Source organism: Achromobacter maghribensis, from assembly GCF_057334215.1.
In genome coordinates this window covers 234,796-290,247 of sequence record NZ_JBHFII010000005.1, presented here as the reverse complement: position 1 = coordinate 290,247, position 55,452 = coordinate 234,796, and the positions used below count along the sequence as shown (strand labels likewise).

General features: G+C 65.7%; 56 protein-coding genes and 1 pseudogene (1 of these 57 only partly in view). 45 read left to right on the top strand and 12 right to left on the bottom strand.

What is annotated here, in order from left to right; genetic code table 11:
* The 11 genes from rseP to ACE039_RS02855 form a co-directional block, all read left to right on the top strand.
* Window positions 1-831, top strand: partial view of an RIP metalloprotease RseP gene (gene rseP / locus ACE039_RS02905; protein WP_448708450.1) — the 3' portion only. Its footprint begins 501 nt before the window's first position; only the last 831 of its 1,332 coding nucleotides appear in the window; the start codon falls outside the window, past its left edge; its stop codon occupies window positions 829-831.
* Between the two features lie 53 nt (window positions 832-884).
* The gene (bamA, locus tag ACE039_RS02900; RefSeq protein WP_313459831.1) at window positions 885-3,218 is read left to right on the top strand and encodes an outer membrane protein assembly factor BamA; all 2,334 of its coding nucleotides are present in this window, start codon (window positions 885-887) and stop codon (window positions 3,216-3,218) included.
* Window positions 3,219-3,327: 109 nt separating this feature from the next.
* Window positions 3,328-3,888, top strand: coding sequence for an OmpH/Skp family outer membrane protein (locus ACE039_RS02895; RefSeq protein WP_313459829.1), 561 nt, complete (start codon window positions 3,328-3,330; stop codon window positions 3,886-3,888).
* Window positions 3,889-3,905: 17 nt separating this feature from the next.
* Window positions 3,906-5,003, top strand: coding sequence for a UDP-3-O-(3-hydroxymyristoyl)glucosamine N-acyltransferase (lpxD, locus tag ACE039_RS02890; RefSeq protein ID WP_485821637.1), 1,098 nt, complete (start codon window positions 3,906-3,908; stop codon window positions 5,001-5,003).
* Window positions 5,004-5,070: 67 nt separating this feature from the next.
* Entirely contained in the window at window positions 5,071-5,526 is a 456-nt protein-coding gene (gene fabZ / locus ACE039_RS02885; protein WP_448708452.1) for a 3-hydroxyacyl-ACP dehydratase FabZ, read from the top strand.
* A complete protein-coding gene (gene lpxA / locus ACE039_RS02880) occupies window positions 5,527-6,321 on the top strand; it encodes an acyl-ACP--UDP-N-acetylglucosamine O-acyltransferase (RefSeq protein WP_105559707.1) in 795 nt (264 codons plus the stop codon).
* Window positions 6,318-7,514: a lipid-A-disaccharide synthase gene (gene lpxB / locus ACE039_RS02875; RefSeq protein WP_448708454.1), complete on the top strand. Its 1,197-nt coding sequence runs from the start codon at window positions 6,318-6,320 to the stop codon at window positions 7,512-7,514. Before lpxA ends, lpxB begins: the two co-directional genes overlap by 4 nt.
* Window positions 7,501-8,109 (top strand): ribonuclease HII, encoded by a 609-nt coding sequence (rnhB, locus tag ACE039_RS02870; RefSeq protein ID WP_485821636.1) that lies wholly within the window; start codon window positions 7,501-7,503, stop codon window positions 8,107-8,109. The genes lpxB and rnhB overlap by 14 nt, the downstream gene beginning before the upstream one ends.
* Window positions 8,106-8,894, top strand: a complete 789-nt coding sequence (locus tag ACE039_RS02865) for a TrmH family RNA methyltransferase (RefSeq protein ID WP_448708455.1) — start codon at window positions 8,106-8,108, stop codon at window positions 8,892-8,894. The genes rnhB and ACE039_RS02865 overlap by 4 nt, the downstream gene beginning before the upstream one ends.
* Window positions 8,895-9,027: 133 nt before the next feature.
* Window positions 9,028-9,420 (top strand): hypothetical protein, encoded by a 393-nt coding sequence (locus tag ACE039_RS02860; protein ID WP_233214294.1) that lies wholly within the window; start codon window positions 9,028-9,030, stop codon window positions 9,418-9,420.
* Window positions 9,417-9,887: a DUF2846 domain-containing protein gene (locus tag ACE039_RS02855; RefSeq protein WP_105559701.1), complete on the top strand. Its 471-nt coding sequence runs from the start codon at window positions 9,417-9,419 to the stop codon at window positions 9,885-9,887. The genes ACE039_RS02860 and ACE039_RS02855 overlap by 4 nt, the downstream gene beginning before the upstream one ends.
* A gap of 86 nt (window positions 9,888-9,973) precedes the next feature.
* Here the strand turns inward: ACE039_RS02855 and ppsR are convergent, their stop codons facing one another.
* Window positions 9,974-10,801 (bottom strand): posphoenolpyruvate synthetase regulatory kinase/phosphorylase PpsR, encoded by an 828-nt coding sequence (gene ppsR, locus ACE039_RS02850; protein WP_105559699.1) that lies wholly within the window; start codon window positions 10,799-10,801, stop codon window positions 9,974-9,976.
* Window positions 10,802-10,981: 180 nt separating this feature from the next.
* Here ppsR and ppsA point away from each other — a divergent pair, with 180 nt between their 5' ends.
* Window positions 10,982-13,345 carry a phosphoenolpyruvate synthase gene (gene ppsA / locus ACE039_RS02845; RefSeq protein ID WP_105559698.1) on the top strand — a complete coding sequence of 788 codons (2,364 nt, stop codon included), beginning with the start codon at window positions 10,982-10,984 and terminating at the stop codon, window positions 13,343-13,345.
* Window positions 13,346-13,475: 130 nt separating this feature from the next.
* Here the strand turns inward: ppsA and ACE039_RS02840 are convergent, their stop codons facing one another.
* The gene (locus tag ACE039_RS02840) at window positions 13,476-14,261 is read right to left on the bottom strand and encodes an AraC family ligand binding domain-containing protein (RefSeq protein ID WP_485821635.1); all 786 of its coding nucleotides are present in this window, start codon (window positions 14,259-14,261) and stop codon (window positions 13,476-13,478) included.
* A 118-nt stretch (window positions 14,262-14,379) separates the two neighbouring features.
* Here ACE039_RS02840 and ACE039_RS02835 point away from each other — a divergent pair, with 118 nt between their 5' ends.
* Window positions 14,380-15,162, top strand: coding sequence for an alpha/beta fold hydrolase (locus ACE039_RS02835; protein ID WP_485821634.1), 783 nt, complete (start codon window positions 14,380-14,382; stop codon window positions 15,160-15,162).
* Between the two features lie 29 nt (window positions 15,163-15,191).
* On the opposite strand, the gene ACE039_RS02830 is transcribed toward ACE039_RS02835, so the two are convergent.
* On the bottom strand, window positions 15,192-16,037 hold the full coding sequence (locus ACE039_RS02830) for a bifunctional transcriptional activator/DNA repair enzyme AdaA (protein WP_485821633.1): 846 nt from the start codon (window positions 16,035-16,037) through the stop codon (window positions 15,192-15,194).
* 99 nt (window positions 16,038-16,136) lie between these two features.
* Window positions 16,137-16,874 (bottom strand): glutamine amidotransferase, encoded by a 738-nt coding sequence (locus tag ACE039_RS02825; RefSeq protein WP_448708461.1) that lies wholly within the window; start codon window positions 16,872-16,874, stop codon window positions 16,137-16,139.
* A 169-nt stretch (window positions 16,875-17,043) separates the two neighbouring features.
* Here ACE039_RS02825 and ACE039_RS02820 point away from each other — a divergent pair, with 169 nt between their 5' ends.
* The 3 genes from ACE039_RS02820 to ACE039_RS02810 all read left to right on the top strand — a co-directional run bounded on the left by ACE039_RS02820 (window position 17,044) and on the right by ACE039_RS02810 (window position 19,711).
* Window positions 17,044-17,481, top strand: coding sequence for an NfeD family protein (locus ACE039_RS02820; RefSeq protein WP_105559695.1), 438 nt, complete (start codon window positions 17,044-17,046; stop codon window positions 17,479-17,481).
* Window positions 17,482-17,571: 90 nt separating this feature from the next.
* The gene (locus ACE039_RS02815) at window positions 17,572-18,498 is read left to right on the top strand and encodes an SPFH domain-containing protein (RefSeq protein WP_485821632.1); all 927 of its coding nucleotides are present in this window, start codon (window positions 17,572-17,574) and stop codon (window positions 18,496-18,498) included.
* 25 nt (window positions 18,499-18,523) lie between these two features.
* Complete coding sequence (locus ACE039_RS02810) at window positions 18,524-19,711, top strand: GGDEF domain-containing protein (protein ID WP_448708462.1); 1,188 nt, start codon at window positions 18,524-18,526, stop codon at window positions 19,709-19,711.
* Between the two features lie 2 nt (window positions 19,712-19,713).
* Here ACE039_RS02810 and smpB read toward each other — a convergent pair whose 3' ends face one another.
* A complete protein-coding gene (gene smpB / locus ACE039_RS02805; RefSeq protein ID WP_105559690.1) occupies window positions 19,714-20,187 on the bottom strand; it encodes an SsrA-binding protein SmpB in 474 nt (157 codons plus the stop codon).
* A gap of 152 nt (window positions 20,188-20,339) precedes the next feature.
* Here smpB and ACE039_RS02800 point away from each other — a divergent pair, with 152 nt between their 5' ends.
* The 7 genes from ACE039_RS02800 to ACE039_RS02770 all read left to right on the top strand — a co-directional run bounded on the left by ACE039_RS02800 (window position 20,340) and on the right by ACE039_RS02770 (window position 25,848).
* Complete coding sequence (locus ACE039_RS02800; RefSeq protein WP_105559689.1) at window positions 20,340-20,774, top strand: type II toxin-antitoxin system RatA family toxin; 435 nt, start codon at window positions 20,340-20,342, stop codon at window positions 20,772-20,774.
* A complete protein-coding gene (locus tag ACE039_RS02795; protein WP_485821631.1) occupies window positions 20,764-21,111 on the top strand; it encodes an RnfH family protein in 348 nt (115 codons plus the stop codon). Before ACE039_RS02800 ends, ACE039_RS02795 begins: the two co-directional genes overlap by 11 nt.
* Before the next feature lie 212 nt (window positions 21,112-21,323).
* Window positions 21,324-22,478: an acyl-CoA dehydrogenase family protein gene (locus tag ACE039_RS02790; RefSeq protein ID WP_485821630.1), complete on the top strand. Its 1,155-nt coding sequence runs from the start codon at window positions 21,324-21,326 to the stop codon at window positions 22,476-22,478.
* Complete coding sequence (locus ACE039_RS02785; protein ID WP_310027672.1) at window positions 22,475-23,650, top strand: enoyl-CoA hydratase/isomerase family protein; 1,176 nt, start codon at window positions 22,475-22,477, stop codon at window positions 23,648-23,650. Before ACE039_RS02790 ends, ACE039_RS02785 begins: the two co-directional genes overlap by 4 nt.
* 102 nt (window positions 23,651-23,752) lie before the next feature.
* A complete protein-coding gene (gene mmsB, locus ACE039_RS02780) occupies window positions 23,753-24,643 on the top strand; it encodes a 3-hydroxyisobutyrate dehydrogenase (protein WP_105559682.1) in 891 nt (296 codons plus the stop codon).
* Between the two features lies 1 nt (window position 24,644).
* A complete protein-coding gene (locus ACE039_RS02775; RefSeq protein WP_105559681.1) occupies window positions 24,645-25,082 on the top strand; it encodes a PaaI family thioesterase in 438 nt (145 codons plus the stop codon).
* A gap of 76 nt (window positions 25,083-25,158) precedes the next feature.
* Complete coding sequence (locus ACE039_RS02770; protein WP_105559679.1) at window positions 25,159-25,848, top strand: VIT1/CCC1 transporter family protein; 690 nt, start codon at window positions 25,159-25,161, stop codon at window positions 25,846-25,848.
* A 25-nt stretch (window positions 25,849-25,873) separates the two neighbouring features.
* Here the strand turns inward: ACE039_RS02770 and ygfZ are convergent, their stop codons facing one another.
* On the bottom strand, window positions 25,874-26,872 hold the full coding sequence (gene ygfZ / locus ACE039_RS02765; protein WP_485821629.1) for a CAF17-like 4Fe-4S cluster assembly/insertion protein YgfZ: 999 nt from the start codon (window positions 26,870-26,872) through the stop codon (window positions 25,874-25,876).
* A 154-nt stretch (window positions 26,873-27,026) separates the two neighbouring features.
* Here ygfZ and mltG point away from each other — a divergent pair, with 154 nt between their 5' ends.
* The 5 genes from mltG to ACE039_RS02740 all read left to right on the top strand — a co-directional run bounded on the left by mltG (window position 27,027) and on the right by ACE039_RS02740 (window position 31,608).
* On the top strand, window positions 27,027-28,181 hold the full coding sequence (gene mltG / locus ACE039_RS02760) for an endolytic transglycosylase MltG (RefSeq protein WP_310027679.1): 1,155 nt from the start codon (window positions 27,027-27,029) through the stop codon (window positions 28,179-28,181).
* Window positions 28,178-28,801 carry a dTMP kinase gene (tmk, locus tag ACE039_RS02755; protein WP_310027681.1) on the top strand — a complete coding sequence of 208 codons (624 nt, stop codon included), beginning with the start codon at window positions 28,178-28,180 and terminating at the stop codon, window positions 28,799-28,801. Before mltG ends, tmk begins: the two co-directional genes overlap by 4 nt.
* Window positions 28,798-29,847 (top strand): DNA polymerase III subunit delta', encoded by a 1,050-nt coding sequence (holB, locus tag ACE039_RS02750; protein ID WP_485821628.1) that lies wholly within the window; start codon window positions 28,798-28,800, stop codon window positions 29,845-29,847. Before tmk ends, holB begins: the two co-directional genes overlap by 4 nt.
* 70 nt (window positions 29,848-29,917) lie before the next feature.
* Window positions 29,918-30,688 carry a TatD family hydrolase gene (locus ACE039_RS02745; protein WP_313464427.1) on the top strand — a complete coding sequence of 257 codons (771 nt, stop codon included), beginning with the start codon at window positions 29,918-29,920 and terminating at the stop codon, window positions 30,686-30,688.
* Between the two features lie 38 nt (window positions 30,689-30,726).
* Window positions 30,727-31,608: an ankyrin repeat domain-containing protein gene (locus tag ACE039_RS02740; RefSeq protein WP_485821627.1), complete on the top strand. Its 882-nt coding sequence runs from the start codon at window positions 30,727-30,729 to the stop codon at window positions 31,606-31,608.
* Window positions 31,609-31,678: 70 nt separating this feature from the next.
* Here the strand turns inward: ACE039_RS02740 and ACE039_RS02735 are convergent, their stop codons facing one another.
* A complete protein-coding gene (locus ACE039_RS02735; RefSeq protein WP_313464430.1) occupies window positions 31,679-32,377 on the bottom strand; it encodes a GntR family transcriptional regulator in 699 nt (232 codons plus the stop codon).
* 307 nt (window positions 32,378-32,684) lie between these two features.
* Between ACE039_RS02735 and ACE039_RS02730 the strand changes: the two genes are divergently transcribed.
* The 14 genes from ACE039_RS02730 (at window position 32,685) to hutG (ending at window position 45,903) form a co-directional block, all read left to right on the top strand.
* Window positions 32,685-33,665 carry an aminopeptidase gene (locus ACE039_RS02730; protein WP_313464433.1) on the top strand — a complete coding sequence of 327 codons (981 nt, stop codon included), beginning with the start codon at window positions 32,685-32,687 and terminating at the stop codon, window positions 33,663-33,665.
* On the top strand, window positions 33,662-34,435 hold the full coding sequence (locus ACE039_RS02725; RefSeq protein ID WP_485821626.1) for an enoyl-CoA hydratase/isomerase family protein: 774 nt from the start codon (window positions 33,662-33,664) through the stop codon (window positions 34,433-34,435). Before ACE039_RS02730 ends, ACE039_RS02725 begins: the two co-directional genes overlap by 4 nt.
* 27 nt (window positions 34,436-34,462) lie before the next feature.
* A complete protein-coding gene (locus ACE039_RS02720) occupies window positions 34,463-35,662 on the top strand; it encodes a CaiB/BaiF CoA transferase family protein (protein WP_105559666.1) in 1,200 nt (399 codons plus the stop codon).
* Between the two features lie 119 nt (window positions 35,663-35,781).
* Window positions 35,782-37,023: an ABC transporter substrate-binding protein gene (locus ACE039_RS02715; protein WP_485821625.1), complete on the top strand. Its 1,242-nt coding sequence runs from the start codon at window positions 35,782-35,784 to the stop codon at window positions 37,021-37,023.
* A gap of 24 nt (window positions 37,024-37,047) precedes the next feature.
* Window positions 37,048-37,923 (top strand): branched-chain amino acid ABC transporter permease, encoded by an 876-nt coding sequence (locus tag ACE039_RS02710; RefSeq protein WP_448710924.1) that lies wholly within the window; start codon window positions 37,048-37,050, stop codon window positions 37,921-37,923.
* Between the two features lies 1 nt (window position 37,924).
* Window positions 37,925-38,827, top strand: a complete 903-nt coding sequence (locus tag ACE039_RS02705; protein WP_485821624.1) for a branched-chain amino acid ABC transporter permease — start codon at window positions 37,925-37,927, stop codon at window positions 38,825-38,827.
* A complete protein-coding gene (locus ACE039_RS02700; protein WP_485821623.1) occupies window positions 38,824-39,585 on the top strand; it encodes an ABC transporter ATP-binding protein in 762 nt (253 codons plus the stop codon). The genes ACE039_RS02705 and ACE039_RS02700 overlap by 4 nt, the downstream gene beginning before the upstream one ends.
* Window positions 39,582-40,313, top strand: coding sequence for an ABC transporter ATP-binding protein (locus ACE039_RS02695; protein WP_448710921.1), 732 nt, complete (start codon window positions 39,582-39,584; stop codon window positions 40,311-40,313). Before ACE039_RS02700 ends, ACE039_RS02695 begins: the two co-directional genes overlap by 4 nt.
* Window positions 40,314-40,362: 49 nt before the next feature.
* Window positions 40,363-41,715, top strand: a complete 1,353-nt coding sequence (locus ACE039_RS02690) for an amidase (protein ID WP_485821622.1) — start codon at window positions 40,363-40,365, stop codon at window positions 41,713-41,715.
* A 199-nt stretch (window positions 41,716-41,914) separates the two neighbouring features.
* Window positions 41,915-42,655, top strand: a complete 741-nt coding sequence (locus ACE039_RS02685; RefSeq protein WP_310027689.1) for an IclR family transcriptional regulator — start codon at window positions 41,915-41,917, stop codon at window positions 42,653-42,655.
* Window positions 42,656-42,765: 110 nt separating this feature from the next.
* On the top strand, window positions 42,766-43,509 hold the full coding sequence (locus ACE039_RS02680) for a transporter substrate-binding domain-containing protein (RefSeq protein ID WP_105559656.1): 744 nt from the start codon (window positions 42,766-42,768) through the stop codon (window positions 43,507-43,509).
* Entirely contained in the window at window positions 43,506-44,174 is a 669-nt protein-coding gene (locus ACE039_RS02675) for an amino acid ABC transporter permease (RefSeq protein WP_313462132.1), read from the top strand. Before ACE039_RS02680 ends, ACE039_RS02675 begins: the two co-directional genes overlap by 4 nt.
* A complete protein-coding gene (locus ACE039_RS02670) occupies window positions 44,171-44,959 on the top strand; it encodes an amino acid ABC transporter ATP-binding protein (protein WP_105559654.1) in 789 nt (262 codons plus the stop codon). The genes ACE039_RS02675 and ACE039_RS02670 overlap by 4 nt, the downstream gene beginning before the upstream one ends.
* Window positions 44,956-45,903 carry a formimidoylglutamase gene (gene hutG / locus ACE039_RS02665; protein ID WP_485821621.1) on the top strand — a complete coding sequence of 316 codons (948 nt, stop codon included), beginning with the start codon at window positions 44,956-44,958 and terminating at the stop codon, window positions 45,901-45,903. Before ACE039_RS02670 ends, hutG begins: the two co-directional genes overlap by 4 nt.
* Before the next feature lie 80 nt (window positions 45,904-45,983).
* On the opposite strand, the pseudogene ACE039_RS02660 reads toward hutG, so the two are convergent.
* The 5 genes and pseudogenes from ACE039_RS02660 to ACE039_RS02640 form a co-directional block, all read right to left on the bottom strand.
* Window positions 45,984-47,387: pseudogene (locus ACE039_RS02660) on the bottom strand (efflux transporter outer membrane subunit); the annotation flags it as partial.
* 10 nt (window positions 47,388-47,397) lie between these two features.
* Complete coding sequence (locus tag ACE039_RS02655; RefSeq protein ID WP_485821620.1) at window positions 47,398-48,327, bottom strand: efflux RND transporter periplasmic adaptor subunit; 930 nt, start codon at window positions 48,325-48,327, stop codon at window positions 47,398-47,400.
* Window positions 48,320-48,514 carry a DUF1656 domain-containing protein gene (locus tag ACE039_RS02650; protein ID WP_050446448.1) on the bottom strand — a complete coding sequence of 65 codons (195 nt, stop codon included), beginning with the start codon at window positions 48,512-48,514 and terminating at the stop codon, window positions 48,320-48,322. Before ACE039_RS02650 ends, ACE039_RS02655 begins: the two co-directional genes overlap by 8 nt.
* Window positions 48,504-50,531, bottom strand: a complete 2,028-nt coding sequence (locus ACE039_RS02645) for an FUSC family protein (RefSeq protein WP_485821619.1) — start codon at window positions 50,529-50,531, stop codon at window positions 48,504-48,506. The genes ACE039_RS02650 and ACE039_RS02645 overlap by 11 nt, the downstream gene beginning before the upstream one ends.
* Window positions 50,532-50,774: 243 nt before the next feature.
* On the bottom strand, window positions 50,775-51,707 hold the full coding sequence (locus tag ACE039_RS02640; RefSeq protein ID WP_485821618.1) for a LysR family transcriptional regulator: 933 nt from the start codon (window positions 51,705-51,707) through the stop codon (window positions 50,775-50,777).
* Between the two features lie 275 nt (window positions 51,708-51,982).
* Here ACE039_RS02640 and ACE039_RS02635 point away from each other — a divergent pair, with 275 nt between their 5' ends.
* The 3 genes from ACE039_RS02635 to ACE039_RS02625 all read left to right on the top strand — a co-directional run bounded on the left by ACE039_RS02635 (window position 51,983) and on the right by ACE039_RS02625 (window position 55,255).
* Window positions 51,983-53,272, top strand: coding sequence for a Glu/Leu/Phe/Val family dehydrogenase (locus ACE039_RS02635; RefSeq protein ID WP_105559647.1), 1,290 nt, complete (start codon window positions 51,983-51,985; stop codon window positions 53,270-53,272).
* A 104-nt stretch (window positions 53,273-53,376) separates the two neighbouring features.
* A complete protein-coding gene (locus ACE039_RS02630; protein WP_332007395.1) occupies window positions 53,377-53,856 on the top strand; it encodes a thioesterase family protein in 480 nt (159 codons plus the stop codon).
* A 286-nt stretch (window positions 53,857-54,142) separates the two neighbouring features.
* Complete coding sequence (locus ACE039_RS02625; protein ID WP_485821617.1) at window positions 54,143-55,255, top strand: porin; 1,113 nt, start codon at window positions 54,143-54,145, stop codon at window positions 55,253-55,255.
* Window positions 55,256-55,452: the final 197 nt, after the last annotated feature.

Below are 55,452 nucleotides of genomic sequence, written 5' to 3'. Positions count from 1 at the left end.
GACGTCATGGCCACCGGCGGCCGTGCCCAGATCGAGGTCAGCACGCCCGCAGGCGCCGTCCAGCAGCGCGAACTGAATCTTCCCGCCAACGCGATGGATCCCTCCGGCGGCGATCCGCTCGCCGCAGCCGGCATCCGTCTGGCCCAACCGAAGCCTGCCGTGCGCGCCGTCAACGACGGCGGGGAAGGGCAGGCGGCCGGCTTGCGTCAGGGCGACCTCGTCATCGCGGTGAACGGCCAGCCCACGCCCGACACGGGCGCGCTCGTCAAGCAGATCCAGGAAAGCGCTGGCAAGACGCTGGCGCTGACGCTGGTGCGCGACGGCGCTAACGTCACGCTGAACGTCACCCCGCGGCCGGAATTGGTCAACGGCCAGGAAATCGGCCGCTTGGGCGTGCAGCTCGGTGGCGATATCCCGATGGTCACGGTGCGCTATGGCATCTTCGAAAGCGTGTGGCGCGGCGCTGTGCGCACGTGGGACACCGCCTGGTTCTCGTTGCGCATGATGGGCCGCATGGTGACGGGTGATGTGTCCTGGCGCAATGTCAGCGGCCCCGTCACGATCGCGGATTACGCCGGCCAGACCGCAAGAATCGGAATTGTTGCGTATATCGCCTATATCGCCTTGATCAGTATCAGTCTTGGCGTACTAAATTTGCTTCCCATTCCTATGCTGGATGGAGGCCATCTGCTGTACTATCTCGTCGAAATTGTGCGGGGTAGCCCGCCGCCAGCGAGGTGGATCGATATCGGGCAGCGCGCCGGCATAGGTTTATTGGCAGGCCTCATGGGGCTTGCGCTGTTCAACGATTTCACGCGTTTATTCACGTAAGCGCGATTTAGCATAAAATCCCCCGCCATTTGCACGACCGAGGATACTCAAGGATGTCTTTTCGCCGGATGTTTCATCACAAAAAGGGTGTACTGCCGGGTCTCATCGCCGCATTAATGCTGCCGGCCATGGCCCAAGCCTTCGACCCTTTTGTCGTGCGGGATATCCGCGTAGAGGGTATTCAACGGACTGACGCCGGCACCGTCTTCGGTTATCTCCCCGTCAAGGTGGGCGAGAAATTCACCGAAGAAGAAGCCACGGAAGCGATCCGCCGCTTGTACGGCACGGGCTTCTTCACCGACGTGCAGATCCAGACGGACAACAACGTTGTCGTGGTCGTCGTGCAGGAACGCCCGACGATCGCCTCCGTCAACTTCAACGGCATGCGCGAATTCGACTCCAAGGCGATCACCACGTCGCTGGGGCAGGTCGGTTTTGCCGAAGGCCGCATTTTCGACCGTTCGATGCTTGAGCGCGCGGAATACGAACTGAAGCAGCAATACCTGTCCAAGGGCAAGTACGGCGTCGAAGTCACCTCCACCGTGACCCCGCTGCCGCGTAACCGCGTGGGCGTGAGCTTCGACGTGTTCGAAGGCGACGTTGCCCGCATCCAGGAAATTCGTTTCGTCGGCAACAAGGCGTTCTCCGAAGGCGACCTGCTTGATGAGTTCAAGCTGACCACGCCCGGCTGGCTGACCTGGTACACCGATACCGACAAGTACTCGCGCGAAAAGCTCGAGGGCGACCTCGAACGCCTGCGCTCGTTCTACCTGGACCAGGGTTACCTGGAGTTCTCGGTCGAACCCCCGCAGGTCACGATTTCCCCCGACCGCAAAGACATCCGCATCACGATTACGGTCCACGAAGGCGAGCCCTACAAGGTGCGCAGCGTGAAGCTGGCCGGCAACCTGCTGGGTCTGGACAAGGAAATCAACGCGCTGGTGCAGACCAAGCCGAACGAGACGTTCTCGGCCGCCAAGGCCAACGACTCGGCCAAAGCCATCACCGACTACCTGGGTGAACTGGGCTACGCGTTCGCCAACGTCAACCCGAACCCGCAGCTGGATCGCGCCAAGCACGAAGCCGACCTGACGTTCTACGTCGATCCCAGCCGCCGCGTTTATGTGCGCCGCATCCAGATCGGGGGCAACACCCGCACGCGCGACGAAGTCGTGCGCCGCGAAATGCGCCAGCAAGAGGCTGCCTGGTACGACGCGAAAGATATCAAGACCTCGCGCGACCGCGTTGATCGCCTGGGCTACTTCAGCGACGTCAACGTCAAGACCGATCCGGTTCCGGGCTCGCCCGACCAGGTCGACGTGAACGTCGACGTGAAGGAAAAACCCACCGGCATGATCAACCTGGGCGTGGGCTACGGCTCGTCCGAAAAGGCGATCCTGTCGGCCGGTATCAGCGAAGACAACGTCTTCGGCAGCGGCACCAACCTGACGCTGCAGTTGAACACCAGCAAGACGAACCGCGCGATCGTGCTGTCGCACACCGATCCGTACTGGACCAAGGATGGCATCAGCCGCACGACGTCCGCGTACTACCGCGTGACCGAACCCTGGAACAACAACGACGGCGACTATCGCGTCAAGGCGATCGGCCTGGGCATGAACTTCGGCATTCCGATCTCGGAATACGACCGGATCTTCCTGGGCGCGAACTTCGAACACAACCAGATCGACCTGTTCACGAATTCGCCGCAGGCCTACAAGGACTTCGTCGGCGAATACGGCGATTCCACGAACTCGGTGATCTTCAGCACGGGCTGGTCCAAGGACACGCGCGACAGCGCGCTGGCTCCGACCAAGGGTTCGTACACCCGCCTGAAGGCCGACGTGTCCACGGTCGACCTGCAATACACCATGCTGACCGGCCAGCAGCAGTATTTCGTGCCGCTAGGCGGTTCCTACACCCTGGCCTTGAACGGCATGGTGGATTGGGGCCGCAGCTACGGCAGCAAGAACTACCCGATCATCAAGAACGTGTACGCCGGCGGTATCGGCACCGTTCGTGGCTACGAAGGGTCGTCGCTGGGTCCGCGCGATACGCTCACGGGCGATTATCTGGGCGGCACGCGCCGCGTGATCGCCAACGCGCAGCTGTATCTGCCGTTCCCGGGCGCCTCGAAAGACCGCACGTTGCGCTGGTTCATCTTCAGCGACGCGGGCCAGGTGGCGGCGGGCAGCGGCTTGAGCTGCACGCGCGGACGTAACAACACCGAGGTCGAAGATCCTTGCGGCTGGCGCTTCTCGGCAGGTATCGGCCTGTCGTGGCAGTCGCCGATGGGCCCGCTGCAGTTGTCTTACGCCCGTCCGCTCAATTCCAAGGCGGGTGACGACAAGCAAAGCTTCCAGTTCCAGATCGGGACGGGTTTCTAAGCAAGCCGTTACGCTTGAAAACAAGGGAGGGGCCCCCTGGACCGGCTCCCTTGCTGTTTAGTGGCACAATACACACTTTGGCTTTGCCTTACTGGAAGGTGAGATTTTCATGATGTCTGATTTCGCACTTAAATCATCGAAGACGCCGGGCGTGAAACGCCGTGGCAAGCTGGGCGGCTCCATTGCCCTGGTGGGTGCGCTCATTCTCGGTTCGGCTGCTGCGATCCCCGCGCAAGCTCAAAACACCAAGATCGGCTTCGTCAACACCGAGCGGATTCTGCGTGAATCGGGCCCGGCCAAGACGGCGCAAAGCAAGATCGAAGCTGAATTCAAGAAGCGCGACGACGAACTCCAGCGCCTGAACAACAGCCTGCGTTCGCAAGCCGAGAAATTCGACAAGGATGCGCCTGTCCTGTCGGAGTCGGACCGCGTCAAGCGCCAGCGCGAACTGTCGAACCTGGACACCGACCTGCAACGCAAGCGTCGTGAATTCCAGGAAGACTTCAACCGCCGCCGCAATGAAGAGTTCTCGGGCATCGTGACGAAGGCCAACGAGGCCATCAAGCGCATCGCCGAGCAAGAAAGCTACGACCTGATCATCCAGGACGCCGTGACGGTCAACCCGCGCATCGACATCACCGACAAGGTGATTCAGAGCCTGGGCAAGTAAGCAGTACCCGTCGAGTTATGCCGGTTTTACTGGATCTTGCCCGCGCGCCAACACTTGAAGCACTGTTGAGCGCTGCCGACACCCAGGGAATGGACTGGCGTATCAGCGCGGTGCCCGGCGCGGACCCTTTGCGGGTCTGCGGCATCGGGACCCTGTCTTCGGCCGGCAGCCAGGAAATCGCTTTCCTGGCCAACCCCCGCTACCAGAGCCAACTTGGCGCCACGCAGGCAGGGGCGGTCATCGTCTCGGCCGACGTCGCCGAGGCGCTGGAAGCCGAGGGCGCCGCGCGGCCGCCGTTCGCGCTGGTCGTCTGTAAGCACCCCTATCTGCTTTACGCGCGCGTTGCGCAATGGTTCGATGCCGCCCGGCGGCCTGCGCAACCTGCCGCCACGCATCCTTCCGCGGTGATCGCGCCTGACGCGGTGATCGAAGAAGGCGTGCGTATCGGCCCTAATTGCGTGGTGGAAGCCGCGGCGCGTATCGGCCGCGATACGGTGTTGGGGCCGGGCTGCGTCATTGGCGCCGGGTCGTCCATCGGCGCGGGAAGCCGTTTGCATGCGCACGTCACGCTGTATGAAGGCGTGAAGGTCGGCGCGCGCGCCATCATCCATAGTGGCGCCGTGCTCGGTGCGGACGGATTCGGCTTTGCGCCGGATCCCACGCTGGGCAAGGGCGCCTGGGGCAAGATTCCCCAATTGGGTGGCGTGACTGTCGGCGCCGATGTCGAAATCGGGGCCAACACCACCATCGACCGTGGCGCCTTGGACGACACCGTGGTGGCGGACGGCGTCAAGCTGGACAACCAGATCATGGTGGCCCACAACGTGCGCATCGGCGCGCATACCGCCGTGGCGGCATGCGTCGGCATAGCGGGCTCGACCTCCATCGGCGAACGCTGCACCATCGGCGGCGCGGCGATGCTGTCGGGCCACCTGAGCCTGACCGACGACGTACATATATCGGGCGGCACCGCGGTGACGTCCAGCATTTCGAAGCCTGGCCGCTATACCGGGGTGTTCCCGTATGCGGAGCATGGCGAATGGCAGCGCAACGCAGCCGTGATACAACAGTTGGCGCAACTGCGCCGCCGCGTGCGGACGCTGGAAAAAGACTAGGGCGCGCGATTGCCGCCCTGGCGCGCACGCGCCAAAATTATTTCATTTCGCAGGAAAGCATAGAAAAATGGAACTCGACATCAAGGGGATCATGGAGAGGCTGCCGCATCGTTACCCGATGCTGCTGATCGATCGCGTCGTTGAAATGGTGCCCGGCAAATCCATTGTCGCCATCAAGAACGTCTCGATCAACGAACCGTTTTTCAGCGGCCACTTTCCTCACCATCCGGTGATGCCGGGCGTGCTCATCGTCGAAGCCATGGCGCAAGCCTCGGCCTTGTTTTCGTTCACGGATGAAAACGGCGGATTGAAGTGCGAAGGCTCCAAGACGGCGTACTACCTCGTCGGCATCGATGGCGCGCGCTTCCGCCGCCCCGTCGTGCCGGGCGACCAGTTGCGCATCGAGGTTGAAGCCGAACGCCTGAGCCGCAGCATCTGTAAATACGCCGCGCGCGCGACAGTCGACGGACAGGAAGTGGCGTCCGCCAAGCTGATGTGCGCGATCCGCAGCCTGGAAGAGTAAATGGCAGGACATATCCATCCTACCGCTGTCGTTGACCCGGCGGCAAAAATCGACCCGACCGCCGTGATCGGACCGTTCGCGGTGGTGGGGCCTGACGTGACGATCGGTGCGGGAACCGAGATTGGCCCGTACTGCATGGTCGACGGTGTCACGACCATCGGGCGTAATAACCGTTTTTACCGGTACTGCTCGATCGGCGGCATGCCGCAGGATAAGAAGTACGCGGGCGAAAAGACGCGCCTGACGATCGGCGACGGCAACACCGTGCGCGAATTCGTCACGCTGAATACCGGCACGGTGCAGGATGGCGGCGAAACGACGCTGGGCAATGACAACTGGATCATGGCCTATGTGCACGTCGCGCATGACTGCCACATCGGCAGCCATACGATCCTGGCCAATTCGGTCCAGCTGGGCGGGCACGTCCATGTGGGCGACTGGGCCATCATTGGCGGCTTGACCGGCGTGCACCAGTTCTCGCGCGTGGGTGCGCACACCATGACCGGTGGCAACAGTTCGCTGATGCAGGATTCGCCTCCGTTCGTGCTGGCGGCGGGCAACCCGTGCCGCCCCGTGGGCATCAACGTCGAAGGACTGAAGCGTCGGGGCTTTACCCCGGTGATGATTTCGGCGCTGCGTGAGGCCTACAAGATCATGTACCGCCGCGGCTTGCCGCTGGACGCGGCGCGCGCCGAGTTGCGCAAGCGCCAGCAAGACACGCCCGAGGCGGCCGAGCACCTGCAAACGCTGCTCGATTTCCTGGACGTCGCATCACGCGGCATCATTCGTCCATGAACACGCGGATCGGCATGGTGGCCGGCGAGCCTTCGGGCGATTTGCTGGCCGGACGCATCATTGCCGGTCTGCAAGCACGCGACGCCGGCGTTCGCTGCGAAGGTATTGGCGGGCCGCAGATGCAGGCCCGCGAGTTCGACACCTGGCATCCCATGCATGCGCTGACCGTATTCGGCTACGTAGACGCCTTGAAGCGGTTGCCCAGCCTGCTGGGCACGTATCGCGACGTCAAGCGCCGCTGGCTGGCTGAGCCGCCGAAGGTATTCGTGGGGATCGATGCCCCCGACTTCAACCTCCGGCTGGAACACCAACTACGCCTGGCCGGCACCCCCACGGTGCATTTTGTGGGCCCGTCCATCTGGGCCTGGCGTTACGAACGCATCCACAAGATCCGCGAATCGGTGTCGCACATGCTGGTGCTTTTCCCGTTCGAGGAAGAGATCTACCGGAAGGAGAACATTCCGGTGACGTATGTGGGCCACCCGCTGGCCGGCGCCATCCCGATGGAGCCGGACCGCGCCGCCGCCCGCGCAAGCTTGGGCATCGACCCGAACGCGCGCGTGCTGGCGATTTTGCCGGGTAGCCGTTCGTCCGAAATCCGGCTGCTGGCGCCGCGTTTTTTGCAGGCCGCCCAGTTGTTGATGAAGAAAGATCCTGCCCTGCAATGCGTCGTTCCCATGGTGAATGACCAGCGGCGCGCGGAATTCCAGGCGATTCTGGCGCAGCATCCGGTGCCCGGCCTGCGCTGCATCACCGCCGATGACCTGCATGGCGCCGGCGGCGACCGCAAGGCGCCCGTCGCCTGGTCCGTCATGGAAGCCGCCAACGCGGTGCTCGTGGCCAGCGGCACGGCCACGCTGGAAACGGCGCTGTACAAGCGCCCCATGGTGATTTCCTACGTATTGTCGCCTTGGATGCGTCGCATCATGACGTGGAAATCGGGGCAGCAGCGGCCGTATCTGCCCTGGGTCGGCCTGCCCAACGTGCTGCTGCGCGATTTCGCGGTGCCCGAATTGCTACAGGATGACGCCACGCCCGAAAAGCTGGCCGAGGCGACGTGGGCGTCCTTGACCGACGATGCGCTGATCGCCCGCGTCGAGTCCCGTTTTACCGCCATGCACCAGGAATTGCTGCGCGACACGCCAGCCCTGGCCGCCCAGGCGATCCTGGAGGTGGCGGGTGGAGCAGCCTGACCTGTTCGTGGCGCCGGCGCAACCGGCCCTGCTGACGGCAGGGGTGGACGAGGCCGGCCGTGGCCCGCTGGCGGGCGCCGTGTACGCGGCGGCAGTCATCCTGGACCCCGATCGGCCGATCGAGGGACTGGCCGATTCCAAAGTGCTGAAAGCCGCCACGCGCGAAGCGCTGGCGTTGCTGATCCAGGAACGCGCCCTGGCCTGGTGCGTGGCCAGCGCCAGCGTGGGCGAGATTGATTCCCTGAACATCCTGCGCGCCACCATGCTGGCGATGCAGCGGGCCGTCCAGGGCCTCTCCACGCCCGCCCAACTGGCGCTGGTGGACGGCAACCAGGCGCCCGAGCTGGCCTGCACGGTGCAGACCGTCATCAAGGGCGATGCCCTGGTCCCGGCGATCTCCGCGGCATCCATCCTGGCCAAAACCGCGCGCGATGCCGACCTGATGCGTTTGCACACGCTGTATCCGCAATACGCGTTCGACCAGCACAAGGGATATGGCACGGCGCTGCACCTGCAGTTGCTGCGCGAACACGGCCCCTGCGCCGAACATCGCCGCAGTTTCGCTCCCATCAAGGCTTTCGGCCTGGTCTCATGAAGCACATCAGTTCCCGCGACAATCCCGCGGTCAAGGCGCTGGCCAAGCTGGCGGGGTCGGCGGGCAAGCGCGGCGCGCCCGTGCTGCTGGACGGCGTCCACCTGTGTCAGGCCTGGCTGCAGCATCACGGCGCGCCTGACCAGGCCGTGTTCGACGTTGAGCGGCTGTCGCAGCCCGATATCGCAGCGCTGGCGGCCGCCGTGCCGGATGCCCGCTGCCTGGCGCTGGACGCGCGGCTGATGCAGTCGGTGGCCAGCGTGGAAAGCGGGCAGGGCGTTGCTTTCGTGGTGACGCCGCCGGTGCCGGAGTTGCCGGCGGACGTGCAAGAGAATTGCGTGCTGTTCGACCGTATCCAGGACCCCGGCAACGTCGGCACCTTGCTGCGCACCTGCGCGGCGGCGGGCGTGAAGCGCGTGTTCCTGGCAACCGGCACGGCCGCTGCCTGGTCACCGAAGGTGGTGCGCAGCGGGCAGGGCGCGCATTTTGCGCTGGCCATCCATGAACACGTCGACCTTGCCGGTTTGCTGCCGCGCCTGCGGGTGCCCTTGGTGGCGACCGCGCTGGACGGTGCGCAAGACCTGTACGACGGCAATCTGCCCGCGCACTGTGCCTGGGTCTTCGGGCACGAGGGCCAAGGGGTCGCTGCCGGCTTGCTGGCTGCGGCGCGCCTCAAAGTGCGTATCCCGCACGATATGGCGGCCGTCGAATCGCTGAATGTCGGGGCGGCTGCGGCAATCTGCCTGTTCGAGCAGCGTCGCCAGGCGCTGCGGACCCGCACTCGCTGACCGGTACTGCCGCACGCTGCGGATGAGCGCGATGCACATTTTGTAAAATTCAGTCGCCCTCATATACTTCATGCTTTATTTTTCCGAGGTGTCTATGGCGTCATCGCCGGTTCACAAGCTTGAAGGGCGTTTCATGCGGGCAGGACGGGCGTTGCTGGTGGCTGCCGCCAGTGCCTTCGCGTTGGCCGCTTGCATGTCGGTCAGCACGCAAAAAATCGCCATGGTCCCCGTGGCGCCCGCGGATCCTGTCCATACGATCCAGCTGTCCCGGGTCGTGATCGCCCCGCTGCCCAACGACAGCAGCGTCACGCTGCCGGCGGGGTCGCAGTGGCGCCGCGTGGGTGCCTTGCCGCAAGGCGACGTCTATCGCTCGCAAAGTGGTTTGTTCACGGTCCAGACCCGCCGCCAGGGCGAGGCCTACGTGGTCGCGACGTCCGGAAAAATGGTCGGTTTCTACCTTCCCGGCGAAGGCGCCTTCATGCCCTTGTCCCGCCCCGTGACGTTGCCTGTGGAGATGCGCCAATGAAAACGTGGCTGAAAATGTTGGCCGCAGCGGCCGTTGCCGTGGTGCTGGCCGGTTGCGCCGGGGGCAAGTATGAAGTGCTGGAGAATCGGATTCCGCCGATTGCCGAGGGTAAGGGGCGGATTTACTTCTATCAGCCGCAACCTTCGAACTTCGCATCGTCGCAGCAGAAGCTGCGGGTCAACAATGAAGTGGTTGGCCGCAACAAGCCGGCCAGTTTCTTCTACGTCGACCGCCCGGCGGGTAGCTATGTCGTGACCAATCTGTACTGGACGGGTGATGGCGTCAGCTTCATGCTGGATGCCGGCCAGACGCGCTATGTGCGCATCATGGCGGAATCGCTGGGCAGCACGGGCGCCGTGGGCAAGTTGTCGATGCAACTGGTCGACCCCGCCGAGCTGGCGGTGCATGAAATGCAGGGCCTGCGCTATTGGGGCGCGGCCTCGCCCGAGCGGGTGCCCGGCCTGTGATCCCGCCACGAAGCCAGCCCTGATCGGGCTTGGATGTTTGCCAACAGGGCGCGCCGATGGCGCGCCCTGTTCATTTCAACCTTGCTTCAACCGCGGTCCAATCCCACTTCCTGCAGCACCGTCGTCGCGATTTCCTCGATCGACTTGGTGGTGCTGGACAACCAGGAAATGCCTTCGCGGCGCATCATGCGCTCGGCTTCAGCGACCTCGTAACGGCATTGCTCCAGCTGCGCGTAGCGGCTGTTCGGACGACGTTCGTTGCGGACTTCAGCCAGCCGTTCGGGCTGGATGGACAGGCCGAACAGCTTGCCGCGGTGCGGCGCGATGGTCGAGGGCAGGGTGCCGCGTTCGAAATCGTCCGGCGTCAGCGGGAAGTTGGCCGCCTTGATCGCATACTGCATGGCCAGGTACAGGCTGGTAGGCGTCTTGCCGCAGCGGGACACGCCCACCAGGATCACATCGGCCTGGTCCAGCTGGTTGACGAACTGGCCGTCGTCGTGGGCCAGGCTGAAGTTGATGGCGTCGATCCGGTTTCGGTATTTTTCCGAATTGGCCTGCATGTGGGAGCGGCCGATGGAGTGGCTGGACTTCAGGCCCAGCGCCTGCTCGATGTGGCTGACGAAGGTGCCGAACAGGTCCATGAAGATGCCGTTCGCCTGGCGAACACGTGCCAGGATCTCGGGGTTGACCAGGGTGCTGAACACGATGGGCGGCACGCCGGCTTCCAGGGCGCTGCGGTCGATGCGCATGGCGACCTCGGCGGCTTTTTCCAGCGTGTCGACAAAAGGCAGGCGGATCGGCTTGAATTCCACCTCTTCGAACTGGGACAGCACCGACTGGCTGAAGGTCTCGGCGGTGATGCCGGTACTGTCGGAAACGATGTATACCGTGCGTACGATCGGGGTAGATGTCATGTGTAAAAAATTCCAACCAGTCAGATAGCCGACGGTACTCCACCGAGTACAATCAGGCCCCTATAAGTCACCCCAAGGGCGGTCCAAGGCCAGTTTGGTCAGCGTTTGAAAATGCGGAGTTTTCCGCCTATCCATGCATTGACCAAACTCGCTTTCATTCCATTGTAAAAGGTGACTTCAATGTCGTACGTTGTTTTGTTCGAGCAGCTCCGCATGACGGACGTGGACTCGGTAGGAGGCAAGAACGCATCACTAGGCGAAATGATCAGCCAGCTGTCTGGCGCGGGTGTCCGCGTGCCGGGCGGCTTTGCCACGACCGCTGACGCCTTCCGTGACTTCCTGAAGGCGTCGGGCCTGGACAAGCGCATCGCTGAACGCCTGACGACGCTGAACCCCGAAGACGTACGCGAGCTGGCCAACGCCGGCGCGGAAATCCGTCAATGGCTGGTCGAGGCCCCGTTCTCGGCCGAATTCGAATCCCAGATCCGCGAAGCCTTCGCCAAGCTGGACGCCGACGGCAAGGGCTCGTTCGCCGTGCGCTCGTCCGCCACCGCGGAAGACCTGCCCGACGCCTCGTTCGCCGGCCAGCAGGAAACCTTCCTGAACGTCGTCGGCATCGATGACGTGCTGGACAAGATCCGCCACGTGTTCGCGTCGTTGTACAACGACCGCGCCATTTCCTATCGCGTGCACAAGGGCTACGCTCACGCCGATGTGGCCTTGTCGGCCGGCATCCAGCGCATGGTGCGTTCCGACAAGGGCAGCGCCGGCGTCATGTTCACCATCGACACCGAATCGGGCTTTGAAGACGTCGTGTTCATCACGTCGTCCTATGGCCTGGGCGAAACCGTCGTGCAAGGCGCGGTCAACCCGGACGAGTTCTACGTCTTCAAGCCCACGCTGGCTCAGGGCAAATTCCCCATCGTCGGCCGCCGCATCGGCTCGAAGCTGATCAAGATGGAATTCGACCCCGAGCGTCCCGAAGGCCGTGCCGTGCGCACGGTGGACGTGCCGGTGTCCGAGCGCAACCGCTATTCGCTGACCGACGACGAGGTCAATGAACTGGCGCGCTACGCCGTCATCATCGAAAAGCACTACAAGCGCCCGATGGACATCGAGTGGGGCCGCGACGGCGTCGACGGCAAGATCTACATCCTGCAAGCGCGTCCGGAAACGGTGAAGTCGCAGCAGGGCGTGAACGACGTCCAGCAGCGCTATCGCCTGAAGGCGACCGGCCAGGTCCTGATCACCGGCCGCGCAATCGGCCAGAAGATCGGCGCGGGCCCCGTCCGTGTCGTCGCCGACATTTCGGACATGGACAAGGTTCAGCCGGGCGACGTGCTGGTCACCGACATGACGGACCCCAACTGGGAACCCGTGATGAAGCGCGCGGCCGCGATCGTGACGAACCGCGGCGGCCGTACCTGCCACGCGGCGATCATCGCGCGCGAATTGGGCATTCCGGCTGTCGTGGGCTGCGGCAACGCGACCGACCTGCTGAAGGAAGGCCAGGCCGTGACCGTGTCTTGCGCGGAAGGCGACGAAGGCCGCATTTATGACGGCCTGATCGAAACCGAAGTGGAAGAAGTGCGCCGCGGCGACATGCCCGCCATCGATCTGAAGATCATGATGAACGTGGGCAATCCGCAGTTGGCGTTCGATTTTGCGCAGATTCCGAACAGCGGCGTGGGCCTGGCTCGCCTGGAATTCATCATCAACAACAATATCGGCATTCACCCCAAGGCGGTCCTGGACTACCCGAATGTGGACGGCGAATTGAAGAAGGCCGTGGAATCGGCGGCCCGCGGGCACGCCAGCCCGCGTGCGTTCTTCGTCGAGAAGATGGCCGAAGGCGTGGCGACGATTGCCGCCGCCTTCTACCCGAAGCCGGTGATCGTGCGCATGTCGGACTTCAAGTCCAACGAGTACCGCAAGCTGGTCGGCGGTTCGCGTTACGAGCCCGAGGAAGAGAACCCCATGCTGGGCTTCCGCGGCGCGTCGCGCTACATCGCCGAAGACTTCGCCGAGTGCTTCCGCATGGAATGCGAAGCGCTGAAGAAGGTGCGCGACGACATGGGCCTGACCAACGTCGAGATCATGGTGCCGTTCGTGCGTACCGTGGGCCAGGCGGAAAAGGTCGTCAACCTGCTGGCCAAGCACGGTTTGGCGCGCGGTGAAAACGGCCTGAAGCTGATCATGATGTGCGAAGTGCCGTCCAACGCCATCCTGGCCGACGAATTCCTGCAGTACTTCGACGGCTTCTCGATCGGTTCCAACGACATGACCCAGTTGACGCTGGGCCTGGACCGCGATTCGGGCATGGAACTGCTGGCCGCCGACTTCGATGAACGCGACGAAGCCGTGAAGTTCATGCTGCGCCGCGCGATCAAGGCTTGCCTGGCCGCCAACAAGTACGTGGGTATCTGCGGCCAAGGCCCCAGCGACCACCCGGACTTTGCGCAATGGCTGAAGGACGAGGGCATCCTGTCGATGTCGCTCAACCCGGATACCGTTGTCGACACCTGGCAGCGCCTGGCCAAGTAACGACTGGCTGGCTGATCAAAAAGCCCCGCATCGGAAACGATGCGGGGCTTTTTTCTTGTCGCCGGCCTTTCCGGGCAAGAAAACGCCCTCGGGGCAGCAAGCGTGTGAAGCGTAGGGCAGGGCCTTGCGGTCACGCCGCCGGGCGCACTTCCATGTATCGGGTCGGCGTATCGCCCATCGTCCGGCGGAATGCTGAGGTGAAGGCGCTAGGGCTGGCGTAGCCCAGGTCCAACGCAACCCGGGTCACGGCCTGGCCTTGGCTCAAGCGTTCGATGGCGGCCAGCAGGCAAACCTGCTGGCGCCATGCGGCGACGCTTACGCCGGTTTGTGCACGGAACAGTCTGGTGAAGGTGCGCCGGCTCATGCCCGCGCTGGACGCCATGGCGTCCAGCCCGATCGCAATCGACGGCGCCTGGAACATTTCCCGGCACGCGCGCGCCAGGCGGGGGTCGCGCGGCAAGGGCGCATGAAGCGACAGGCGCGGCATGAACGCTATTTCCGCCGTCAGCATTGCCATCAGCTTGCCCGCTCGCCCGTGCTCGTCGTACAGGGGCGGCAGGTCGACGGCCTCTTCAAGCAAATGCTTGAGCAACGCCGAAACGCCATAGACGCAGCAATGGGCCGGCATCCGGCCGGCATCCGCCTCGCGCGGCGACAGGAAGGCATTGAGCATCGTCACGTGCCCCGACATGGTCATCTCGTGCGCCATGCCCGCGGGCAGCCAGCAGGCCCGTTGCGGCGGAACGAGCCACCGGCCGTCGGGCGTGGCGCCGCTGATGGCGCCGCGAGAGGCAAACGCGAACTGGCCTCGCCGATGCGCGTGCACGGGGAACGTCGAGTTGGCGGGGTAATCGTTCGCGGTGACGACCACGTCGCGCGGGATGTCTTCGTAGGGATCGAGCAGCGTATTGCGCATGGCCCGAATTCTATATTCATTGGCCTGTTTACGAAGGCGGGCCAGGGCAGGCGAGCCTACGATTCCATGTCGGCGGCGCGTTCGGGGGCGCCGGCTTTCCATACGCATCGGAGGCGATATGCCCAGTACTTTTCATCGCGTGGGGACGGGCCCTCACGCCGTTCTCGTCCTGCACGGCTGGTTTGGCGACGCCCGCTCGTTCGAGCCGATCGAGCCTTGGCTCTCGCGGGACGTCTACAGCTATGTGTTCATGGACTATCGCGGCTATGGCGGCAGGCGCGCAGAGCCCGGGGCATACACGATCGACGAGATCGCCGTCGACGCGCTGGCGCTTGCCGACGAACTCGGATTCCACGCCTTCAGCATGATCGGGCATTCCATGGGTGGCATGGCAATGGAACGCGTCGCCACGTTGGCCCCGGGCCGGGTGCGGGGCCTGGTGGCGATCGCTCCCGTGCCTTGCGGCGGCATCCGGTACGACGCAGCGACGCGGCGCTTGCTTGATGGTGCCGCCGGACAAGCGGAGCATCGCAGAACCATCATCGACCGCAGCACCGGCAAGCGGTTGCCCCCGGCCTGGGTGCAATGGAAGGCCGCGTATTCGGTAGCGTGTTCTTCGCCCGACGCATTCGCCGCGTATCTCCGAGCGTGGGCCGATACGGACTTCGGCGACGAGATCACGGGGCAGCATCCAGTGAAGGTGCTGGTGGGCGAACACGATCCGACGTTCAATGCGGCGTTGATGGCCGGCACCTATCTTCGCCGGTATCGCCTGGCGAGCCTTGAAGTGCTGAGGGCCGCCGGACACTATCCCATGAACGAAACGCCGCTTGCCCTGGCGGCGGCCATCGAGTCGTTCCTTGCTGAAACCGCCAAAGCGCAGGTCGTCGCCGCGCCATGACGATGGCGGGCGGCGGGGTTACGGCAAGATCAGGCCGCGTGCGCTTCCCGAGCCAGTAGCACGCGTTTGCGTTCGATGCCCCAGCGGTAGCCGGCCAGCGAGCCGTCGGTGCGAACGACGCGGTGGCAGGGAATGGCAAGCGCGATGTTGTTGGTGGCGCAGGCGCGGGCCACGGCGCGCACGGCGCGCGGCGAACCGATGCGTGCGGCGATGTCGGTGTAGGTGGCGGTCGTGCCGGCGGGAATGTCGCGCAGGGCTTCCCAGACGCGGCGCTGGAAAGCGGTGCCACGTACGTCCAGTGGCAGGTCCAGGCCACGGGAAGGGTCTTCGACGAAGCCCACCACGGCGGCCACCCAGGCTTCGAATTCCGTGTCCGCGCCGATCAGCCGGGCGGCCTTGAAGCGGTCTTGCAGGTTGCGGACCAATCGCTCGGGGTCCGCATCCAGGGCGATTTCGCAGATGCCGGTGCTGCTGGCCGCGACCAGCAGCGCGCCCAGCGAGCATTGGGCCACGGCGAAGCGGATATCCACGCCTTCGCCGTCCCTGCGGAAGGCGGTGGGGGTCATGCCCAGGATGGCCGGCGCGGCTTCATAGAAGCGGCCGCTGGAATTGAAGCCAGCCTCGTACATGGCGTCCGTGACGCTGGCGCTTTGCTTGAGCTGCTGGCGCGCGCGGCTGGCGCGCAGGGCATTGGCATACGCCTTGGGCGTGATGCCCGTGGCGGCCTTGAAGATGCGGTGGAAATGGAAACGGCTCATGCCGGCCTGTTCCGCCAGGGCGGACAGATCGGGCGGCTGCTCGGCCTCCAGGGCGCGGCAGGCGCGCTCGACGGCGGCGGCATGCTGTTTGCTCAAGGGGGCGGCGGCTGGGCTCATACGGGACTCCTGTCGGGCGCATGGTCAGATGCGCGATGACCCCATGGTCTCAAAGGCATCCGGACGCCGCACTCCGGATGTTGCGTGCGGGCAGGCCGGTCAGGCAGGCGCGTAGACATCCAGGAACCGGCGCAGCAGGCCGCCCGCCACCGGCGTCGCGCGGACATTGGCCGAGAGGTCGGGAATGTCGAGGTTTTCGGCGGCGTAGCGGCGGCCGTAGCGCTCGAGGTGCGCGCGGACGAAGTCCGGGCCGAATTCGGGGTGGAACTGGGTGGAAAACACGTTGCGGCCGATGCGGATCATTTGATGCTCGTCCAGGTCCGAGCGCGCCAGCACGGCCGAGCCGGGCGGCGGTTGCAGCACGGTCTGGGCGTGCAGCATTTGCGCGGGGAAGGTGGGCGGCAGGCCGGCAAGCAGCTTGTCGCCCGCCGCTGGCGGCAGGAGTTCGACCGTTTGCGTGCCCACTTCGCGGCCGGCGGGGTTATAGCCGACCTTGCCTCCCAGCGCGTGCGCCAGCAACTGGTGGCCGTAGCAGACGCCAAACATGGGCAGGCCGACCGTGGCGGCATCGCGCAGCCAGGCGGCGGTGTCTTCGCTCCAGGGTTCCTTGTCCGTGACCATGGCGGGCGAGCCGGTGATCAGGGCGGCGCGATAGCGGGCGGGAGCCTGGGGGCGCTGGCCCTCGTGCACGGCGACGACTTCGACGGCGTCCGTGGCCAGGCCGGCCGCTTGCGCCAGTTGTTCGGCATAGCCGCCGAACTGGCTTTTAAGCGTGTCGTCCGGATCGCCGGTGTGCAGGATCAGGACGGGTAGGGCGGAAGATATTGCAGCGGTCATGGAAGCTTGTGCGTGGAAGGGGCGGATGCCGACGATCCGGATGGGACCGCGGCATCTACGCACATCATAATCCAGTGCGAATGCTCACGAGGACGCCATCCGGCCCCGTTGCGTCCCGGAAATACGTACAATCCGCTCACGACTCATCCTTTCAGGCGACCTTAAGACTATGTGGATCTGGCTGGGACTGGCCGCGCTGGCCCTTATCGGGGAACTGGCGACGGGGACCTTCTATTTGCTGCTGGTGGCCCTGGGATTGGCGGCCGCGGGCGTTGCCGCCTGGCTGGGCGCCGGCCTGGAATGGCAACTGGTGGCGTGCGGCGTCGTGCTGCTGCTGGGCTTGCTGCTGCTACGCAAAACACGCGTCCTGAAAAAGCGCGAGGTCAATTCGGCCCGCAATGCCGACGTCAATCTGGATATCGGCCAGACGGTGGCGGTGGAAGCCTGGTCCGACCAGGGCACTACGCGCGTCTGGTATCGCGGCGCGCACTGGCAGGCCGAGCTGGCCCACGGCCAGACGCCGCGCGCCGGCGAACACATCATTACCGAACTGCGTGGTTCGATCCTGGTGCTGACCCCCCGGGGCACGCCGGGCTCGGCACAATAGAACCGGCTTGCGCCAGGCGCAGCCCGCAGCGGGCGCCCTTGCCGGCAGGTAAAGGCGCCCTCGCACTTACTCCAGGAGAGGCTTTACATCATGATCGATACTTCCACTATCGTCCTGCTCGTCGTCGTCGCGCTGGCGATCCTGATCGTCATCAAGTCGATCGCCATCGTTCCCCAGCAGCACGCCTGGGTGGTCGAGCGCCTGGGCAAGTTCGACCGCGTTCTGTCGCCCGGCGCGGGCTTCGTCATCCCGTTCATCGAGCGCGTGTCGTACAAGCACTCGCTGAAGGAAATCCCGCTGGACGTGCCCAGCCAGGTTTGCATCACGCGCGACAATACGCAATTGCAGGTCGACGGGGTGCTGTACTTCCAGGTGACGGACCCGATGCGCGCGTCCTACGGTTCGTCCAACTACATCTCGGCCATCACGCAGCTGGCGCAGACCACCTTGCGTTCCGTCATCGGCAAGATGGAACTGGACCGCACCTTCGAAGAGCGCGATTCCATCAACAGCAACATCGTGTCGTCGCTGGACGAGGCCGCGCTGAATTGGGGCGTGAAGGTCTTGCGCTACGAGATCAAGGATTTGACGCCGCCCAACGAGATCCTGCGTTCGATGCAGGCGCAGATTACCGCCGAACGTGAAAAGCGCGCGCTGATCGCGGCCTCGGAAGGCCGCCGCCAGGAACAGATCAACATCGCCACCGGCGAGCGTGAAGCTGCCATCGCCCGCTCGGAAGGCGAAAAGCAGGCGCAGATCAACCAGGCGCAGGGTGAGGCCGCCGCCGTGCTGGCGATCGCCGAAGCGACCGCCAAGGCCATCATGCAAGTCGCCGATGCCGTGAAGCATCCGGGCGGCATGGAGGCTGTGAACCTGAAGGTGGCCGAGCGCTACGTCGAGGCGTTCGGCAATGTGGCCAAGGAAGGCAATACGCTGATCCTGCCGGCCAACTTGGCGGACGTGGGCGGCATGATCGCTTCCGCCATGACCATTGTGAAGTCCACGCGCAACACTTGACACCGCGCCTTGCGGCGCCCTGGCCATGATCGCTCCCGTGAATTTGCTTTTGATAGCAGGGCTGGCGGGAGTGCTGTCCTTGTGCGTGCTGGGATCCCTGGCGCGCAGCGGCATGGCCGGCATTCGCGAAACCATACTCGCCAACTTGCTCACGCTGTTGGCGTTTTTTACGTTTGGCCTGCAGAGCACGGCGGCGCCCCTGTGGCTGTCCGTCATCGTGCCGAACTCGGCCATCGCGCTTGCGCTCTGCTCGTACTACACGGGCGTGCGGCGATTGATGGGCCTTGGCGTGCCGCGTCACCTGATGACGCTCGGTTGCCTGGCGGCACTGGGGGTGCTGCTGGGTTATACGTACGTGGATTGGCAAGTCGGGCCGCGCATCGTGGCGATGTCGCTGCTGCAGATGGGGTTTCTTCTGGCCGTGGCGTTCACCGTGCAGCGCAACATGCCGACGCACCGCTCGCGCTATAGCTACCGTTTCGTGTGGTCGGTGGCGATGGTGTCTGCCGCGATCTGCGCCGTGCGGGCCGGCGCCCACCTGCTGCACCTGGTGCCGCCGCAGACCCTGCTTGAACCCAGCGTATGGAATATTGCCTATTTGACGCTGGGCGTGTTGGTGATGCCTTGCCTGACGCTGGGCACCATCATGGTTATCCACGACCGCATGCTGGCCGACCGCGAGAACGAAGCCAATACCGATTTCCTGACCGGCCTGATGTCGCGCAAGGCGTGGTGGATGCAGGCGGAGCGGTATTGCGCGCAGGCGCTGCGCATGCGCCGGCCGTTGACCCTGCTGTTGCTGGACATTGACCACTTCAAGGCCATCAACGATACGCACGGCCATGCGGCGGGCGATGCGGTGTTGCGGCATTTTGGCTTGCTGGCGACGGCCACGCTGCGCACGGGCGACCACGTCGGCCGGGTGGGCGGCGAAGAATTCGGCGTGCTGTTCCCGGATATGCGCGGCGATGCCGTCATGGAAGTGGCGGGGCGGCTGCTGGATTCCGTGCACAGAACGCCTTGTTCGCACGGTGGCAGCACCATTTCATACACGTTCAGCGCGGGCATCGCCGAATGGCTGCCCGGCGAGAGCCTGCAGGTCTTCTTCGAAAAGGCCGACCGCAAGCTCTATGCAGCCAAGTCGGCGGGGCGCAACCGCATCGTGGGGCTGGGCGGGCAGGGCGAGCCTGCCGCGTTGGCGGCCGCCGCCTGAACTCAGTCGGCCTTGTCTTTGCGAGGGGCCCGCGTGTCGTGCTTCATGATGCGTTCTTTCTCGCGCTGCCAGTCTTTTTCGCGCGCGGTGTCGCGCTTGTCGAACATCTTCTTGCCGCGGCCCAGGGCGAAGTCCAGTTTGATGCGCCCGTTCTTGTAGTGCAGGTTCAGCGGCACCAAGGTGTAGCCGCGCTGCTCGACCTTGCCGATGAGCTTGCTGATTTCCTCGGCCTTGAGCAGCAGCTTGCGCGTGCGCATGGCGTCGGGGTGGATATGGGTGGAGGCCGTCGGCAACGGGCTGACGTGCATGCCCAGCAGGTACAGTTCGCCATCGCGTACGATGACGTAGCTTTCCTTGAGCTGCACGCGGCCATCGCGGATCGCCTTGACTTCCCAGCCTTGCAGGACAAGGCCGGCTTCGTAGCGGTCTTCGATGAAATAGTCGTGCGTGGCCTTGCGATTGTCGATAATGCTCATAACGCCTTTTTTGCCTGGGGGCTTTGCGGGTCTTTTCGGGGGGCTGACTGGCGGGGCCGGGTTGGACGTGCCACGCCGCGCTTTTCCCGTTATTAGGCCCAGGTCGTGCGGTGCCGGTAAAATCTTGCCATTCTAGCCATTTGCGATAGTCGATGCACAAAGTACAACGATCCGTCCTGGTGCCTTACAGCGCCGCCCAGATGTTCGATCTGGTCGCCGACGTGGAAAAGTACCCCGAGTTCATGCCGTGGTGTGGCGGCGCCGAGGTGCAGACCCGCGACGAACACGGCATGCAGGCCTCTATCCTGATCAGCTTCGCGGGGATGAAGCAGCGCTTCACCACGCGCAACACCCACGTGTATCCCGACCGGATCGACCTCGAGCTGGTGGATGGCCCTTTCTCCAGCCTGATCGGGCATTGGGAATTCCAGCCGCTGGCCGAAGACGCCTGCAAGGTGCTGTTCACCATGGAATACGCGTTTTCCAATCGCGCATTGGAAATGGTGGTGGGGCCCGTGTTCAACCGCATTGCGACCAGCTTCATCGATTCCTTCACCAAGCGGGCGCAGGCCAAGTATGGGGAATGAACCCACCGGCGCGGCGCTGTTGAACATCAGCGTCTGCTACGCCCTGCCGGGCCATGTGTGGCTGCGTGAAATCCAGTTGCCCGAGGGCGCGACGGTAACCGACGCGTTGGCCGCCAGCGGATTTGCGCAGGCCTTTCCCGTTGTGCAGCCGTGGGAACGCGGGGTGGGGATTTTTGGCCGCGCGACCGAGCCGCAAGCCAGGCTGGCGGACGGCGACCGCGTGGAGATCTACCGCGGGTTGAGTTTCGATCCCAAAGAGTCGCGCCGCCGCCGCGCGGAACACCGCCGCGCCAAAACGGCCAGGAACGGCAGGGTGCGCCCCGCGGGCTTGCTGTAACCCTCGCCCCTGCGGCGCCTGGGCCGCCTGGCGCGTCCTGGGGCACCGCCCACATTGTCATCAATAAGACAAATCGGCCGGTGGCAACCGGCGTAACATAAACACGGTTCGCACTTACGTTTACGTTAACGTCATGTCAAAATCGACCGGCTGACGTTCACGAGGCGGCAGCAACGCCAACAGACAATACCGATGACAACAGGAGACAGGCTGTGGACTTGGAACTGACCGACGAGCAGCGCGCGTTCGCGCAGGCCGCCCGCGACTACGCCGAAGGCGAGTTGGCGCCCCATGCGGCGCGCTGGGACGCCGAAGGCATTTTCCCGCGCGAGGCCTTCGCCCGGGCGGGCGAGATGGGCTTCTGCGCCATCTATGCCAGTGAAGAGATCGGCGGGCTGGGGCTGCCGCGCCTGGACGCCACGCTGGTGTTCGAGGAAATGGCGGCGGTGGACCCGTCGACGACCGCATTCCTGACGATCCACAACATGGCGACCTGGATGGTCGGAAAGTGGGGACAGCCCGCGTTGCGCGAGGCCTGGGGCCCAGCACTGGCCAGTGGCCAGAAGCTGGCTTCGTACTGCCTGACCGAGCCGGGCGCCGGTTCCGACGCCGCATCCCTGTCCACCCGGGCGCAGCGCGACGGCGATGACTATGTCCTGAACGGGGCCAAGGCCTTCATTTCGGGCGGCGGCGACACCGATCTGCTGGTGGTGATGGCGCGCACCGGAGGCGAAGGGGCGGGCGGCATCAGCGCGTTCGCGGTGCCGGCCGATACCCCGGGCATCAGCTACGGCCGCAAGGAAGAGAAGATGGGCTGGAACAGCCAGTCCACGCGCCCCATCACGTTCGAGAACGTGCGCGTGCCGGCCGGCAACCTGCTGGGCCAGGAAGGCGAGGGCTTCAAGATCGCCATGAAGGGCCTGGATGGCGGCCGCATCAACATCGGCACCTGCTCGGTCGGCGCGGCGCAGGGGGCCCTGGACGCCGCCCGCCGCTATATGGACGAGCGCCGCCAGTTCAACCGCCGGCTGGCGGAATTCCAGGCCTTGCAGTTCAAACTGGCCGACATGGCCACGCATCTGGTCGCGGCGCGCCAGATGGTGCGTCTGGCTGCCTGCAAGCTGGATGCGGGCGCGCAGGATGCGGCGACCTACTGCGCCATGGCCAAGCGCTTCGCGACGGATATGGGCTTCCAGATTTGCCTGGACGCGCAACAGATTCATGGCGGCTACGGATACTTGCGGGACTATCCCTTGGAGCGTCTGGTGCGCGATACTCGCGTTCATCAGATCCTGGAGGGCACCAACGAGATCATGCGCGTGATCATTGCCCGCCAATTGTTGGAAAAAGGAGCCGACATAAGATGAATGCACCGGTATTGTTCGAAGAAAGAAGTGCGGCGAACGGCATGCGGTTCGGGATCGCGACGCTGAATGCGCCGCAGACCCTGAACGGCCTGTCGCTGGAAATGGTGGACTTGCTGGCGGCGCGCCTGGACGAATGGGCGCGCGATCCGGGCGTGGCCCTGGTGGTGCTGCAAGGCGCCGGCGAGAAGGCATTCTGCGCGGGCGGCGACCTGCATGGCCTGTACCGCAGCATGGGCGAGAATCAGGGCAAGAGCGGCTGGAGCAACGCGTATGCGCGCCGCTTCTTCGAGCACGAGTACCGGCTGGACTACCGCATCCATACCTATCCGAAGCCCGTGCTGTGCTGGGGCCACGGCATCGTCATGGGGGGCGGTATCGGCTTGATGATGGGCGCCAGCCATCGCGTGGTCAGCGAGACCTCGCGGCTGGCGATGCCGGAAGTATCCATCGGCCTGTTCCCGGACGTGGGCGGAAGTTGGCTGCTGAACCGCATGCCGGGCCGCATCGGCCTGTTCCTGGCCTTGACGGGCGCGCACGTGAACACCGCTGACGCCTTCTTCGCGGGTCTGGCGGATTTCCGCTTGAACCACGCGGATTGGCCGAAGCTGCTGGCGTCGCTGGAAGAGCAACCCTGGGCCGGCCAGGGCGCGGGCGCGACGGAAACGTCGCTGGCGCCGCGTTCGTTGAATGATGGACTGCTGCGCCGCGCGTTGACGGCGCTGGAGCCGCAGACGCCGCTGGACCCGGGTCCTCTGCGCCAGCACTCGTTCCAGATCAACAACCTGTGCAACGGCAATCGGCTGGACGAGATCTACGAAGAGGTCGCGCTCTTGAAAGACCATGCCGATCCCTGGCTGGCGCGCGCGGCGACGACGATGCTGGCGGGCTCGCCGGGTTCGGTGCGCCTGGCGTTCGCCTTGCAGCAGCGCACGCGCCTGCGGTCGCTGGACGACGTGTTCCGCACCGAATACATCGCCGCGCTGGCCTGCACGGCGCACGGCGATTTCGCCGAAGGCATCCGTGCCTTGCTGGTCGACAAAGACAAGAACCCGCGCTGGAATCCGGCTGTCATGGACATGGCGACCGATGCCTGGGTGCAGAAGTTCTTTGAAGAACCGTGGCCCGAAGGCGAGCCGCATCCCCTGGCCGATCTGGGCCAGGAAGGGCGTTGACGCGCCGGCCGGTACGCACTGCGGACCGGCCACCCAAGATTTCCGTCATGCAGGTCACGATGAATCCATACCTACAGCAATAGCAACAGGAGACAAGACATCATGAGCAGTATCGCGTTTATCGGTTTGGGCAACATGGGCGCGCCCATGGCATTGAATCTGGTCAAGGCGGGCCACAGCCTGACGGTGTTCGACCTGGTGCCGGCCGCCGTCAAGCTGCTGACCGACGCTGGCGCCAAGGCGGCAGCATCCGCCTCCGAAGCCGTCAAGGGCGCCGACGTGGTCATCTCGATGCTGCCGGCCAGCAAGCACGTGGAAGGCCTGTATCTGGGCGAGGACCTGCTGGGCAAGATCCCGACCAGCGCGCTGGTCATCGAATGCAGCACCATCGCGCCGGATTCGGCGCGCAAGGTGGCGCAGGCGGCCGACGTGCGCGGCATCGCCATGATCGACGCGCCGGTGTCGGGCGGCACCGGCGGCGCGGCCGCTGGCACGCTGACGTTCATTGTCGGCGGGCAGGGCGCCGCACTGGAGCGCGCGCGCCCCGTGCTGGAGAAGATGGGCAAGAACATCTTCCACGCAGGCCCCGCAGGCGCCGGCCAGGTGGCCAAGATCTGCAACAACATGCTGCTGGGCATCCTGATGGCGGGCACGTCCGAGGCGCTGGCGCTGGGCGTGGCCAACGGCCTGGACCCGAAGGTCCTGTCCGACATCATTGCCAAGAGTTCGGGCCGCAACTGGGCCACCGAACTCTACAACCCGTGGCCGGGCGTCATGGACCATGCGCCGGCCTCGAAGGGCTATGCGGGCGGCTTCGGCGTGGACCTGATGCTGAAGGACCTGGGTCTGGCGGCCGAGGCGGCGCTGTCGGCGCGCGCCTCCATCCCGTTGGGCGAACTGGCGCGCAACCTGTATTCGCTGCATAGCTCGGGCGGATCGGGCAAGCTGGACTTCTCCAGCATCGTCAACCTGGTCAAGCGCGAGCAGGACTGACATGGCCGGGCATCACGCGCCGTCCGACCCGGCCGCACGGGTCAAGGCCAGTTTCGACCAGCAAAGCATCATGCGGCTGCTGGGCGCCGGGCTGGACGTGGTGGAGCCGGGCAGGGTGGACATCGTGCTGCCCTACCGCGCCGACCTGTGCCAGCAGAACGGTTTCCTGCATGCGGGCATTTCGACGACGATCGCCGATAGCGCGGGCGGCTATGCCGCATACACGCTATTCGGGCCCGGCGAGGACGTCCTGACCTCGGAGTTCAAGATGAACTTCCTGGCGCCGGCCAAGGGCGACCGCTTTGTCGCCAGCGGCCGGGTGGTGAAGCCAGGCAAGCGCTTGTCCATCTGCCAGGTCGAAGTACATGCGTACGAAGGCGAGCAGGCCACGATGTGCGTGATAGGCTTGCTTACCGCGGTACGCGTGACGCCGCGATGAATGCGGCGCGGTGCGCGTCCGGCCTTGGCGGCCGGGCGCATGCCGCACTTGTCACGCGCCGTTTGGGTACCGCGCAATGCCTTCAAAAGAACATCATCGGATTTTCCGCAGCAACTGGTTGCGCGCCGCTGTGCTGGGCGCCAACGATGGCATTGTCTCCACCGCCAGCCTGATCACGGGTGTGGCGGCGGCGCAGGCCACGCATGGCGCCATCCTGACGTCGGGCCTGGCCGGCCTGGTGGCGGGGGCGCTGTCGATGGCGGCAGGCGAATACGTGTCGGTGCGGTCGCAGGCCGATACCGAGGCCGCGGACCTGCGCCTCGAGCAGCGTTCGCTGAAAGGCAACTCGGAAGAAGAGTTGGCGGAATTGGTGGACATCTATGTGGGACGTGGCCTGACGCGCGACCTGGCGGGACAGGTGGCGCGCCAGTTGACCCGTCATGACGCGCTGGACGCGCACGCGCGTGACGAACTGGGCATTTCGATCCACAACCGGGCGCAGCCCGTGCAAGCCGCGATGGCTTCGGCGGCGTCGTTCGCGGGGGGCGCCGCATTGCCGCTGGTGGTGGCGGCGACCGCGCCTTTGCCCCACTTGATCCCTTGGGTGATTGGCACGTCGGTGGCCTGCCTGGCCGCGCTTGGCGCCTTGGCGGCTGGCGCCGGGGGCGCGCCCAAAGGCCCGGCCGCGTTGCGCGTGACGGTGCTGGGCGCGTTGGCGATGGCGGCAACGGCCGCCGTGGGCGCGCTGTTCGGCGTGGCCGTGTAGGGCCGGCGCCGAACGGAGAAACGTCTTAAGGCGTGATCGAGTACGGCAGGGGCGCCGTGGCGATGCGGGGGCCGTCCGCCGCGCCCAGGCGCAGATCGCCTTCGGGCAAGGCGGCCAGCGTTGTTTCGAACAGGACGGACGCCACGCCGGCGTCACTGGCAGCATCCACGACGCGGCCAATCGGTTCGCCAGGCTGGGTGGCGTCGAACACGTCCACGCCAGCCAGCGCCGCGGCTTGCAGGCTGGCGTCGGCGACGGTGCCGTAAGCCATGCGGCGTTTGACCGTGCCGCGATAGTGGCTGCGCGCCACGACTTCCTGGCCGGGATAACAACCCTTGGTGAAGCTCACGCCTTCAATGAGTTCAAGGTTGACGGTCTGCGGGATGAAGACGTCTTGCGTGGCCGTGGCGATCCAGGGGATGCCGGCGGCCAGGTCGGCCACTTGCCATTGTGACGCGGGCGCCAGGCCGAGTGCGGCAGCCAGCGGAGCGGCCTGGTCCAGTTGTTCGTCGGAGGCGATCCACCACCAGCGCAGGCGGCCGTCGGCCGCCGGCGCCGCGATCCAGGTGCCGGACGGCAGATCGGCGCGCTGCCAGGCGGCGCGGGGCAAGGCGCCGGTCACGGCTTCCAGCGCGGCGGCCTCTGTGGGCGATGCCTGGACGCCTGCGACGTTCAGGGAGGCGGCGCCCAGCTTGACCTTGGCCCGCAGCACGAACATCGACAAGCGCTTGAGCAGGGCCTGCGACAGGTCGCGGCGCACCAGGCCATACAGTTGCGGACCGTCTTCCGCGCCGGGGGCGGCGCGCCACATCACCAGGGTGGCCAGCAGGCGGCCCTTGGCGGTGCAATAGCCCGCCAGGCGGGCGGCGTCTGCGGGCAGACCGGTGACGTCCTGGGTCAGCTGGCCGTGCAGGAAGGGCAGGGCATCGGCGCCGGAAGCGCTGAAGACGACAAAATCATCCAGCGGCGCGCATTGCGCGCAACCTTCCGCGCGGACAGGGATCGAAGTGTAGAAAGCGTGCATGGCGGCGGTGTTATCGCAACATCAAAGTGCAGATGATAGCCGTCTTCCCCTTGCGGCAGGGGGCAAGCCCCCGATGGCCGCAGGGCTGCGCGGGGCACCCCGGCCCCACTTTTGCCGCGACAGTTCCGCCCGATCCATTAAACTTCTGGGACTTATGAAGAAGCGACTCCGTTTTTACGTCTTGTGGTCATTCCTGCTCATCGTGATTGCCGCCGCGGCGGCCGTGGGCGCCGCATGGAGCTGGATGCACCGGCCCATGCAGTTACCGGCCGACAGGATCGATTTTGTAGTGGACCCGGGCAGCAGCCCGCGCACGGTCGCGCGCGCGCTCAATGCGGTCGGCGTACCCATGTGGGAACCCGGCTTTGTGTGGATGGCGCGCCTGACGGAACAGGACAAGCTGATGAAGGCCGGGGGGTACCAGGCCATCAACGGCGATACGCCCTTGTTGCTGCTGGAGCGGCTGGCGCGGGGTGACATGACCCAGCGCCAGATCACCTTCCTGGAAGGCTGGACATTCCGCCAGATCCGCCAGGCGCTGCGCGAGAATCCGGATATCAAGCAGACCTTGGGCGACGTCAGCGATGAAGCGCTGATGGAACGGCTGGGCTCGGACATCAAGCACCCCGAGGGGCTGTTCTTCCCCGACACCTATGTCTTCACGCCCGGCAGCACCGATTACGATCTGCTGCGCCGCGCCTATCAGGAAGGGCAGCGCATCCTGCAGGATACCTGGGCCAAGCGCCAGTCCGACCTGCCGGTGGCTACCCCTTACGAGGCGCTGGTGCTGGCGTCGATCATCGAAAAGGAAACGGGCCACGGCCCCGATCGCCGCCGCGTGTCCGGCGTGTTCACCAACCGCTTGAAGATCGGCATGTTGCTGCAGACCGATCCCACCGTCATCTACGGAATGGGCGAGAACTACCAGGGGCGGATCCGCAAGCGCGACCTGCAAACCGATACCCCGTGGAACACCTATACCCGGCCGGGCCTGCCTCCCACGCCGATCGCGGCGGCTGGCCGGGCGGCGCTGCTGGCCGCGGTGCAGCCCGAGCAGCACAAGTACCTGTTCTTCGTGTCGCGGGGTAACGGCACCAGCGAATTCGCGGAGAACCTGTCGGGACATAATCGCAATGTTTCCCGGTACATCCTGGGCCAGGGCCAGACCGTGCGTCCGGCGGCGGTGCCGGCGCCTGCTGCCGCGCCAGCGCCTGCGGGCGCACCCGCCGCGGCGCCCGCCGATGCTGGCCCGGCGGCTGACGCCAACCCCGACACCCACTCCGAAACAGAACAAGGACAAGATCAATGACCTCACGCGGACGCTTCATTACGCTTGAGGGCGTGGACGGCGCGGGCAAGAGCACCCACACCGTCTGGATCGCGGACTTTTTGCGCGGCCAGGGCGTGGACGTGGTGTCCACGCGCGAACCCGGCGGCACGCCGCTGGGCGAGAAGCTGCGCGCCCTGGTGTTGACCGACACCATGGGGCTGGATACCGAAACCCTGCTGATGTTCGCGGCCCGCTGCGAGCATGCGCGCCAGGTGATCGAACCGGCGCTGGCGCGCGGCGCATGGGTCGTGTGCGACCGCTATACCGACGCCACCTACGCCTACCAGGGCGGCGGGCGCGGCTTGGGCGCTGCGCGCATTGCCGTGCTGGAAACCTGGATGCAGGCGGGCCAGCCCGACCGCACCTGGCTCTTCGATGTGCCGCTGGATGTGGCGCGTGCCCGGTTGGCCGATGCGCGCGAACCGGACCGTTTCGAACGCGAGGGCGCGGCGTTCTTCGAGCGCACCCGCGAGGCCTATCATGCCCGCGCGAAGGCCGACCCCGGCCGCATCCATATCGTGGATTCCACGCAGTCCATCGAACAGATCCGCACGGAACTGGAAGCCGGGCTGCGCGCACTGCTGGCTGCCGACGCATGAGCGCACCCCAATTCCTGCCTTGGCAGATGGACACGGCGCGATCCTGGCTGGGCAATCGCGACCGTTTCGCCCATGCCTGGCTGGTGCACGGCCTGGCCGGCATCGGCAAACTGGACTTCGCGATCGCCGCCGCCGCAAGCCTGCTGTGCGAGACGCCCGAGAACGGCCTGGCTTGTGGCCATTGCGCGGCCTGTGCCTGGTTTGCCAGCGGCAACCACCCCGACTTGCGCCGTATCCGTCCCGAAGCCGTGGCCGTGGAAGAGGGGGCTGACGCCGCTGAACCGGCTGAAGACGCCGAACCCGCCACCGGATCCGCCAAGCGCGCGCCGTCCAAGGAAATCCGCATCGACCAGATCCGTTCACTGGAGTCGTGGTTCAACACCGCGACGCACCGGGGCGGGTGGCGCGTGGCGCTGTTGTATCCGGCGCACGCGCTGAACGTGGTGTCGTCCAACGCGTTGCTCAAGGTCTTGGAAGAGCCGCCTCCGCATACGGTCTTCCTGCTGGTGGCCGACGCCCCGGACCGCCTGTTGCCGACGCTGGTGTCGCGCTGCCGGCGTTTGCCGCTGCCGGCGCCGGATCCGGATACCGCGCTGCAATGGCTGCGCGGGCAGAACGTTGAACCCGCGAAGGAATGGCTGGCGGCAGCCGGCGGCGCGCCATTGGCCGCGCTGCGCCTGGCGCAGGCGGGCGACGCACCATGTCCGCCGTGGTTGTCACAGCTGATCGGCCCGCTTGCGCAGGGCCAGTCGCCTGATGTCGGCACGTTGGCCGAATTGCTGGAAAAGGTGCCGGCCAGTGAATGGATCGACGCGTTGCAACGCGTTTATACCGACCTGATGCTGGCTAGCGCGGCGGCGCCGGTGCGCTACTTTCCGGCGCTGGCGGCGGGCGTTGCCCAGGTTGCCGCGCGCATGGACAAGGCACGCGTGGCCGAAGCCGCGCGCTGGCTGACGCGGCAGCGCGCCCTGGCCACCCATCCGCTGAACGCCAAGCTTTTCGCGCACGCCACCCTGCAACGCGTGGTGCTATCCTGCCAGGCGTAAGTCCCTGATCCCATGGCGTTTCTCCCGGAAACGGAACGAGGCGCCGCGGCTCTTTTCTCGTAGTCAAAACATGTACGTCGATTCCCACTGTCATTTGAATTTTCCGGAACTGGCCGCTGATCTGCCTGCCATCCTTGACCGGATGGCCGCCAACCAGGTGACCCACGCGCTGGTCGTCAGCGTCAACATGCCCGAATGGCCTGGCCTGATGGCGCTGGTCGAGCCGCAGCCCAATCTGTGGGCCTCGGTGGGCGTGCATCCCGATTACGAAGACACGCCGGACCCCACCCCGGAAGAGCTGGCCCGGTTGTCCGAACATCCGAAGGTCGTGGCCATCGGCGAGACCGGGCTGGATTACTACCGGTTGTCGGAGCCGCTGGACTGGCAGCGCGAACGCTTCCGTCGCCACATCCGCGCCGCCCGCGATACGGGCTTGCCGCTGATCGTCCATACGCGTTCGTCCGCCGAGGACACGGTGCGCATGCTGCAAGAAGAGCGCGCGTCGGAGGTGGGCGGGGTCATGCACTGCTTCACCGAGAATTGGGAAGTGGCGCAAGCCGCGCTGGACCAGAACTTCTACATTTCGCTGTCGGGCATCGTCACGTTCAAGAACGCCCAGGTGGTGCACGAAGTGGCGGCCAAGGTGCCGCTGGACCGCCTGCTGATCGAGACGGACTCGCCGTACCTGGCGCCCGTGCCGTATCGGGGCAAGCTCAACGATCCCTCCAAGGTGATCCACGTGGCTGAGAAGATCGCCGACCTCAGAGGCATCACCGTGGCCGAGGTGGCGCAGGCCTCGACCGAAAATTTCTTCCGTCTTTTCAATAAGATAAAGAAATAATTCAAACCCGATTATTTAATGTGAACGCTAGGATAGCCATGACCGCCCACGCTTCGACCGCTCGTCACGTCCTGTTGTCGCATTGCCGGGGGGCGCTGCTGGCGCTGGCCGTCGGATTGGCGACCCCTGCGGCGCATGCCGCCAACGCCGGCGACTGGTGGGTGTACGTCGCCAACGACTATCCCAACGACATCAAAGAACTGCTGGCCCAGGGGTCCGATCCCAACGTTCGCTACCAGAACGGCCAGCCCGCATTGATGCGCGCGGTGGTGGACGGCGCCTGGAAGGTGTTCGACGTGATCGCGGCCGACAAGCGCACCGACGTGAATGCCGAGAATCCGGCGGGCGAAACGCCGCTGATGTACCTGGCGATCGCCGGGCAGACCGAGCGGGCGAAACAGCTGATTGCACGCGGGGCCCAGGTCAATCGGTTGGGATGGACGCCGTTGCACTACGCGGCCTCCAAGGGGCAGATGGAGATGGCGCGCCTGCTGCTGTCCAGGAAGGCCATCGTGAACGCCCCGGCGCCAGGCGGCGAGACGCCGCTGATGATGGCGGCGCTGGGCGGCAACAAGGCGATGGTGGATCTACTGCTGAAATCGGGCGCCGATGTGACGACGCGCGACCTGAAAGGCCAGAGCGCGGCTGACTGGGCGCGCAACGGCAAGTCCGCCTCTCTGGCGACCGAACTGACTGCGATGGTGGCCAGCGCCGACGACGCCAAGCGTGCGCGCCGGGCGGCAAACCCGGCCCCCGACGGCGCGCAGGCGGCTCCGACGCCGGAAGCGGTCACCCCGACGGCAGCGCCCCAGGCGCAGCCCGCGCCGGCCGCGTCCGCGCCCGCGCCATCGCCATCGCCCAGCGTGGGCGGCGTGTCGGGCGTGCGGCTGAACAACTACGACACGCCGGCCTCGCCCTGAGGCCCGCGGGCGTGGCCCCGGCCGTCAGCCAATGCTGGCTGGGCCCGGCCGCGGGGACTGTCGTCGCCGCTTAGATGACGTAGTTCTTGTAGCGCTCGATATATTCGCGGGCGCTGGCGTTCAATTCGCGCACGCAGCGCTCGGCTTCGTCGGCGTCGCCACGAACCATCGCGTCCAGCAGGGCACGATATTGCTTGATTCCCATTTCTGAACGGCCCGGCAGCAACGCCACGCGGCGCATCGACACGCGGGTGCGGTCGTAGATGCGTTCGATCATGTCGCTAAGCACGGGGTTGCCCGCCAGTTCTTTGACGTGATTGCGGAATTGTTCAATCGTGGCCACGTGGGCCTCGATGTCGCCGTTCTTCAGGCTTTGTTCGAAGGGCTCGCCCAGCAGGGCCTGCATGGCCGCCCAATCAGCGGGCGTCGCATTGGCGATTGCCAGCCGCACGGCCAACCCGTCCAACGCCTCTCGCACCTGATAGAGGCGATACGTGGTCTCCATGTCCACCAGCGCCACGACCGCGCCTTTGTTGGGCACTCGTTCCACCAGAGCACGGTCTTCCAGCGTGGCCAGCACCTCCCGCGCCTTAGCGCGCGGGATGTCGTAGGCCTGGGCCAGATCCTCTTCGGGCACGCGGGTGCCGGGCAACAGCGCTTGCGAAGCGATGCGTTCGCGCAGATCGCGGATGACGTCGTGGGTCGAGGCCGCCTTGCGCTGTTCTGTCGGGGCGGCGTCAGAGGGGGGATTGGCGCGTTTAGTGGGCATGAAAGCACCTGGATTGAGTCGCGGCAAGCATAGCATTATTTTGAACTCAAGATTGTGCACAATTAAGAATGCTAAATTGTAAATCAACGTTGACACAATAAAACGCACAAGAATATAGTGGGCTCACTTCGTCGGCTTACCCACGCATCCAAGGAGCCCAGGGCAATGAAAGACGCCGTGCAGTCATCTCAACTTCCTGGTCCGCAATGCCCGGCCTGCGTGCAGCGGCGCCATGCCGCCGTGGCGCCAGGCGTGGCCAATGGCCCGCCGGGGTTCCACGCGCCGCACGCGGCATAAGGGGCATTGCATGCATACCTTGTTGAAACTGAAGAACGCCCGCAAAGTCGTGAGCCAACTGGGCGCCGCCCGGCCCGGCATGGAAGTGCTGGTGCTGTACGACCTGCACACCGATCACAATGTCGAACCCTTGGCCATTGCCGTGGACGAGGCGGGCGCGGGGTTGAATCTGCTGCAGATTGCCGGTTCGACGCGCCACGGCCGCCAGTTCTCGCCCGTGGTCGCGCAGGCCATGCGGGCCGCGGACCTGGTGATCGCGCTGACCCGCGCCAATGCCGCGCATACGGATGCGCGCCAAGCGGCCACCCGTGCGGGCGTGGGAGTCATCGTCCTGCCGGAATCGCATCAGGCCGACTTCTTCCTGGCCGAAGGCTGGGACGCCGACTTTGATGCGTTGCGACCACAGATCGAAGGCCTGGCCGACGCCCTGACGCGGGCGGACACGGCTCGGGTGACGACGGCGCTGGGCACGGACGTCACGATGAGCATCGCCGGCCGCCGGGGCCGGGCGCTGCATGGTTTTGCCAATACGACAGACATTTCGGCCGGGTATTGCCTGGAGTCCAGCCTGGCGCCGGTGGAAGGGACGGCCGAGGGAGTGATCGTGGTGAACGCCAGCATTCCCGGCGTATCGCTGATCCGCGACGAACCGGTTCGCATCCATATCGAGAAAGGGATGGCCGTGGCAATCGAAGGGGGGGCAGTGGCCCGTCAGTTCCGCGACCTGCTGGCCAGCTTCAACGACCCGCTGGTCTACAACCTGGGCGAGCTGGGCGTTGGCATGAATCCGCGCTGCGAGCTGGACGGCACCATGCTGTCGGACGAGTCCGTCTACGGATCGATCCAGCTGGCGCTGGGCACCAGCGCCTATATCGGCGGCACGGTCAAGGCGGCGGCGCATTACGACACCATTGTCACGGACGCCACGCTGGCCCTGGATGGCCGCGTGGTGCTGCAAGGCACCGAGCTGCGGCTGGAGGAGGCGGCATGAGCATCGACCTGAGCCGTGAACCGGACGGCGTGGCCACCGTGCTGATGAACCGTCCGGCCAAGCGCAACGCCTTTACGTTGGACATGTACCGGGATTTCGGCCGGATCATGGGCGAACTGGACGCGGATGATGCCGTGCGCTGCGTGGTGTTGCGCGGCGCGGGCGGTGCTTTTTGCGCCGGCAGCGACATCGCGGGGTTTGGCGACGATCGCGACGGCGCGGCGCAGGCGGCGGACTATGCCGCCTTCACGCTATCGATGACGGACCGGCTGAAGCATCTGCGCCATCCCACGCTGGCCTGCATCGAAGGCGTATGCGTAGGGGGCGGGCTGGAGCTGGCCGCATTGTGCGACATCCGGATTGCCGGGCGAAGCAGCCGATTCGGCATCCCCGTCAATCGCATCGGCCTGACCGTCGACCACCAGGAACTGGCGGACCTGATTGCGGTCATCGGCGCCACGCGCGTGCTGGAGATTTTGTTGGAAGGCCACGTCTTCGGCGCCGACGAAGCCATGTCCAAAGGCCTGCTGACCCGCGTCGTGGATGACGAACACGTCGTCGAGCAGGCCTATGCCGCGGCGCGCCGCATCGCCGCCGCCGCGCCGCTGGTGAATCGCTGGCACAAGCGGTTCGCCGGCCAGTTGCGCGCAGGCCGCCCGCTGACCGAGGCCGAGCGCCGCGAAGCCTATGCCTGCTTTGGCACCGAGGATTATCGGCGTGGACGCATGGCGTTCGCCAGCAAGCAAGTTCCTGTTTTCACCGGCCGCTGACCGGCCACCGACTCCGACGGATCCGACATGACTCACGCTGCATCCCCCCTGGCCGGCATCAAGATCCTGGATCTGTCCCAGATCATGGCCGGCCCATATTGCACGATGGTGCTGGCCGACCTGGGCGCCGAGGTCATCAAGGTCGAGAAGACCGGCACGGGCGACGATTCCCGCGAGATGGGCCCCTATGTGAACGGGGAGTCCACCTGCTTCGCACAGATCAACCGCAACAAGCAGGGCATCGCGCTGAATTTGAAAGACCCCGAGGCGCGCGAGGTGCTGTATGAACTGGCGCGCTGGGCCGACGTGGTGGTCGAGAACTACCGCGTGGGCGTGACCCGGTCTTTGGGGGTGGACTACGAGACGCTTTCGCGGATCAATCCGCGCCTGGTGTATTGCTCGATTTCCGGCTATGGCCAGTCCGGGCCGTATGCGGGCAAGGGCGGCTTCGACCTGGTGGCGCAAGGCATGAGCGGCATCATGAGCATGACGGGCGAACCGGGCGGACGGCCGTTGAAGTCCGGCATCGCCATCTATGACGTGGGCGCGGGGCTGACGGCGGTTTACGCCATCCTGGCCGCCTGCATCCACCAGATGAAGACGGGCGAAGGCCAGCACATCGATATCGCGCTGGCCGAATGCGGCTTGCCATGGTTCGTGTGGGAGGCCGCCGCCTACTTTGCCGACGGCACCGTGCCAGAAGGCACGGGCAGCCGCCATCGGGTGTCCGCGCCGTACCAGGCGTTCGGCACGCGCATGGGGTTCATCATGATTGGCGCCGCCAACCAGCGCACCTGGGAACGCCTGTGCGCCGATGTGTTGGAGCGCCCCGAACTGATCGCCGACCCGCGCTTCGTCACCAACTCCGACCGGCTGGCGAATATCGCCGAACTGGAACCCATTCTTGAGGCCGAGTTCGCCCGTGCCGACGCCGCGGAATGGATCGCGCGCTGCGAACGGGCCTCGGTGCCTTGCGGGCCCATCAACGATTTCGGCCAGGCAATGCAAGACCCGCACTATCTGGCGCGCGGCATGGTGCAGGAACTGGACCACCCCACGCTGGGGGTGATGAAGACCCTTGGCATCCCCACCAAATTCTCGCGGACGCCGGGCGCGTTGCGCACCGCGGCGCCGCTGATGGGCCAGCACACCGACGACGTGCTGAAGCGCTTTGGCGTGTCCGAAGACAGGATCGCGGGCATGCGCGCGCGGGGGGTGATCGCGTAGTCCCGGCACCCGCAGCAGGCAGTACCGAAGTCGCATCCAAGCTACAGGGGACGCCGGCGTGGCCTACGCCGGCGGCTATTCGAAGTTGAACAACGATGTTCACGCCGCAAGGAACCTTCATGACGCAGCCTACTCATCTTTCCCGACGCGATTTCCTCGCCGCCAGCGCCGCACTGGCGGCAGCAGGCGCGGTGCCCGGCCTGGCCTGGGCACAGGCCCAGGCGGCCCCGCCTTTCCGGTTGGGGGCGCTTAACTCCATCACTGGTGTCGGCGGACCGTATGGCCCCGCCATGCTGGAGGCCATCAAGATCGCCATTGCGGAAGTGAACGCCGCGGGCGGCGCGGCGGGCCGGCAGATTCAGCTGTACGCCGAAGACGACCAGACCAAACCCGATGCCGCCGTACTGGCGGTGAAGAAGCTCATCGAGATCAACAAGGCCGAAGCGGTGGTGGGCATCTGGCCATCGTCGGTGGGGCTGGCCGCCATGCCGATCACGAACGCGGCGGGGCTCATCACCATGAACACCTGCGGCGCGCCCGAGATGCTGACCGAGAACAAGCAGGGGCTGGCGTGGATGTTCCAGGCGTCCAATGCCGTGTTTGGCCGCGCCTTCGCCGAAGTGGCGCGCCAGCGCGGCTTCAAGCGGCCGGCGGTGATGGCGTTCAACAATTCCACCTTTGTCGGGCAGGCCAACTACTTCCGCGACGCGTGGCGGGAGAAGGGCGGGGACGTCAGCGCGTTCACGGTCTACGAGCCCAACCAGACCACGTACCGCACCGAACTGAACAAGGTGCTGGCGTCCAAACCCGATGTGATTTCGCTTAGCGCGTACCGGCCCGACGCCACCATCATCCTCAAGGAGTGGTTCCAGACCGGTCAGGACTGCAAATTCATCATGCCGGGCTGGACCGCCAATGAAGACCTGGTCAAGGCGCTGGGCAAAGAGGCAACGGAAGGCATCATTTCGATCTCGAACGTGGCGGCGCACGAGCATCAGGCGTACAAGCGTTTCGCCGCCGAATTCCGCAAGCGCACGAAGCGCGAGCCGGATATTTTTGCGTCGCAGTCCTACGACATGGTGATCACGCTGGCGCTGGCCATCGAGGCAGCGGGCGCTCGTGCGGATGTGGCGGCCATCAACGGCAAGATCCGCGCGGTGACGGGGGCGGGCGGCGGCGAGAAAGTCAGCGGCTTTGCCCAGGGGCAGGCGTCGTTGCGCGCCGGCAAACCGGTGGACTACGACGGCGCCTCTTCGCGGCTGGACTTCGGCAAGCAGGGCGAGACCGTGCCCGATTTCGGCGTGTTCGACATCCGCGACGGCAAGCTGGTGCTTAACGAAGTCATCGCCGGCAAGGTCTGACGGCCATTCCAAGGGGAACATAAGATGGATGCAATCACCGTCATCAACGCCGGGATCAACGGCGTTGTGATCGGGATGCTGCTGGCATTGCCGGCACTGGCGATTACGCTGGTGTTCGGCATTGCCCGCTTTCCCAACGCCGCCAGCGGCGACTACATGACGCTGGGGGCCTATGCCGCCGTTTTTACCCAGGCGCTGGCTGGCGGGTCCATGCTGGCGGGCGGCCTGGCCGCTGTCGCGGCGACCACCGCCGTCAGCCTGTTTTTCTATGCCTGGGTGTTCCGGCCGCTGGAGTCCCGTTCCAACGTGTCCCGGCTGATCGCTTCGATCGGCGTCGCGTTCGCCTTGCGCAGCACGATCACCTTCTTTGCCGGGCAAGACCAATACACCTTTGACCTTCCCCTGACCCGGGCCTGGAACTTCGGCGGCGTGCGGATCCTGCCCACCGATGTCGCTATCGTGGGCATCGCCGTGGCGGCGCTGGCGCTGGTCTTCGCCCTGATGCACATGACGCCGACCGGGCGCCGCATGCGGGCCGTGGCCGACAACCCCGAACTGGCGGCGGCCAGCGGCATCCGCGGGCGACGCGTGATGGTCACGCTGTGGAGCATTGCCGGGGCCTATTGCGGCCTGGGCGGGGTGCTGCTGGGCGTGAAAGCGGTGGTGATTCCCGAGCTGGGCTGGGAATTGCTGATGCCCATGTTCGCGGCGGTGATCCTGGGAGGGATCGGCAATCCAGTGGGCGCCATCGTCGGGATCATGGTGTTCAGCATTGCCCAGGAAGTCGCCAGTCTGGTGGTGGGGCCGGCCTACAAGATCGTCTTCGCATTCGCGGTGCTGCTATGCGTGCTGCTGTTGCGTCCCCAGGGTATTTTTGGCCGGCCGATGGCGGCGAGGTGACATGATGGAAGCCTATCTGATTGCAATCGCCATCGGGATCCTGATCTACATGCTGCTGGCCTTCGGCCTGTCGCTGCACTACGGGTTCACCGGCTTGATCAATTTCGGCCACGTCGGCTTCTTCGCGATCGGCGCGTATACGTCGGCGCTGCTGTCGCTGAAGGGCGTGCCGGTGCCGGTCTCCATGGCGGCGGCGGCCGCGTTCGCGGCCCTGGCAGCCTATCCGCTGGGCATGATCGCGTTGCGGCTGGGCAGCGACTACCTGGCCATCGTGACCTTGGGGTTTTCGGAATCCGTGCGCATGGTCTTGCAGACCGAGGAATGGCTGACGCGCGGCATGCACGGCCTGCCTGGCATCCCGCGCCTGTTCGCCGGCTGGGCGTCGCCGCAAACCGTGGACCTGTGGATCATGGTGCTGTTGTTGGCCGTGAACGCGGGCGCGTTGCTGCTGATCCACCTGGTGATCCGCAGTCCCTTCGGACGCGTCATCGAAGCGGTGCGCGACAACGAGGTTGCCGTCCGCGCCCTGGGCAAGGACCCGGCCAAGTTCAAGACGCGGTCGCTGATGCTGGGCGCGGGGCTGGCAGGGCTGGCCGGCGCGTTCCAGGCGCACTACCTGACCTTCATCAGCCCCGAGCAGTTCGTGCCGCTAATCACGTTCTACATATGGATCGCCATCATCCTGGGCGGCGTGGGGCGCTTGAGCGGCGTCGTGGCCGGAACGGCGCTGCTGGTCGGATTCCTGGAGGGATCGCGCTTTGTGCGGGACTTCGTGGGGGGCATCTCGGAAGTCCAGATGGCCAGTGTACGGATCGGCATCATCGGCATCGCGCTCATCTGCGTGGTGCTGTATCGGCCGCAGGGCCTGTTCGGCAATACCTCCACACGCAGGAGAAAGGCATGACGCTGCTTTCCATCACCGGGCTGAGCGCCAGCTTCGGCGGCTTCAAGGCGCTGGACGACGTTACGCTCGAAGTGCGCAAAGGCGAACTGGTCGGGGTGATCGGCACCAATGGCGCGGGCAAGAGCACGCTGTTTTCGGTGGTCACGGGCTACATTCCGCCCACCACGGGGTGCGTGCGGTTCGCGGACGAGGACATCACCGGCGTAGCCGTGCATCAACGCGTGCGACGCGGGTTGGCGCGCACGTTCCAGGTGCCGCGCGAATTCAGTCAGTTGACGGTCTTTGACAACATGATGGCGGCGGCCCCCGACCAGCGCGGCGAAAAACTGATGGCACTGGTCTTCGCGCGCCGCGAGGTGGCCCGCGAAGAGGCGCGCCATGCCGAACGCGTGCATGAGCTGCTGGCGTTCCTGAACCTGTCGCGGGTGGCGGACGAGCCGGCCGGCAAGCTGTCGGGTGGCCAGAAGAAGCTCTTGGAATTGGGCCGGCTGCTGATGCTGGAGCCACGCTGCATCTTGCTGGACGAGCCGTTTGCGGGCGTCAACCCGGTGCTGATCGAAGAGCTGTCCGCGCGCATCGTGGAATTGAATCAGCGTGGCCTGACGGTGGCGATCATCGAACACAACCTGGATGAACTGGCGCGGATCGTTCCCCGCATGTACGTGATGGATGGGGGGCGCGTCGTCGCAGAGGGCGCGCCCGATAGCGTGCTGGCCAACGAGCGCGTGCGCGAAGCCTACATGGGAGGGGTGATATGAGTCTGCTCGTCATGCAGGGCTTGTCCGGCGGCTATGCCGAGGTGGACATCGTCAGCGGAATCGACATGACCGTGGCGGCCAACGAGATCGTCACGATCGCCGGCACCAACGGCGCGGGCAAGTCCACGCTGGTCAAGGCGGTGATGGGGCTGTTGCCGCGCATCGCGGGCGCGATGGCGTTCGATGGCCGGGACTTGCTGGCGCTGCCCGTCGAGGAACGCGTGCGCATCGGCATCTCTTATGTGCCCCAGGTTCGCAACGTGTTCGGCGCCCTGACCGTGCTGGAAAACCTGCAGGTGGTCGAACACGTGCAGGGCCGCGATCAGCGCATCCGCGACATGTTCGACCTGTTTCCAGCCCTGGCCGGACGCCGCAAGACGCATGCCGAAAATCTGTCCGGCGGCGAGCGACAGCAACTGGCGTTCGCGAGGGCGCTGATGTCTTCGCCGCGCCTGATGGTGCTGGACGAACCCTCGGCCGCGTTGTCGCCGGCACTAACCGAACAGGTGTTCGCCGAGGTGCGCCGCTTGCCGAAGATCGGCGTGGCCGTGCTGATGGTGGAGCAGCGCGCGCGCCAGGCGCTGGCATTCAGCGACCGGGGCTACATCCTGGATTCGGGCCGCATCGTGCTGACCGACACCGGGCAGGCCCTGCTGGCCAATCAGCACATGAGCGACTTGTACATCGGGCGGGGCGGCCATCCGTCCGATGCCAGCCCGCCGGCCTGAGGCGGCCGCGCCGTAGCCCGCCACCCTTTATCTTCACAGGAGCCGCACCTTGCCCACTTCCGACACGATTGACCGCCCGGCGTCCGCCGTGCGCCGCCCCGCGCCCGGCGCCATCGCCGCCTTGACCGCCACCGAGGGGTTGGCGGCGCTTGCGCAGGGCAGTTTGACTTGCGAGGCCTGGGCGCACGCCTGCCTGGACCGGATCGACGAGCGCAACGCCGGCGTCCAGGCCTGGGTGCGGGTGGATGCCGAGGGCGCATTGGCGCGGGCACGCGAATGGGACCGCCACGGCCGGCGGCGCTTACTGGACGGGGTGCCACTGGGCATCAAGGACACCATCGATACCGCCGACATGCCCACCGAACTGGGCGATCCGGAGATCTTCCCGGGGCGCCAACCCGAGGCCGACGCGCCGGTCGTGGCGCAAGCGCGCGCCCTGGGATTCAACGTACTGGGCAAGAACACGGTGTCGCGGCACGCGATCATGCTGCCCGGGCCCGCACGTAATCCGCATGATTTGAGCCGCACGCCCGCGGCATCATCCGCAGGCTCGGCCGCCGCGGTCGCCGACTTCATGACGCCGCTGTCCATCGGCACGCAGACGGCGGGGTCGATCCTGCGGCCATCCGCCTTTTGCGGCGCGGTGGGGTTCAAGCCCACGCTGGACGCCATTCCCTACGTCGGTATCCGCCGGTACTCGCGGGTATTGGACGTGATTGGGCCGATCTCCCGCAGCGTGGACGACGCGGCGCTTTTCATGCGCGCCTTCACCGGCGACCCGCGCTACGACCCCGGCCTGCCGCTGCGGCGCGATTTTCGGGTGGGGGTGTGGCGCCCCAAGGATTGGGCCGACACCGAACCTTGCATGCGCGAGCGTTTCGAGGCGAACTTGCGCGCCTTGTCGGCGGCGGGCGTGACGGTGACGGAACTGGCCATGCCCGCGGCGTTCGACACGATGGGCGAGGCGCAGGACGTGATCATGGCCTACGACCTGGCTCGCGAGTACGCGGCCCTTAAGCGCGATCACGCCGCACTGTGCGATCCCGGGCTGATCGACTATCTGACCCTGGGCGAAGGATTGTCGGCGGAGGACTACGCCGGCGCCCTGAACGCGGCCGATGCCTGCCGCCGGGCCTTCTATGACGTGGCGGCGGGCGTCGATGCCGTGGCCATGCCCTCCACGCTGGGGGAAGCGCCCCCGGCCAGCAGCACCGGCAGTTCGGCGTTCATCCGCATCTGGTCCTTATTGCACAACCCGTCCATCACGTTGCCGGTGGCGCGTGGACCCAATGGCTTGCCGCTGGGATTCCAGATGGTGGGCTTCGTCAAGGAGGACGCCCGGCTGCTGTACTGGGCCCGTTGCGCCGAACGCATCCTGGGATCGACCGCGCATCAGGCCTGATACCGATCCCGGCCCCCTCGGGGGTATCGTCCGCCGCCGTTCGCCGGCCATGGGCGGACGGTTGCTGGCGCCTTCGGGCGCCTTTTTTCGTTCTCGAATTCGGGGTTTTCCCTGTTGTTTCTCAATAAGCGGGAATGAAAAGCACTGATTTAGCCGGAAGTTGATAATCTCAGCGCCATATTGATTGGAGTTGAGAGTGATGTCGGATCCCTCGGTAGGGGCAGGCGCGGATCGCGTCCTTTATGTGCTGGCCACCTTGGCCCGGCACGACGGCACGCTGACCATCGCCGCGCTGGCCGAAAAGACCGGCCTGGCGCAAAGCACGCTGTACCGCCAGGTTGCGTTGCTGAAACGCTGGGGGTTCGTGGCCGAGCACGAGGGCGAATATGGCCCGGGGCCGCTGTGCGTCCAACTGGCCTGGGGCTTTGACCAATCGTCTTTCCTGATCCACGAAGCGCAGCCCGACATGGCCGCGTTGGCCGCCGCCTCCGGAGAAACCATCGGCTTGCTGGTGGCGGTCAAGGACCAGGCCGTGTGCCTGGACATGGTGGAAAGCCAGCATCCGCTGCGCTGTTCCTTCACCAAGGGGCGGGGCCTGCCATTGGCGCGCGGTGCCTCGGCGAAATCGCTGTTGGCGTTCATGCCGCAGGCGCGCTTGCAGACCGCGCTGGCCTATCTGGCCGCCGAAGCCGGCGTGGATGCCGCCCGCCTGGCCGATGAACTGGAAACGATCCGGGCGCAAGGCTATGCCGTGACCGACAGCGAAGTCGACGCCGGCGTCTGGGGCGTCAGCGTGCCCATCTTCCAACGCCCCAACCAGGCCGTGGCCTCCATCACGCTGATGGCGCCCTCCACGCGCGCCGCGCAGCGCCCCCAAGCGCTGATCGATCTGACCGTCGGCGCCGCGCGGCGCATTTCCGACCGCCTGAAGGTGCACTGACCCGACGTTTCCCGGCTTGCGCCGCGCCCTTGAATTCCATGCTGTACCGCTGCTGTCGCCGTATCCCTCCGCCGTATTCATCGCCGTACCTCTTTCCCATAGGACTGACCATGACCACTCGCCGCACATTGCTGACCGCCGCCCTGACGCTGGGCCTGGCCTGGAGCGCCGGCCCCGCGCACGCCCAGGAAACCATCCGCGCCGTTACCGACGCCACCTTCCCGCCGATGGAGTTCGTCAAAGACGGCAAGCGCACCGGCTTCGATATCGAACTGGTCGAAGCGCTGGCAGGCGCCATGGGCAAGAAGGTCGAGTGGATCGACATCGACTTCAAGGGCCTGATTCCCGCCCTGCAGGCTGGCCGCGCCGATATCGCCGTGTCCGCCATCTACATCACGCCCGAGCGCAGCAAGGTCGTGGACTTCACCGACCCGTACTACGCCGGCGGTCTGGTCGTGCTGACCAAGACGGATGGCCCCATCAAGACGCTGAAGGACCTGGACGGTCGCAAGGTGTCGGTGCAGGTCGGCACCAAGTCGGTCAACTATCTGAAGGACCACTTCCCGGCCGTGCAACGCGTGGAAGTCGAAAAGAACCAGGAAATGTTCAATCTGGTGCAGATCGGCCGCGCCGATGCCGCCGTGACGGGCAAGCCCGCCGCCAAGCTGTTCGCGCAAAGCACGACCGGCCTGACCGTGCTGAACGATCAGGTGACGACCGAGGACTACGGCATCGCCGTGCCCAAGAGCAAGCCCGAACTGACCCGTGAGCTGAACGCCGCGCTGCAGAAGTTGAAGAGCGACGGCAGCTACCAGGCCATCGTGACCAAGTGGTTCGAGGCGCCCGCGAAATGAACCTGGATTTCGCCCCCGTCTTCGCCGACTTCGACGCGCTGCTGCGTGGCGCGTTGGTCACCGTCGAGGTGACCGCCGGCGCCTTGCTGCTGGGCTGCGTCATCGGCCTGCTGGTTGGCGTCGGCCGGCTCAACCCGCAGCGCCGCATCGTCTACCACTTGTGCAGCACCTACCTGCTGTTCTTCCGCGGCACGCCCTTGCTGGTGCAGTTGTTCATCTGGTTCTTCGGCCTGCCGCAGTTTGGCGTGACGCTGCCGGCGTTCGCCTGCGGCGTGCTGGGCCTGGGCATGTACTCCGGCGCCTACGTGTCGGAAATCGTGCGCGGCGCGATCCAATCCGTGGATCGCGGCCAGACGGAAGCGGCGCGTTCGCTGGGGATGTCGTCCGGGCAGGCCATGCGCATCATCATCCTGCCGCAGGCGGTGGTGCGGATGATCCCGCCGCTGGGCAACGAGTTCATCGCGCTGATCAAGAACTCGGCGCTGGTGTCGCTGTTGACCATCCACGATCTGATGCACGAAGGGCAGAAGATCATCAGCGTGTCGTATCGCTCGCTGGAAACGTATCTGGTGGTGGCCTTGATCTATCTGGTCCTGACTACCGCCGCCATGGTTATTTTGCGCAAGGTGGAACACCGTCTGCGCGCCGGGGGGATGGTGCAATGAGCCAGTTCGGCAATCCGCAGGAAATGATCCGCATCCGCGGCCTGCACAAGTCTTATGGCGACCATGCCGTGCTGCGCGGGATCGATTTCGACGTGCTGCCTTCGCAGGTGGTGGTCGTGATCGGGCCCAGCGGTTCGGGCAAGAGCACCTTGCTGCGCTGCTGCAACGGGCTGGAAGTGGCGCAAGAGGGCACCGTGGATATTTGCGGCCACACCTTGCTGGACGACGGCATGCTGCTGCCGGAAGCGCAATTGAACCAATTGCGCATGCAAGTGGGCATGGTGTTCCAGGGCTTCAACCTGTTTCCCCATCTGTCGGTGCTGGACAACGTGACGGTGGGGCCGCGCACGCTGCGCGGCATGGGCCGCGGCGAAGCCAACGCGCTGGCCGAAGACCTGCTGCGCAAAGTGGGCTTGTCGCAAAAGACAGCGGCCATGCCGGCCAGCCTTTCGGGCGGCCAAAAGCAGCGCGTGGCCATCGCCCGGGCGCTGGCCATGCAGCCTAAGGTAATGCTGTTCGACGAGCCGACCTCGGCGCTGGATCCGGAGCTGGTGGGCGAAGTGCTGCAAGTGATGAAGCTGCTGGCCCGCGAGGGCATGACGATGATGGTCGTGACGCACGAAATGGGCTTTGCCCGCGACGTGGCCGACGTCGTCGCCGTGATGGATGGCGGGGTGATTCTGGAATCCGGCCCGCCGGAAGTGATCTTCAGCCAGCCGCGCGAAGCGCGTACCCGGGAATTCCTGCAGGCGGTGCTGAGCGCCGGAGCGGGGGCGGCGGCATGAGCGTTTCGCAATTGGACAAGGGCCTGTGGAAGGCACGCGACGACAGCGCCGAGCAAGGCGACACGCGCCGCCTGGCGCATATCGTCGAAGCCGCCGCAGGGCAGGCCGAAAAAGGCGAGCCGGTGTTGTTGGGCTTTGCCTGCGATGCGGGCGTGGCGCGCAACCAGGGGCGTATCGGCGCGGCCGAAGGCCCCGCCGGCATCCGAAAATTCCTGGCGGGCCTGCCCGCGCATGGCATGACGCGTTTGCTGGACGCGGGCGATGTCGTGTGCGTGGAGGATCAGTTGGAAGATGCCCAGGAGCGCCTGGGCCTGCGTGTGGCGGAACTGCTGGAGCAGGGCGCGCGCCCGCTGGTCCTGGGCGGCGGGCACGAGATCGCCTGGGGCAGTTTCCAGGGTCTGGCCCGCTGGCTGGAGGCTCGCGGCGACACGGATCCCATCCTGGTGCTGAACCTGGACGCGCACTTCGACTTGCGCACCGGGCGCCCGGGCAGTTCGGGCACGCCATTCGACCAGATCGCGCGCTATTGCGAGGCGCGCGGCCAAGCACTGCAATACGCCTGCCTGGGCGTGTCGCGGCTGGCCAATACGCCGGCGCTCTACGCCCGGGCGGCGGAAGTCGGCGCGGTCTGGGTCGAAGACCACGATATGCAGGAACGCCACCTGGAGGCCCGGCTGGCCAACGTGGACGCCTTGCTGGCACGAGCGCGCCATGTGTACCTGACGATCGACCTCGACGTGTTGTCTGCGGCGGTCATGCCCGGGGTGTCGGCGCCAGCGCCCTATGGGGTGCCGATGTCCGTGGTCGAAGAGATCGTGCTGCGGATCAAGGCCAGCGGCAAGCTGCGGTTGGCTGACATGGCCGAGTACAACCCGCGCTTCGACGTGGACGGCCACGGCGCCCGGGCGGCTGCCCGGTTGGCGTGGCAGTTGCTGTCGCGTTGAGGTGGGTCGCGTTGGGGTGAGTCGGATTGAGGTGGGTCGGATTGAGAGACCAACGCCGTGTCCGACGATCCCGCCCCCAGCGCCTTGTACAAGGCAATGCCTCCTTGCAACTGCGCCAACTGGCTGAGGGCCAACGCATCGCGTGCCTGGTTCAGGCTGCGTTGCGCCACCAGCACCGGCAGGTAGGCGCTTAAGCCGCGCGCGTAGAGTTGGGTGGCCTGTTTCAGGGCTTGTTGGCTGTCGGCCACGGCCTTCTGCAACGCGGCTTGCCGCTGGCGTTCGCTGGTCCACGCGGTCAAGGCGTCTTCCACGTCGCGCAGCGCCGAACGCACGTCCCGCTCGTAGACGCGCAGCACGGCGTCGGCGTTGGCCTGTGCCGCGGTCACGCCTGCTCGCGCGCGGCCGGCGTCGTAGAGCGACTGGCTACCCTGCATCGCCGCCGACCACGCCAGGCTGGCACCCGAGAACAGGTCGTGGATGACGCTGGCGGTGGTGCCCAGCCCCAAGGGAATACGGAATGTGGGAAAGCGTGCGGCCTGCGCCACGCCGATTTGCGCGGTGGCAGCGGCCAGGCGTCGTTCGTCCGCGCGCAGGTCGGGGCGTTGGCGAATGACGTCCGAAGGCAATGACAGCGGCAAGTCGGCCGGCATGGGCAACGCCGGCGCGGACGTTGCGAGGTCGGTATGCCAGTCTCCGGGAAACCCGCCCGCCAGCACACCGATGGCATGGCTGAAACGGGCGATGTCCGCGTCCCGCAAGGGCGGCTGGGCCTCCGCAGTTTCGCGCTCGGCGCGGGCCAGGGTGACGTCGGCCAGTGTGCCCAGGCCGCTGCGGTGCGCTTGTTCGGCCAGGCGCTCAGCCTCGGCCAGCGAGCGAATGTTGTCTTGCGCGATGGCCAGGCGCAGTTGCGCGGCGCGCAGCCCGGCGTAGTCGGACACCAGTTCGGCCACCAGGCTCACTTGCAGTGCACGATGGTCCTCGGCCAACGCCTGGATGCCCGCGTCGGCGGCCTCGACCGCGCGGCGCGTGCCGCCGAACAGGTCCAGCTCCCAACTCGCATCCAGGCTCAGATGCCAGGTTCGCGCCCGCCCGCCGGGCTGCGAACTGAGTGCCTTGCTGCCGCGGACGGCCTCGCCGGCAGCTCCGGCCGAGACCTCGGGCAGGGCGGCCGAGGCGATTTGCACGCGCTCGGCCCGTGCCTGGCGCAGGCGTGCCAAGGCAATATCCAGATCCTGATTGTGCGCCAGGGTCTGTTCGACCAGGCGGTCCAGCAAGGGATCCTGCAAGGTGCGCCACCAGGTGCGCAGGCTATCGTGGTCGCCATCGGACCTGGCGGCGTTGGCCTCGATCCAGTGCGCGGGCACATCCAGCGTCGGCGTGCGGTAGTCCGGGCCCACGGTCGTGCAGCCGGTCAGCAATGCCAACAGAAAAGGAAGCAGTGCCTGGCGAAGGCGCGGTTGCGTGCGAGGGATGGGTACATGCATGGCCTTGCCCTCACATCCAGCGGTGTAGCAGCGAGATCAGCCGGCCCTGGGGCACCGGCGTACCTGCCGAGGGCGTGACCTCGATGCTGCCGGTCATGCCGGCCGCCAGCACGACGTCATGCGGCACATGCTGGAACTCGATGCGCACCGGGATGCGCTGCGCCAGCCGGACCCAGCTGAAGCTGGGTTCCACGCTTGGCAGGCCCTGCGCGTCGGCCTGCTGGTTGCTGTCGGCAATGCCTCGCCCGATGCTGGCCACCCGCCCCGGCAACACCTGGTCGAACCCCATCAGGCGGATCCGCGCCGTCGCGCCGGGTTGGATGCCGCGCAGTTTGGTTTCCTCGAAGTACCCGGTGATCCAGAAGCTGTGGGCGTCGATCAGGGCGATGTTGGGCTGGCCCGTCACGGCGTAGTCGCCCTTGTTCAATCGCAGGCGCGTGACGTAGCCATCGGTTGGCGCACGCAGTTCGGTGCGTGCAAGATCCAGCTTCGCCCTGTCCACGGCGACCTGTGCACTGCGCAGGTCGGACCGGGCGATGGCGGCCGCCTGGGTCGCCCGCTGGATGTCCTCGGCCGGCACCAGGCTTTCCATGCCGCGGCGGCGCCGCGCCTCCTCGGTTTTCTGGCGCAAGGACACCTCGGCGGATGCCAACTGCGCTTCGGCCTGGGCCAACGCCAGTGCGAAGCTGGCGTTGTCGATGCGATAGAGCAGGTCGCCCTGTTTGACGTATTGATCGTCCATGACCGAGACTTCGGCGACGGTGCCGGACACCTCGGGAGCGATACGCACGATCTGCGCGCTGACACGGCCATCGCGGGTCCACGGGGCGACGACGTAGGCGCGCCACAGCGCGCTGACCAGGAACCCGGCAGCAACGACCACCGCAAGGGTGAGTCCTGCCCGCAGCAGCAGCTTGGCGGGAAATGAGCGTTCAGACATAAAGCACCAACAGGGAAACAAGGCAAAGGGAAATGGCGAACTCGAACAGGCCCGGATGCCACACCCAGCGCAGCACCCCGCAACGCACCAGCACGAAGCGAAGGCCCATATAGATCGGCAGGGCCAGGCAGGCGTAGACAAGGAAGGGCGGCAGGTAGATGCCGGCCAAAGAGAATTCACTGAGCATGGGTGTGGCCTTCAGAGGGGTACGGAACGTCGTTCGCATGGCGTTCCAGCAGCGCGGCGATGTCCTGCAGCACGACCGTCACGCGCCGCAGGTCATCCATCGCGGCGCGGGGCCGCATCGGCAAACGCGCCAAGGAGGTCGCTGCGCGGCGGGCATGGCGTGCGGCCCGCGCGGGATCACCGGCCCGCTGGCGCATATGGCGCAGCGTGCGCGTCACCACGCGCGGCCACTCGGCGTCGTGGGGCGCCTGGCGCAGCCAGCGTCGCAGGCGCAAGATTTCCCGACCCAGATGCAGGCTGCTCAGCGCCTGGGCGATGGCGCGATCCATCGCCTGCGGCTGCGTCCTGAGCAAGGCGCCGAGTTGCGCGATGCGGTGTTGCTGGCGCCATTGCCAGGCCGCTGCATCGGGCGGCTCGTCGTGCAAGGTGCCCAGCGCCGCGTCGCGGATGCGCTGGCGCAAGCGCGTGACGTCGCGCGCCAGATTGCGCGGCAGCACGATCCTGAAGCCCAGCAACGTGAAACATGTCGCCAGGATCCAGGCCACGGCGCCATTGAGGAACAGTGCAAAGTCGTAGCGCATGGGGTTGTCCGCCGCCGCCAGTGTCGTGAACGCCACCAGATAGGCCACGCCCGCCAGCGCATGACGCGGCATCGTGGTGGCATACACGCCGGGCAGCCAGAACAGGCTCATGATGACCAGCAGCAGCGGCAGGCCCGAGACGTGCGGCAGCACGATGAAGGTGCACAGAAAGGCCATCGCCACGGCGGCCACCGTGCCCTTGATGAATTCAACCGCACCCAGCGCGGGGCTGGGCGCAGTGGAGAGCAGGGCGCATGCCGCCGCCAACCCCGCCAGCATCATGTTGCCTTCCGTCCAGCCGGTGGCGATCCAGAAGGCACCGCCCATCACCACCGTCAACAGGGCGCGCACGCCATTCTGAAAAGCCGCCACCGTGTCGCGGTGAAACGGCACGGACACGCGCGCCGGCGTCGGCCTGGGTTGGTGGAACCGCTCGATGCCTTCGATGGCTTGCAGGAAATCATCCAGCTGCTCGATCAAGCGATCGCCTGCGATCATCAGCGCAGCCTGCTCGGCGGCATCGTCCAGCGAGGTCGCGGCAAGGACGGCCACCAGCCGGGCGCGCAGGTCGGTCAGTCGCCCGATGGCACGCGTCCTTCCGGTCGGGCCGCGATCGGCCGGGCCGGGTTCCTGCCCCAGCGCCTGTCCGACCTCCCGCCATGCCTCCTCCCATTCCGGCTGCAACGCACGTAGCGCAGCGAGGGCGGCGCTGTGTTCGCGCAGGGGCGGCGCGCCGCCCACCAAGGCGGAAAACAGTGACACCATCGTGTGCCGCACCGTGCCGGCACGTTGGGCCAGATCGGCGGACTCGGCCTTGCCCAGCGCCAGCAGATCGTCCACGCCATACACCTCGGTGATGAGTGAACGCCGTCCGGCATCCAGGGGCTTGGCGCCCGGCTCCGCGCTGGCTTGAATGGCCTGGTGATGCGTCGCCAACACGCCCGCCGTGGCGGCCGCAAGGCGGTCGAGCAGCATGGCCAGGCGACGATGCACGCTGCGGCGGCTGAACAGGGCCGACACCAGCGCCAGGCAGACCACGCCGATCAGCACGGACGCGCCGCGTCCCATCACTTGGTCGAAGGTGCGTTCCGGATGCTGCATGGCGCCGTAGGCCGCCAGGCCCACGGTATAGCCCGCCAGCGTGGCGCCATAGGCGCGGAAATGACGCAGCAGCGTCATGCCCACCACGCACACCCCCAGCCATACGCCGAACCCAAGCAGGAAGAGCCAGGGCATTTGGCCGAAGGCGCTCATCAGCACGAAGGCCGCCAGCATCCCGACCAGCGTGCCCAGCACCCGCCACACCCCCTTGCCGATCACGCCGCCCTGCACAGGGTTGATGACGAGCAGCACGCTGGAAGCCGCCGCGTAGGGCGCGTGCAGTTCCAGCAGATAGGCCACTACCAAGGCCAGGCAGGCGGCCAGGATCGAACGCATCACATAGGTCGCGCGGGGCGTCGTCAGATCGAGATAAGGCAGTCCACGCGCCAACCCCTCCCGACACCGGGAAAGGCGTGGAAAGACGCCCGAATTTGCGTCAGGCACGTTCGCCGAATGCACGATGCAACCCTTCTACAGTGATCAATACGCATCACTGTAGGCAGGGCTAATCATTCCGAAAAGTGAATTTATTGCATTCGAACGATTGCGTGATACGCACGCATCGGCGCCAGCACGCGGCTATGGCTTGGCGCGCATGGCCGCCTGTGCCTGGCTCTCGTTGGACAGCATATGGATGGTCTGCCGCAACCATTGATGGGCCGGGTCGGCCTCCAGGCGCGGGTGCCAGGCCTGTGTCAGCAGTACCGTTTCCAGCGGCGTTGGCAGGTCGAACACGCGAATGCGCAGGCCTGCGGACAGCGCAGCGCTGGCCAGATGCCGGGGCAAGGGCAATAGCAGATCCGAATCCTGCAGGGCGAACAGCGCCGTGTACGGATTGGGCACCACCAGGGCGACGTGCCGGCGCAGCCCCTGCGCCTCCAGCGCGGCATCGAGCGGCCCGGCCGCCTTGCCACGCCGCGACACGTTGATGTGCTCCCAGCGCGTGAGGCGTTCGGGCGTGATCTCGTCGTCGAAAATCGGATGGTTGGCGCGCGCGACACCCACGAACGTCGTGGTGAACAGGGACTGCACACGAATCTCGGGCCCCAGCTTGCGCGAGGCGCTGATGAACAGGTCGATGCGGCCACTGCGCAGCGCCTCTTCGTCCACGTCGTCCTCTTCCGGCGAAAAGCGCAGCATCGCCCGTGGCATCTCGCGCGCCATCGCATCCAGGAGATGGCCCAGATGGATGCTTACGAACTCATCGGTGGCGCGGACGTTGAAACGCCGGTCCAGCACTTTCAGGTCGATCTCGGCATCGGAAGCGAACACCTGCGAGGCCTGCTCGACCGCTGCCCGGACCTGTTCGCGCAGTGCCAGCGCCTTGGGCGTGGGCATGAGCTTGCGGCCGACCTGGACGAACACAGGATCGCCCAGCGCCTCCCGGATGCGGCTCAGGGTGCGGCTCATCGCTGGCGCGCTCAGGTGCATGCGGCGCGCAGCGCCGATGACGCTGCCCTCGTCCAGCAACGCATCCAGCGCCAGCAGCAGATTGAGATCGGGACGTGGCATGGCTGCCTCTTTGTAACCTTTATGCAATCATAGGTTGTTTTGTGTGGCCTTCACCGAGCCCGGAGCGGTGCGTCACGTGCGGCGGCGACGCCAGCCAGCCAGGCTGGACGCGTCCCGGTTGGCGGCTTAGGATAGGGGCAGCTTCAAGACCGGGCTTGCGACCCGTACGGTATCCGCAACATATATATGTCCCCATTTAATATATTTTTAATTTAAATGGGGACGCTATATTTTTCACGGATAAAATGGCGCAACTTTGTCAGGAGATCATGCTCATGTCTCAAACGCCCACTCATGCCTTGCCGTCTTATCTGAATGCCGATGACCTCGGCCCCTGGGGTAATTACCTGCAACAAGTCGACCGGGTCACCCCGTACCTTGGCACGCTGAGCCGCTGGGTCGAGACGCTGAAGCGCCCGAAGCGCGCGCTGATCGTTGATGTGCCGATCGAACTGGACAATGGCACGATCGCCCACTTCGAGGGCTATCGCGTGCAGCACAACGTGTCGCGCGGCCCGGGTAAGGGCGGCGTGCGCTTCCACCAGGACGTCACCCTGTCCGAAGTGATGGCGCTGGCGGCCTGGATGTCGGTCAAGAACGCCGCGGTGAATCTGCCGTATGGCGGCGCCAAGGGCGGCATCCGCGTGGATCCGCGCAACCTGTCGCAATCCGAGCTTGAGCGCATGACGCGCCGCTACACCAGCGAAATCGGTGTGATCGTGGGTCCGTCCAAGGACATCCCGGCGCCTGACGTGGGCACCAACGCCCAGACCATGGCCTGGATGATGGACACGTATTCCATGAACGAAGGCGCTACCGCCACGGGCGTGGTGACCGGCAAGCCGATCGCGCTGGGCGGCAGCCTGGGCCGCGTCGAAGCGACGGGCCGCGGCGTGTTCGTCGTGGCGTGCGAAGCCGCCCGCGACCTGAACATCGACGTCTCGAAGTCGCGCGTGGTCGTGCAGGGCTTCGGCAACGTGGGCGGCACCGCCGCTCGCCTGTTCCATGAAGCCGGCGCCAAGGTCATCGCCGCGCAGGACCATACCGGCACGGTGCACAACGCCGAAGGGCTGGATGTTCACAAGCTGCTGTCGCACGTGTCGCAACATGGCGGCGTGGGCGGCTTCTCGGGCGGCCAAGCCTTCGACAAGGACGAATTCTGGACGCTGGAAACCGAATTCCTGATCCCGGCGGCCCTGGAAAGCCAGATTACCGCCCAGAACGCCGCCAAGGTGCGCGCCAAGGTCGTGGTGGAAGGCGCCAACGGCCCGACCACGCCGGAAGCGGACGACATCCTGGCTGAGCACGGCGTTTACGTGGTGCCGGACGTGCTGGCCAACGCTGGCGGCGTAACGGTGTCCTATTTTGAATGGGTGCAGGATTTCTCCAGCTTCTTCTGGAGCGAAGAAGAGATCAACCAGCGTCTGGAACGCATCATGCGCGAGGCCTACGGCGCCGTGTCGCAAGTGTCCAAGGAACACAAGGTCACGCTGCGCACTGCCGCGTTCATCGTGGCTTGCACCCGGATCCTTCAGGCGCGCCAGGTGCGCGGCCTGTATCCTTGAAGACTGAATCGGCGATGCGTGATTGAACGACTCGCCGAGGAGGCAGAGGAAGACAAAAACAGAAATCGCCCCGTAAGGGGCGATTTCCATTTCAGGAGACAAGCATGACGCAACACCTGCCGTCCACGACGCTGGCCGTGGACCCCGCCTGGATCGACGCATACGGCCATCTGAACGCCGCCCACTACGTCGGCATCTTCGACCGGGTCGGATTTGAATTGCTCAGCCAGGTTGGCGTGGGGCTGGACTACACCGAAGCGACGCGCTGCGGCATCTACACGATGAACGTGCACGTGGCTTATCTGCGTGAAGTCCTGGCGGGGGACCCGCTGATGCTACAGGTGCGCCTGCTGGAATCCGACAATAAGCGCTTGCTATGCCTGATGGAGCTGACGCAGACGCGCGACGGCTATCTGGCGGCCACGATGGAACAGTTGTCGTTGCATGTCGACCTGAACACGCGGCGGGCCAAGCCCTTTCCGGACGACCTGGCCGCGCGGCTGGCGCGCACGGTCACCGAACACGCCGGGCATCCGCTGCCACCCGGTTATCGGCGGTTGTTGCCGCTGCAAGGGGCCCGCTGAGCCTTGCGTACCGGTGCGGGCTACCCGGCTGGGCCGAAAGAAAAAGCCAGAATGTTGCTTGTTAACACACCCCCATGACAGCTTTGGGACCGAGCCGTACACTGGCCTCGGGTGTGGAGCTCAGGCCACAAGTAGGCGTTTTTTTCGAGATCTTGGACGGGTTTTCCTTGCGTTTAGAAAACTGACACATTGCGTCCCTAGAATTCGTTCCTGCCATGCGCCGCACGCCGTTTGCACTGCAAACCAAGCCACCTGCGCATGTATGTTCAATCAAAGGGATTACGCAATGAAAAAGACTCTGCTCGTCACCGCGCTGTTCGCCGCCCTGTCCGGCGTGGCCCAGGCCGAAACCTCGGTGACGCTGTACGGCTTGATCGATACGGGTATCGGTTTCCAGCAAATCAAGGGCAATAACGACTACAAAGAATCGAAGTTCGGCATGGTCAATGGCGTGTCGAGCGGTTCGCGTTGGGGCCTGCGCGGCGCCGAAGACCTGGGCGACGGCCTGAGCGCTGTCTTCACGCTGGAAAGCGGCTTCAACTCGGGCAATGGTCAATCGGGCCAAAGCAGCCGCCTGTTCGGCCGCCAAGCCACCATCGGCCTGAAGGCCGATTCGTGGGGCCTGCTGGAATTCGGCCGTCAGACCAACATCGCTTCGAAGTACCTCGCCGCGATCGATCCGTTCTCCGGCAGCTACGGCCAGGCTAACGTCGGCGTGGCCTTCAGCGCCGCCAACACGGTCCGCTACGACAACATGGTGCAGTACTCGACCCCGTCGTTCAGTGGCTTCCAGTTTGGCGTCGGCTATTCGTTCAACGCGTCCGACACGACCGCCGCGCAAACCGGCTTCAAGACCGCCGACAACACGCGCGCCATCACGACCGGCTTGCGCTACGTCAACGGCCCGGTGAACGTCGCGCTGACGTATGACCAGCTGAACCCCGCCAGCCAGTTGAACAACGATGCGACGCCCAAGTCCTGGACCGTCGCCGGCTCCTACGACTTCGAAGTGTTGAAGTTGGCGTTGGGCTTCGGCCAGACGCGCGACGGCTGGTTCACCGGCCAGAGCATCAACTCGTTCGGCAGCGGCACGCCCACGGCGACCAGCTTCGGCACGAACGTCGCGGTGTCGGGCTTCAAGGCCAACTCGTACCTGGTCGGCCTGACCGTGCCGTTCGGCGCCAGCAGCATCCTGGCGTCGTGGCAGCGCGCCGCCCCCAACGGCAACCCGCTGACGGCCGGCAACGATTCGACGATGAACGTCTACAGCATCGGCTACACGTACAACCTGTCCAAGCGCACCAATCTGTACGCGCTGGGTTCGTACTCGACCGACTTCGCGTTTGTCGACGGCCTGAAGAGCTCGGTCGGCATTGTGGGTATCCGTCACCGCTTCTAAGCGCCTGACGTGAACCGGTGGCGGGTGCGCGCAAGCGGCGCGCTGCCGGTTCCTTCAGGCCGCGGTTGCATTGAGCGGACTGGGCGTCTTACCCGGCCACAGACGCGAAAAAAGCGGCCACCTCCCTAGCTCCACCCTCAGTCCGCTCACCCGAACCCCGGTCTCGAAGAGACCTTGCGCGCTGCGGCGCGGGGGGG

Bases quoted from the DNA above. Each gene is read 5' to 3' on its own strand.
- ACE039_RS02830 (WP_485821633.1), bottom strand. From the start codon at position 16,037: ATGAGCCCAGCCGCCGCCCCCTTGAGCAAACAGCATGCCGCCGCCGTC.
- mmsB (WP_105559682.1), top strand. From the start codon at position 23,753: ATGAGCAGTATCGCGTTTATCGGTTTGGGCAACATGGGCGCGCCCATG.
- ACE039_RS02810 (WP_448708462.1), top strand. From the start codon at position 18,524: ATGATCGCTCCCGTGAATTTGCTTTTGATAGCAGGGCTGGCGGGAGTG.
- ACE039_RS02670 (WP_105559654.1), top strand. From the start codon at position 44,171: ATGAGCCAGTTCGGCAATCCGCAGGAAATGATCCGCATCCGCGGCCTG.
- ACE039_RS02725 (WP_485821626.1), top strand. From the start codon at position 33,662: ATGAGCATCGACCTGAGCCGTGAACCGGACGGCGTGGCCACCGTGCTG.
- ACE039_RS02815 (WP_485821632.1), top strand. From the start codon at position 17,572: ATGATCGATACTTCCACTATCGTCCTGCTCGTCGTCGTCGCGCTGGCG.
- ACE039_RS02865 (WP_448708455.1), top strand. From the start codon at position 8,106: ATGAAGCACATCAGTTCCCGCGACAATCCCGCGGTCAAGGCGCTGGCC.
- ACE039_RS02895 (WP_313459829.1), top strand. From the start codon at position 3,328: ATGATGTCTGATTTCGCACTTAAATCATCGAAGACGCCGGGCGTGAAA.
- ACE039_RS02745 (WP_313464427.1), top strand. From the start codon at position 29,918: ATGTACGTCGATTCCCACTGTCATTTGAATTTTCCGGAACTGGCCGCT.
- ppsA (WP_105559698.1), top strand. From the start codon at position 10,982: ATGTCGTACGTTGTTTTGTTCGAGCAGCTCCGCATGACGGACGTGGAC.
- ACE039_RS02715 (WP_485821625.1), top strand. From the start codon at position 35,782: ATGACGCAGCCTACTCATCTTTCCCGACGCGATTTCCTCGCCGCCAGC.
- ACE039_RS02625 (WP_485821617.1), top strand. From the start codon at position 54,143: ATGAAAAAGACTCTGCTCGTCACCGCGCTGTTCGCCGCCCTGTCCGGC.
- lpxD (WP_485821637.1), top strand. From the start codon at position 3,906: ATGCCGGTTTTACTGGATCTTGCCCGCGCGCCAACACTTGAAGCACTG.
- ACE039_RS02835 (WP_485821634.1), top strand. From the start codon at position 14,380: ATGCCCAGTACTTTTCATCGCGTGGGGACGGGCCCTCACGCCGTTCTC.
- tmk (WP_310027681.1), top strand. From the start codon at position 28,178: ATGACCTCACGCGGACGCTTCATTACGCTTGAGGGCGTGGACGGCGCG.
- ACE039_RS02705 (WP_485821624.1), top strand. From the start codon at position 37,925: ATGATGGAAGCCTATCTGATTGCAATCGCCATCGGGATCCTGATCTAC.
- ACE039_RS02710 (WP_448710924.1), top strand. From the start codon at position 37,048: ATGGATGCAATCACCGTCATCAACGCCGGGATCAACGGCGTTGTGATC.
- lpxB (WP_448708454.1), top strand. From the start codon at position 6,318: ATGAACACGCGGATCGGCATGGTGGCCGGCGAGCCTTCGGGCGATTTG.
- ACE039_RS02820 (WP_105559695.1), top strand. From the start codon at position 17,044: ATGTGGATCTGGCTGGGACTGGCCGCGCTGGCCCTTATCGGGGAACTG.
- hutG (WP_485821621.1), top strand. From the start codon at position 44,956: ATGAGCGTTTCGCAATTGGACAAGGGCCTGTGGAAGGCACGCGACGAC.
- ACE039_RS02770 (WP_105559679.1), top strand. From the start codon at position 25,159: ATGCCTTCAAAAGAACATCATCGGATTTTCCGCAGCAACTGGTTGCGC.
- lpxA (WP_105559707.1), top strand. From the start codon at position 5,527: ATGGCAGGACATATCCATCCTACCGCTGTCGTTGACCCGGCGGCAAAA.
- ACE039_RS02860 (WP_233214294.1), top strand. From the start codon at position 9,028: ATGCGGGCAGGACGGGCGTTGCTGGTGGCTGCCGCCAGTGCCTTCGCG.
- ACE039_RS02855 (WP_105559701.1), top strand. From the start codon at position 9,417: ATGAAAACGTGGCTGAAAATGTTGGCCGCAGCGGCCGTTGCCGTGGTG.
- ACE039_RS02680 (WP_105559656.1), top strand. From the start codon at position 42,766: ATGACCACTCGCCGCACATTGCTGACCGCCGCCCTGACGCTGGGCCTG.
- ACE039_RS02685 (WP_310027689.1), top strand. From the start codon at position 41,915: ATGTCGGATCCCTCGGTAGGGGCAGGCGCGGATCGCGTCCTTTATGTG.
- ACE039_RS02840 (WP_485821635.1), bottom strand. From the start codon at position 14,261: ATGCGCAATACGCTGCTCGATCCCTACGAAGACATCCCGCGCGACGTG.
- ACE039_RS02775 (WP_105559681.1), top strand. From the start codon at position 24,645: ATGGCCGGGCATCACGCGCCGTCCGACCCGGCCGCACGGGTCAAGGCC.
- ACE039_RS02800 (WP_105559689.1), top strand. From the start codon at position 20,340: ATGCACAAAGTACAACGATCCGTCCTGGTGCCTTACAGCGCCGCCCAG.
- ACE039_RS02740 (WP_485821627.1), top strand. From the start codon at position 30,727: ATGACCGCCCACGCTTCGACCGCTCGTCACGTCCTGTTGTCGCATTGC.
- holB (WP_485821628.1), top strand. From the start codon at position 28,798: ATGAGCGCACCCCAATTCCTGCCTTGGCAGATGGACACGGCGCGATCC.
- ACE039_RS02785 (WP_310027672.1), top strand. From the start codon at position 22,475: ATGAATGCACCGGTATTGTTCGAAGAAAGAAGTGCGGCGAACGGCATG.
- ACE039_RS02735 (WP_313464430.1), bottom strand. From the start codon at position 32,377: ATGCCCACTAAACGCGCCAATCCCCCCTCTGACGCCGCCCCGACAGAA.
- ACE039_RS02675 (WP_313462132.1), top strand. From the start codon at position 43,506: ATGAACCTGGATTTCGCCCCCGTCTTCGCCGACTTCGACGCGCTGCTG.
- ygfZ (WP_485821629.1), bottom strand. From the start codon at position 26,872: ATGCACGCTTTCTACACTTCGATCCCTGTCCGCGCGGAAGGTTGCGCG.
- bamA (WP_313459831.1), top strand. From the start codon at position 885: ATGTCTTTTCGCCGGATGTTTCATCACAAAAAGGGTGTACTGCCGGGT.
- ACE039_RS02645 (WP_485821619.1), bottom strand. From the start codon at position 50,531: ATGCGTTCGATCCTGGCCGCCTGCCTGGCCTTGGTAGTGGCCTATCTG.
- ACE039_RS02630 (WP_332007395.1), top strand. From the start codon at position 53,377: ATGACGCAACACCTGCCGTCCACGACGCTGGCCGTGGACCCCGCCTGG.
- ACE039_RS02730 (WP_313464433.1), top strand. From the start codon at position 32,685: ATGCATACCTTGTTGAAACTGAAGAACGCCCGCAAAGTCGTGAGCCAA.
- smpB (WP_105559690.1), bottom strand. From the start codon at position 20,187: ATGAGCATTATCGACAATCGCAAGGCCACGCACGACTATTTCATCGAA.
- ACE039_RS02650 (WP_050446448.1), bottom strand. From the start codon at position 48,514: ATGCTCAGTGAATTCTCTTTGGCCGGCATCTACCTGCCGCCCTTCCTT.
- ACE039_RS02635 (WP_105559647.1), top strand. From the start codon at position 51,983: ATGTCTCAAACGCCCACTCATGCCTTGCCGTCTTATCTGAATGCCGAT.
- mltG (WP_310027679.1), top strand. From the start codon at position 27,027: ATGAAGAAGCGACTCCGTTTTTACGTCTTGTGGTCATTCCTGCTCATC.
- ACE039_RS02795 (WP_485821631.1), top strand. From the start codon at position 20,764: ATGGGGAATGAACCCACCGGCGCGGCGCTGTTGAACATCAGCGTCTGC.
- ACE039_RS02695 (WP_448710921.1), top strand. From the start codon at position 39,582: ATGAGTCTGCTCGTCATGCAGGGCTTGTCCGGCGGCTATGCCGAGGTG.
- ppsR (WP_105559699.1), bottom strand. From the start codon at position 10,801: ATGACATCTACCCCGATCGTACGCACGGTATACATCGTTTCCGACAGT.
- ACE039_RS02640 (WP_485821618.1), bottom strand. From the start codon at position 51,707: ATGCCACGTCCCGATCTCAATCTGCTGCTGGCGCTGGATGCGTTGCTG.
- ACE039_RS02655 (WP_485821620.1), bottom strand. From the start codon at position 48,327: ATGTCTGAACGCTCATTTCCCGCCAAGCTGCTGCTGCGGGCAGGACTC.
- fabZ (WP_448708452.1), top strand. From the start codon at position 5,071: ATGGAACTCGACATCAAGGGGATCATGGAGAGGCTGCCGCATCGTTAC.
- ACE039_RS02720 (WP_105559666.1), top strand. From the start codon at position 34,463: ATGACTCACGCTGCATCCCCCCTGGCCGGCATCAAGATCCTGGATCTG.
- ACE039_RS02825 (WP_448708461.1), bottom strand. From the start codon at position 16,874: ATGACCGCTGCAATATCTTCCGCCCTACCCGTCCTGATCCTGCACACC.
- ACE039_RS02700 (WP_485821623.1), top strand. From the start codon at position 38,824: ATGACGCTGCTTTCCATCACCGGGCTGAGCGCCAGCTTCGGCGGCTTC.